This window comes from Alphaproteobacteria bacterium LSUCC0719 (assembly GCA_040839025.1).
Taxonomy (GTDB): Bacteria; Pseudomonadota; Alphaproteobacteria; order Puniceispirillales; family Puniceispirillaceae; genus UBA8309.
The window spans coordinates 228,616-275,845 of the sequence record JBFPJN010000003.1 but is presented as its reverse complement, the minus strand read 5'-3'; the positions used below and the strand labels follow the sequence as shown (position 1 = coordinate 275,845).

General features: G+C 58.8%; 42 protein-coding genes and 2 tRNA genes (1 of these 44 cut by a window edge). 18 read left to right on the top strand and 26 right to left on the bottom strand.

The genetic code is table 11. The features are described 5' to 3' along the window. Nucleotides 1-360 (top strand): EamA family transporter (locus AB3X55_08515; GenBank protein ID MEX0503623.1); only part of this gene is annotated, 360 nt, incomplete at its 5' end. 343 nt (nt 361-703) lie between these two features. Further along, complete coding sequence (locus AB3X55_08510) at nt 704-1,201, top strand: hypothetical protein (protein MEX0503622.1); 498 nt, start codon at nt 704-706, stop codon at nt 1,199-1,201. Nucleotides 1,202-1,368: 167 nt separating this feature from the next. Here the strand turns inward: AB3X55_08510 and AB3X55_08505 are convergent, their stop codons facing one another. The 4 genes from AB3X55_08505 to AB3X55_08490 all read right to left on the bottom strand — a co-directional run bounded on the left by AB3X55_08505 (nt 1,369) and on the right by AB3X55_08490 (nt 4,744). After that, nucleotides 1,369-1,701 (bottom strand): glutathione S-transferase C-terminal domain-containing protein, encoded by a 333-nt coding sequence (locus AB3X55_08505; GenBank protein ID MEX0503621.1) that lies wholly within the window; start codon nt 1,699-1,701, stop codon nt 1,369-1,371. Beyond that, on the bottom strand, nt 1,698-2,183 hold the full coding sequence (locus AB3X55_08500) for a hypothetical protein (GenBank protein MEX0503620.1): 486 nt from the start codon (nt 2,181-2,183) through the stop codon (nt 1,698-1,700). Before AB3X55_08500 ends, AB3X55_08505 begins: the two co-directional genes overlap by 4 nt. A 213-nt stretch (nt 2,184-2,396) precedes the next feature. Beyond that, nucleotides 2,397-3,860, bottom strand: coding sequence for a hypothetical protein (locus AB3X55_08495; GenBank protein ID MEX0503619.1), 1,464 nt, complete (start codon nt 3,858-3,860; stop codon nt 2,397-2,399). A gap of 14 nt (nt 3,861-3,874) precedes the next feature. Then, nucleotides 3,875-4,744 (bottom strand): endonuclease NucS domain-containing protein, encoded by an 870-nt coding sequence (locus tag AB3X55_08490; protein MEX0503618.1) that lies wholly within the window; start codon nt 4,742-4,744, stop codon nt 3,875-3,877. A 370-nt stretch (nt 4,745-5,114) separates the two neighbouring features. Here AB3X55_08490 and AB3X55_08485 point away from each other — a divergent pair, with 370 nt between their 5' ends. Further along, a complete protein-coding gene (locus tag AB3X55_08485) occupies nt 5,115-6,515 on the top strand; it encodes a phage/plasmid primase, P4 family (GenBank protein ID MEX0503617.1) in 1,401 nt (466 codons plus the stop codon). Nucleotides 6,516-6,565: 50 nt separating this feature from the next. Here AB3X55_08485 and AB3X55_08480 read toward each other — a convergent pair whose 3' ends face one another. The 3 genes from AB3X55_08480 to AB3X55_08470 all read right to left on the bottom strand — a co-directional run bounded on the left by AB3X55_08480 (nt 6,566) and on the right by AB3X55_08470 (nt 8,839). Beyond that, a complete protein-coding gene (locus tag AB3X55_08480; protein ID MEX0503616.1) occupies nt 6,566-7,543 on the bottom strand; it encodes a tyrosine-type recombinase/integrase in 978 nt (325 codons plus the stop codon). An 80-nt stretch (nt 7,544-7,623) separates the two neighbouring features. Continuing rightward, nucleotides 7,624-7,700: transfer RNA gene (locus tag AB3X55_08475), tRNA-Arg, on the bottom strand. Nucleotides 7,701-7,855: 155 nt separating this feature from the next. Then, on the bottom strand, nt 7,856-8,839 hold the full coding sequence (locus AB3X55_08470; GenBank protein MEX0503615.1) for an ABC transporter ATP-binding protein: 984 nt from the start codon (nt 8,837-8,839) through the stop codon (nt 7,856-7,858). A 246-nt stretch (nt 8,840-9,085) separates the two neighbouring features. Between AB3X55_08470 and AB3X55_08465 the strand changes: the two genes are divergently transcribed. From AB3X55_08465 to trxA, 9 genes are all read left to right on the top strand, one after another. Then, on the top strand, nt 9,086-9,331 hold the full coding sequence (locus tag AB3X55_08465; GenBank protein ID MEX0503614.1) for a zinc-finger domain-containing protein: 246 nt from the start codon (nt 9,086-9,088) through the stop codon (nt 9,329-9,331). Nucleotides 9,332-9,407: 76 nt separating this feature from the next. Next, the gene (polA, locus tag AB3X55_08460) at nt 9,408-12,242 is read left to right on the top strand and encodes a DNA polymerase I (GenBank protein MEX0503613.1); all 2,835 of its coding nucleotides are present in this window, start codon (nt 9,408-9,410) and stop codon (nt 12,240-12,242) included. A gap of 164 nt (nt 12,243-12,406) precedes the next feature. Then, on the top strand, nt 12,407-13,096 hold the full coding sequence (locus tag AB3X55_08455; GenBank protein MEX0503612.1) for a response regulator transcription factor: 690 nt from the start codon (nt 12,407-12,409) through the stop codon (nt 13,094-13,096). 94 nt (nt 13,097-13,190) lie between these two features. After that, entirely contained in the window at nt 13,191-14,867 is a 1,677-nt protein-coding gene (locus AB3X55_08450; protein ID MEX0503611.1) for a stimulus-sensing domain-containing protein, read from the top strand. A gap of 40 nt (nt 14,868-14,907) precedes the next feature. Continuing rightward, nucleotides 14,908-15,783, top strand: a complete 876-nt coding sequence (gene rapZ, locus AB3X55_08445; protein ID MEX0503610.1) for an RNase adapter RapZ — start codon at nt 14,908-14,910, stop codon at nt 15,781-15,783. A gap of 88 nt (nt 15,784-15,871) precedes the next feature. Beyond that, nucleotides 15,872-17,266 (top strand): adenosylhomocysteinase, encoded by a 1,395-nt coding sequence (gene ahcY, locus AB3X55_08440; protein MEX0503609.1) that lies wholly within the window; start codon nt 15,872-15,874, stop codon nt 17,264-17,266. A 2-nt stretch (nt 17,267-17,268) separates the two neighbouring features. After that, nucleotides 17,269-17,757 carry a tRNA (adenosine(37)-N6)-threonylcarbamoyltransferase complex ATPase subunit type 1 TsaE gene (gene tsaE, locus AB3X55_08435; GenBank protein MEX0503608.1) on the top strand — a complete coding sequence of 163 codons (489 nt, stop codon included), beginning with the start codon at nt 17,269-17,271 and terminating at the stop codon, nt 17,755-17,757. Nucleotides 17,758-17,814: 57 nt separating this feature from the next. Then, nucleotides 17,815-24,243 carry a double-strand break repair helicase AddA gene (gene addA / locus AB3X55_08430; GenBank protein MEX0503607.1) on the top strand — a complete coding sequence of 2,143 codons (6,429 nt, stop codon included), beginning with the start codon at nt 17,815-17,817 and terminating at the stop codon, nt 24,241-24,243. Nucleotides 24,244-24,318: 75 nt separating this feature from the next. Beyond that, complete coding sequence (trxA, locus tag AB3X55_08425) at nt 24,319-24,642, top strand: thioredoxin (protein ID MEX0503606.1); 324 nt, start codon at nt 24,319-24,321, stop codon at nt 24,640-24,642. A 19-nt stretch (nt 24,643-24,661) separates the two neighbouring features. Here trxA and AB3X55_08420 read toward each other — a convergent pair whose 3' ends face one another. The 10 genes from AB3X55_08420 to aroA form a co-directional block, all read right to left on the bottom strand. Beyond that, complete coding sequence (locus AB3X55_08420; protein MEX0503605.1) at nt 24,662-25,993, bottom strand: folylpolyglutamate synthase/dihydrofolate synthase family protein; 1,332 nt, start codon at nt 25,991-25,993, stop codon at nt 24,662-24,664. Beyond that, on the bottom strand, nt 25,993-26,862 hold the full coding sequence (gene accD, locus AB3X55_08415) for an acetyl-CoA carboxylase, carboxyltransferase subunit beta (protein MEX0503604.1): 870 nt from the start codon (nt 26,860-26,862) through the stop codon (nt 25,993-25,995). Before accD ends, AB3X55_08420 begins: the two co-directional genes overlap by 1 nt. 78 nt (nt 26,863-26,940) lie before the next feature. Further along, on the bottom strand, nt 26,941-27,774 hold the full coding sequence (gene trpA / locus AB3X55_08410) for a tryptophan synthase subunit alpha (GenBank protein ID MEX0503603.1): 834 nt from the start codon (nt 27,772-27,774) through the stop codon (nt 26,941-26,943). Nucleotides 27,775-27,830: 56 nt separating this feature from the next. Further along, on the bottom strand, nt 27,831-29,054 hold the full coding sequence (trpB, locus tag AB3X55_08405; protein ID MEX0503602.1) for a tryptophan synthase subunit beta: 1,224 nt from the start codon (nt 29,052-29,054) through the stop codon (nt 27,831-27,833). A 52-nt stretch (nt 29,055-29,106) separates the two neighbouring features. Next, nucleotides 29,107-29,787 (bottom strand): phosphoribosylanthranilate isomerase, encoded by a 681-nt coding sequence (locus AB3X55_08400; protein MEX0503601.1) that lies wholly within the window; start codon nt 29,785-29,787, stop codon nt 29,107-29,109. Continuing rightward, nucleotides 29,784-30,131, bottom strand: coding sequence for a lipopolysaccharide assembly protein LapA domain-containing protein (locus AB3X55_08395; protein ID MEX0503600.1), 348 nt, complete (start codon nt 30,129-30,131; stop codon nt 29,784-29,786). Before AB3X55_08395 ends, AB3X55_08400 begins: the two co-directional genes overlap by 4 nt. Before the next feature lie 12 nt (nt 30,132-30,143). Further along, nucleotides 30,144-30,422 (bottom strand): integration host factor subunit beta, encoded by a 279-nt coding sequence (locus AB3X55_08390; protein ID MEX0503599.1) that lies wholly within the window; start codon nt 30,420-30,422, stop codon nt 30,144-30,146. A 210-nt stretch (nt 30,423-30,632) separates the two neighbouring features. Continuing rightward, complete coding sequence (rpsA, locus tag AB3X55_08385; GenBank protein MEX0503598.1) at nt 30,633-32,348, bottom strand: 30S ribosomal protein S1; 1,716 nt, start codon at nt 32,346-32,348, stop codon at nt 30,633-30,635. A 247-nt stretch (nt 32,349-32,595) separates the two neighbouring features. Further along, nucleotides 32,596-33,237 carry a (d)CMP kinase gene (gene cmk / locus AB3X55_08380; GenBank protein ID MEX0503597.1) on the bottom strand — a complete coding sequence of 214 codons (642 nt, stop codon included), beginning with the start codon at nt 33,235-33,237 and terminating at the stop codon, nt 32,596-32,598. Then, nucleotides 33,234-34,589, bottom strand: coding sequence for a 3-phosphoshikimate 1-carboxyvinyltransferase (aroA, locus tag AB3X55_08375; protein ID MEX0503596.1), 1,356 nt, complete (start codon nt 34,587-34,589; stop codon nt 33,234-33,236). The genes cmk and aroA overlap by 4 nt, the downstream gene beginning before the upstream one ends. 347 nt (nt 34,590-34,936) lie before the next feature. On the opposite strand from aroA, the gene AB3X55_08370 reads away from it, so the two are divergent. Then, complete coding sequence (locus tag AB3X55_08370) at nt 34,937-35,329, top strand: TIGR02300 family protein (protein MEX0503595.1); 393 nt, start codon at nt 34,937-34,939, stop codon at nt 35,327-35,329. Between the two features lie 147 nt (nt 35,330-35,476). Next, nucleotides 35,477-35,552 (top strand) — tRNA-Ala (locus AB3X55_08365). 91 nt (nt 35,553-35,643) lie between these two features. Here AB3X55_08365 and AB3X55_08360 read toward each other — a convergent pair. From AB3X55_08360 to AB3X55_08340, 5 genes are all read right to left on the bottom strand, one after another. Further along, nucleotides 35,644-36,093, bottom strand: coding sequence for a PTS sugar transporter subunit IIA (locus tag AB3X55_08360; GenBank protein MEX0503594.1), 450 nt, complete (start codon nt 36,091-36,093; stop codon nt 35,644-35,646). 224 nt (nt 36,094-36,317) lie between these two features. Further along, nucleotides 36,318-37,082 carry an LPS export ABC transporter ATP-binding protein gene (gene lptB, locus AB3X55_08355; protein MEX0503593.1) on the bottom strand — a complete coding sequence of 255 codons (765 nt, stop codon included), beginning with the start codon at nt 37,080-37,082 and terminating at the stop codon, nt 36,318-36,320. A gap of 137 nt (nt 37,083-37,219) precedes the next feature. Next, the gene (locus tag AB3X55_08350; protein ID MEX0503592.1) at nt 37,220-38,020 is read right to left on the bottom strand and encodes an LptA/OstA family protein; all 801 of its coding nucleotides are present in this window, start codon (nt 38,018-38,020) and stop codon (nt 37,220-37,222) included. 64 nt (nt 38,021-38,084) lie between these two features. Beyond that, complete coding sequence (gene lptC / locus AB3X55_08345; GenBank protein ID MEX0503591.1) at nt 38,085-38,777, bottom strand: LPS export ABC transporter periplasmic protein LptC; 693 nt, start codon at nt 38,775-38,777, stop codon at nt 38,085-38,087. A gap of 11 nt (nt 38,778-38,788) precedes the next feature. Next, nucleotides 38,789-39,400 (bottom strand): ribonuclease D, encoded by a 612-nt coding sequence (locus AB3X55_08340; GenBank protein ID MEX0503590.1) that lies wholly within the window; start codon nt 39,398-39,400, stop codon nt 38,789-38,791. A gap of 274 nt (nt 39,401-39,674) precedes the next feature. Between AB3X55_08340 and AB3X55_08335 the strand changes: the two genes are divergently transcribed. Both AB3X55_08335 and AB3X55_08330 read left to right on the top strand, forming a co-directional pair. Then, nucleotides 39,675-42,080, top strand: a complete 2,406-nt coding sequence (locus AB3X55_08335) for an FAD-dependent oxidoreductase (protein MEX0503589.1) — start codon at nt 39,675-39,677, stop codon at nt 42,078-42,080. 40 nt (nt 42,081-42,120) lie between these two features. After that, nucleotides 42,121-43,428 (top strand): NAD(P)/FAD-dependent oxidoreductase, encoded by a 1,308-nt coding sequence (locus tag AB3X55_08330; GenBank protein MEX0503588.1) that lies wholly within the window; start codon nt 42,121-42,123, stop codon nt 43,426-43,428. Nucleotides 43,429-43,492: 64 nt separating this feature from the next. On the opposite strand, the gene AB3X55_08325 is transcribed toward AB3X55_08330, so the two are convergent. The 3 genes from AB3X55_08325 to AB3X55_08315 form a co-directional block, all read right to left on the bottom strand. Then, complete coding sequence (locus AB3X55_08325) at nt 43,493-43,708, bottom strand: hypothetical protein (protein MEX0503587.1); 216 nt, start codon at nt 43,706-43,708, stop codon at nt 43,493-43,495. Further along, entirely contained in the window at nt 43,708-44,175 is a 468-nt protein-coding gene (locus AB3X55_08320) for a hypothetical protein (GenBank protein MEX0503586.1), read from the bottom strand. Before AB3X55_08320 ends, AB3X55_08325 begins: the two co-directional genes overlap by 1 nt. A 134-nt stretch (nt 44,176-44,309) precedes the next feature. Further along, the gene (locus tag AB3X55_08315; protein MEX0503585.1) at nt 44,310-45,650 is read right to left on the bottom strand and encodes an NAD(P)H-dependent oxidoreductase; all 1,341 of its coding nucleotides are present in this window, start codon (nt 45,648-45,650) and stop codon (nt 44,310-44,312) included. Nucleotides 45,651-45,865: 215 nt separating this feature from the next. Between AB3X55_08315 and AB3X55_08310 the strand changes: the two genes are divergently transcribed. Both AB3X55_08310 and AB3X55_08305 read left to right on the top strand, forming a co-directional pair. After that, nucleotides 45,866-46,072, top strand: a complete 207-nt coding sequence (locus AB3X55_08310) for a cold-shock protein (GenBank protein MEX0503584.1) — start codon at nt 45,866-45,868, stop codon at nt 46,070-46,072. Nucleotides 46,073-46,384: 312 nt separating this feature from the next. Beyond that, nucleotides 46,385-46,792 (top strand): hypothetical protein, encoded by a 408-nt coding sequence (locus AB3X55_08305; protein MEX0503583.1) that lies wholly within the window; start codon nt 46,385-46,387, stop codon nt 46,790-46,792. 96 nt (nt 46,793-46,888) lie between these two features. Here the strand turns inward: AB3X55_08305 and AB3X55_08300 are convergent, their stop codons facing one another. Next, a protein-coding gene (locus AB3X55_08300) for a hypothetical protein (protein MEX0503582.1) crosses the window boundary here: on the bottom strand, nt 46,889-47,230 show its 3' portion. It continues 108 nt past the right edge of the window; the window shows 342 of its 450 coding nt (coding positions 109-450); the start codon falls outside the window, past its right edge; its stop codon occupies nt 46,889-46,891.

Here is a 47,230-nt window from a genome sequence, read left to right as displayed (position 1 = left end):
GTGTCCGACAGCTTCTCAACCCTGCTTCTGTCATTTTATTCTTGCGTCCTGTTCGCCTCCAGCGGCCTTGTTCTGCTCCTTTTCACAGGAGGTGCAAGCATTCCTGATGCGAATATGACCGTTCTATTTCTGGCGATGGTGGCACTTGGCTCTTTTGGCGTGATATTCATGACTCAGGCGGTCAGGCTTGGGGACATGTCTGTGGTCAGCCCCTTTCGATATACTCGGCTTTTATACTCGCTGGCAGCTGGCATCATTATTCTGGACGAACAGGTGAACGCGATGATGTTATTCGGCAGCGCACTGACCATTGGGGCCGGCTTTTATATTTGGCGCAGAGAACTTACGCTTGATACATAAAAGGCTATCGGGAGATATTCTTTCAATGTTCCCCAATACCCTCCTTCATTCCTGCAGATTTCCCAAATGGAGCATAAAAAGTGCCACGACGGGTGTCCCATTGGGACGCATGGCGGGGTTTGGTAGCTTCTAGGCGGACATTTTCCAAAGTCGTAAGTCGCGTGGAATCGTCATGAGAAGCATCTGGGCGCCTATCATGTTAAAGGCAAAGAAGAACTTTCAAGGTCTAACAAAATAGTTTTGCCGATAAATCAGGTGTCTCAACCTAATGCCATCGGTTACCTTAACCCTCTAGGAAAACTGTAAGTAAATTTCGGACGACGCTAACATAAGGAGAGAAATGATGAATAAGCTCTATGTCTTTTGTTTAACGATATTTGGAGTTCTCACCAGTGTTGTGGCTAACGCTCAAATGGTTTCTCTCAATGCTGACGGCACAATAGCGGGGAATATGATCCACAAGAGCGATAACTTTGCGTATTATTCGTGCGGAGGGGCAGTAAATAATGATCTGATAGCTGCTGGATATACTTGGCTAACTAATTATTCCAACATGCTCGAGGTTCCACCGCCCCAAAACCAAAATTGCGTTGTATCTCAAGGATTGCCGGGAACATTTTTCGCCTTCAATATCAGTGTTAACTACTTCATCAGCGATTCTAATAGCGGGTGCTTCTATAATAATTTTTGTAACGATTCCCGCACGATGGGTTTTCATTTTAAAGACAACAAAATTTTCCTAAATTTCATGGTGATAAATGCTGCAAAAAGCCTGACGAAGCAGATGTGTGTTGGTTTGGATGGGAAAATCATCAACCAGACCGGTTGTTCAACTATGTAGTGCTTTGTTGGCGAAGTTTGGGATTAACGACTACTCGGCGACAAACCCTGCGAGGAATTGCCCCGGCAACCCATCGGGCAGCCATCTGGTTTGACCGCATTGGAGAGCCTCAAGGGGCGTCCTAGATGGTGATGGAAAACAAGGAGTCGGCTTACGGGCAAACTGTGTCACTGCACGCTGGGGCCAGCTTTAGAAGCATCACCAGTCACATCCTCTATGACTTCGGGAAAGATGACACCATCACCTCCCTCTTGCCAGACAGCGTATTTTTTCATCACCGCCGCGAATTGACGGCTTGCCAGAAAGGCCTGCAGCCAGTGATGGAGATGCGGCCACGGCTGGGCATCAAACCAGACCGGGTCGGCAATTCGAAACTGCCGGACAAACGGCAGCGTGGCAAAATCGAGAAGGCCATTTTTCGTGCCTGAAAGGCTTGGTTGGGTGGCAAGCTTGGCGTCAACTTCGGCCAGCATGGCCGCGCCTTCCTCCCGATGCGTCAACGCTGCCTCCGGATCAAAGCGGCTGGCATATTTGTAGCGATTCTGCAGATGCTAATGATGCGCTTTTCCTCCTCATTTAGGTCATCCTCGCTGAGGGCAACGCCCATCAGATACTGCTTTGCTTGCCGAGCGACAAAATAGCCGCCAACAATGCTAAGCCCACCTAAAACGGCTACACCTGCTGCCATCCCGCCACCAACCATTGAGCCGGCTAAAAACAGTTTAGCATTCGTAGCGGCTGCACCACTCAGTGTCCCGATCGCCGTGCCGGTTGAAGCTGTGCCGAGTGAAAGTAAGCTCATGGCACCGCCTGACACTCCAAGCGCGCCCAGCTTGGTTGCGAACGCAGACGTTAATCTACTTTGAAGTTTGGAATTCGTTTGGGTAATGGCAGCAACGATTCCATCCAGTGAGTTAATCGTTGATTGAACGTCAGCTAGGAATGGGTCTTTTTCTTTCCGGTTCAGAAGACCTTTAATCATTGTCCCACTTGTCCCGTGCCGAATTACCTACTTTTAAGCCGCTATCGGCAAAGAGCCCACGTTTTTCAGTGTTTGATGATCCGAACTCTACACAGGTCCGGTCATAAGAAAATTCATCAGGAGGCGGCGCGACTGTGCTGAAGCTTTTCAGCTCAGCGCTGGGGGATAAAAAGCCACAAGCTCTGCAAAGAAAGTTTTCGAACGTGAGGGTGATTAAGGACATTCGAAATATCTTTTTATTTCTTTTGGTGTAAGGGGTCTGGGCAGCAGCTCTGTTATGCCTACCCGAGCCTCTCTGAAATAGTCTTGTTCATACTCGGAAAGCTGGACTGAAAATTCGCTTTGACAATTCGTTAGCAAATTCTGTTCAGCCTCGAATGCTTGGAATAGTGTTGTTTCTCTTGATGCGAGTTCTTGGACGGTATTCTTCTGGCCAATAAACACCCCAAAACGTGTTTTCAGCGACGTAGTGGTAATGCCAACTTTCAAGAAGGTTTTGTTCAGCGCAGCCAATTCAACATAATAAAGCAGCGCTGGCTTTTCCTTCTCGTCTGGATGGCGAGAAAAGTAAGTGTAGGTATATCTGCCCTTTAACTCCTCATCAGCGCATAGCCGGCAGCCTCCTGACAAATGGGAGCCGGGGGTTTGATAGAATATCCCATGGTACCTGCATTCAATGGCCACCTTTGAATGCATGTCGTTATATTCTACGTATTTGTAGTCATACCGCCCTCCGTGGAAATCATCTGCTAAGCTTTTCCACTTTTCAAAACGCGTTGCTTTTGACTTGTCGTGGGCCCTTTTTAGGCCTGCGTTTCGTTTTGATTGCGCAGCACGTAGACTACATTTCCCGCAGGCGAACGTTCGACCGTAAAGGTTGTCGAGATTTAATGTAAAACGCCCATGAGGTTTTTGGGCCGTGCAGAGAATTTCTATTCTGGCCTTTTTCCCTTCACCCATCACATCGATGACTTCAAAATCACCCTTCAGGGTCATTAGCCTTTTTCGTATTTCTTCAGCTGAAATTTGACTATTGTCTTTTGGTAACTCACGCATGCAGCTAGGGCAGGGATGTCTAGTTTGCATCGCAAGAATCGGTTTTCGAATGAAAAAGCCGTGTTTCTTACAACGCATCTCACAATCAAAATTTTGTCCAACGTAAGAGGCTATTTGTAAGGTAACCGCATTTTGCGATAGTTCAGTGATTCGAGCCGCCGACTTAAGAGCTCGTTCGTGCAACGTCCTCCTCGACTTAACGCGTTTGCCACATTCCTTACAGATAGCCTGCTTATTGATATGGCTGTCCGGGATCATGGTCACTTCACCATGGGACGGGCAAATCATCTTCATTTGCACCCGAGCAGATACGTAAGTGTCTTCTATATATTCGTAACGGTCGCCATGCACTGCGCGGGCATCGCTTACCATCTCGTCGAATGATTTCGTCAGGCTTTTTGCCGCCCGGTTTCTATTGCAAGTATTGCAGCCCGTAGGCTTCCTCGCAGGTGTCTTTGTAACGTGAAAGCCAGCGTGCACTTCTATTGGTCCACAGGCTGGGCAAATTATCGTGATGTTAGCGGTGCGCCCTTTGTAAACAGACTTACTGTAATCATATCGGTCGCCATGCAGGATTTTGGCTTTTTCAACCCATTCATCGGTTGTTAGTCTGCTTGGCATAATCGACCTCGAAACTAGCCAACCAACCTGAAATCTACCTCATATTTCATGAAGCGGATATTCGGAACTTGGTTAAGAGCATATTGCAGCTTCTCGTCTTGAGCGTGGGCAATGATGCAGCCGTTCACTGACTGTGCTGGGGAGCATAGATGCTCTTGCACCCAGCCCATGTAACGCAGGGTCTGTCCAACAACGACATCAGATGCGCGATCGCGCTTCAGTTCCAATACAAGAAAATCTGACTTGTCTTTGCTCAGCCCAAGAATGTCTACAGGGCCCGTTCCTGTTCTGAACTGTTGTCCAACTTGTTCTCCATTTTCTTCGTATATGTCGTACTGGTTGCCTATCGGCAGGTTGCGCCAATTCCTTACCAAGAAATCTTCTAGGTGTTTCTCGAACAGGAAAGAACTTTGGGATGCGGCAGGCTGATCCGGGTCTGCTTCCGATGCGCCACTAGTCTCAGCAACGATGTCTCTGATGTCTTCGATTGCAACGATCAGCTTAACGCACGAGTGGCCTTGCTGAGTAACGAACTCATCCTCAAAAGAGACGATGGCACCAGTGCCCAGAAAAGTGAAGGGGTGCGACTGATCCCACCTTGCGAAAAACAGTGGCCGGAGCTCGCCACTTAGCAGCTTCTGAAAAAGCGGCTGGTCAGATCGACTGTTAGGTTTGCCGAACCAGACGACAGTGCCTGTGCTCTCGTCATAATGATTATCGAAGTTGTGTCCTGTGCGGCCGGGCACGCCAATATTCATAAAGATAAAAAGATCAGATTCAATCCGCGCGTAACCTGTGGTCCAAGCTCCTCCGTTGGGAGGGTCTTCAGGGCGCGCGATGGCGGCGATCTCATCTCGTTTGTAAGTTACACCGCGCTTAAACATAGGCCTCGCTCTTCATCGATTATCCCCGGTCCAGCTAGTCAGGATATACCCCGAAATTACCCTATCCAAAAAAACATCCACAGCGTTGTTATGACTCTAGAATAGTCAGAACACGGCAGCGTAACATTGCTGTCATCAAAGTCACCCTGCAGTCCCTCTCGATTTGTCCCACCTGTCCCTATGACAAAAATCCGAGTGTGACACATTGCCGCATCACCTCTGATTCTGGAAAATAATAACCAACAAAAACAGTTGTTTGTGAAAATTAAAATAAGTAAGTGCTTTTTTTAAAACACAAAATAAGTAAGCGGTTGATCCTAGACCTGCACTGCCCACGTCGTCGGTAAATTCAACAAAGAAGGAGTTTTCGATGAATGAAAACGTTGGTGCCGGCGTGACGGTAAATACAGTATCACGAAACACAGAAATCGGACGCGCAGAGCGGTTCGTGGAGACGATAAAGCGAACTCATCGGTTCGTTTCCGAGACTAAAGAATGGCATGTCTGTGAGGACGGTGTCTGGCGAAAGACAGACGAGAAGAAGGTCCTTCACCAAGCCTTCCTGTTCATCAAGCAGGATGCCCAGCGGATTGCTGGCATGGAAGATGATCGCGACAGAGAAGAGGCGATTGTCGACTACCGGCGTTATGCGAACCGCTCTGGTGTGAGCAATGTGACCGTGCTTGCATCGGTACGTCTGCTGGCACAACTCGATGAGTTCGATACGGATGATGACGCCCTCAGTGTAAATGAGGGGTGGGTCGATCTCCGGACGAACAGGCGACACGGCATAGATGCCTCAAAGATGTTCAGCCTGTCATGTGCCGCACGATTTTCGCCATTTGATCGTGCCGAACTATGGCGCAAGACAGTGCATGAGGTGTTCGATGGCGATAAAGGCTTGATCGAATATTTCCAGAAGGCAGCTGGCTACAGCCTGCTTGGTGACAATCGGGAGCAGGTAATGTTTATCTGTCACGGTGCTGGCGCAAATGGTAAGTCGCTGCTGCTGGAGACTATCCGGGAAGTAGTAGGAACCTACGGTCAAACGGTTCCTGTGACGGCCTTGATGTCTGGAAAGTCGAACAGTGGCGGGGCTAACCCGGAGATAGCTCGTCTTCGAGGTGTTAGGTTCGCTCTCGCCTCCGAGACCGAGAAAGGTCAACGCTGGTCTGCGAACCGAATTAAGCAGCTGACTGGTGGCGACACTGTTGCGGCTCGCGCGCTCTATAAAGACGTGTCCGAGTTCAAGTCGAAGGCGACGATATGGGTGGCCTGCAACCACAAGCCAGAGGTGGACGCTGCGGACACAGCGATGTGGAGGCGTATGCGACTGGTCCCGTTTTTGCGGGTGTTTAAGCCTGAAGAACAGGATCCGAACCTGTCTGCAAAGCTCGCTGAAGAGCGTGACGGCATACTGGCTTGGATGCTTCAGGGGCTGGCAATGTACCGCGAGCAGGGGCTCACAGAGCCAGATGCGGTGGTCAAGGCAACGGCTAAGTATCGTGACGAGATGGACAGCGTGAAGCGGTTCCTCGAGACACAGGCTGAAGTTGTTTCTGACGGCAGGACGCCTTTGTCACGCATGAAGGAAGCCTATCAGTATTGGTGCCGTGATGAAGGTCTCCGTCCTCTGGCTGCGTCACAATTCAATGCATCTCTCGAGGAGCATGGCTGCGAGCAGAAGAAGTCTGGCAATCATCGTTACTGGTCAGGCATCAGGCTGATCGACAGGCTCGAAGACGACATGCGCGCCTGCGGACAAATATAGGTCTTAGGGACAAGTGGGACGGCAGGGCCTAAACCTTGCCGTCTCAACCTTCACTCGCTCAGCAAACGTGCCACCCTCCCGATATCTGCATGAGCGTATCGGAACAACTGACTGACGGTTTTGTGACCGGATAACAGTGCAACTTCAGGCGTGGTCAGACCTCGATCAAAGAGCCGAGAGATTGCCTCATGACGAAGATCGTGGAAGCGAACATCCTTTAAGCCAGCACGCCTCCTGACACGTTCGAATGCCAGCCGGACAGCATTAGCTGACAGGGGGAACACAGGTTTGCTGCAGTCACTTTTCATTGCTGCCAGAGTTGTATGAGCTCTCGCTGTGAGGGGAATGGTGCGGGACTTTCCGGTTTTGCTTCGGCGCACCAATAACTCACGGCGCTCAAAGTCAATGTCTTGCCACTCAAGCGCTAACAGCTCGCCGCGTCTCATCGCAGTTTCAATTGCAAGAATTAGTAACTCAGGCAGGTCGCTGGTTCGGCTCTGCTGTGCGGCCTCAATAAGTGCGCGTTCATTATCAGCCGTAATCCGCTTCACTACGTGCTCTGAGTTTTTAGGGAGCTGTATCCTTTGCAACAGAGACAAAGGGGACAGCCAATCCCACTCTCGCTCGGCGGTTGCACAGGCATGCTTCACTATATTCAGCTGACGCTTAAGGGTGGCTGGTTTTACGCTGGCTAAGCGTCTGTCGCGGTATTCGGCAATGGCCGCTGAGTTAATTTGGGGCAAGGGGTCGTTGACCCAAGCCTCCTTAAGCAACGTTTGTAGAACGATGCGTTCGGTGTCGTATGACCTTTTATGGGGTGTGATGTCTCTAAGATATCGAACCAGTATTTCCGCAAGATTGCAGGGTTCGTATTTGCTGCCCAGATACCTGCGTTGTTCAGCTAGCTCTTCTTCTTTTCGCGCCCACGATTTTGCATCGTTGAGCTTGCGGAAGCTTTGCGATCGGTTGTAGCTGCCAACCCTGATCTGCACCTGATATTTGCCGTTTCGGCGGCGTATAGAAGCCATGATAGCGGTTTCCTTGTGACCACAGTGTGACCGATCGGAAATCTCGCTAGGTACGTTTATGGGTAAGCCATTGAAAAGATTGGCGCACCCGAGAGGATTCGAACCTCTGACCTCTGCCTTCGGAGGGCAGCGCTCTATCCAGCTGAGCTACGGGTGCGCTGGGCGGCATGTTGCGCCGTTGCGGCGATATATACGCGCTTGCCGGGACAATGCCAAGCCATTTGCCATCCGTCCTGTCCCCTGTCCTGGCCGCCACGCAGCCTTATGATCTGCCCCGCGCCATGCCGGGCCACCGGTCCGGTCTCGAAACGATCAGGCCGCGCCGCCTGTCTTTTCCAGAAACACATCCTCGAGATCGGATTCAGCTGTGGTGATATCGCCAATCTGCAATCCGGCACCGGCCACGGCGGTGATAATCTCGGCGGCGCCGGTCTGCGCCGGATCATACCGGACCGAGATGCCGCCCTCGACAGGCTGCGCGCCAAGCGCGACAAGCGATGCCGGCATGTCCGCCGGCGCGCCACCGGCGATTGTCATCTGCAGTTCCTTGGTGCGTCCGCCGGCCATCAGCTGGTCCTTTGTCTGGTTGGTGATCAGCCGCCCATGATCGAGAATGGCGATACGGTCACACAGCGCCTCGGCCTCTTCGAGATAGTGTGTGGTCAGCACAATCGTCACCCCGGCATCGTTCAGGGCGCGGATATTGTCCCAGAGCCGCTGGCGAAGCGCCACATCGACGCCGGCTGTCGGTTCATCAAGAACAAGGATCGGCGGGCTGTGAACCATGGCCTTGGCAACAAGAAGCCGCCGCCGCATGCCCCCGGACAGACGCCGCGCATAGGTGTGCGCCTGTTCCGACAGCCCGACCATGTCAAGAATCTCGTCACTTCGCCGCTCCGCCGACCTTACACCGAACAGGCCGGCCTGGAATTCCAGCGTCTGACGCGGTGTGAAATAGGCGTCGATATTCAATTCCTGCGGCACGATCCCGATATTGGCCCGCGCCTGACGCGGATCGTCGTCAATGTCGGTGCCCCATATGCCAAGGGTGCCTGCCGATTTGATCACCGACCCGGCCATGATGTTGATAAAGGTCGACTTGCCGGCGCCGTTTGGCCCCAGAAGCCCGAAAATCGTGCCTATGGGAATGTCGAGATCGACACCGTCTAGTGCCTGTTTCGGTGCCGCGCCACCGCCGGAATACAGCTTGCGGATGCCGCGGGCGCGAATGGCAATACCGTCGGCCGGGGCATTCACGAAAGACTGGGTTATCGGCGGGTTCGGCTGGCTGGCCATAGGATCGTCACCTGTGGATATCATCTTGGCTGGAACGTCTGGTCACACATATATAGTCATCCACCGGGATCATCGAAAGCATGTCGTGCGGCCCGCCTGAATTTCGTCCCTCGATTTCGTCCCTCGATTTGCCGTCCCAATTTCAAGTTCGCAACTTCACAGCCACAGCTTCGCAATTGCATCGACCCCGTCAACTCTATAGATTTCACAGGGTGTAGATTTCAAAGGGCATGACGCTCTGGCCCGATGGCCGGCGCAATCTGTGATGACATTCAGGGGGATTATGGGCGGATGATGATGGCCAGCAACAATGATGGCGGCGCGCCGAATACGGACACCATTGCGGTCACGTCCGACCGGGTGGCCTGTGATGGAAATGGCGATGCGCTTGGCCACCCGCGGGTATGGCTGACACTTGGCACCGATGGTGAAATCGTCTGTCCCTATTGCTCGCGCCATTATGTGCGCGCCGGGGACGAGGATGATGCCTGACATCCGGACATTGCCCGTTCTTCCGGCGGCCATGCCGGTGCCGGCGGGTGTCGCCGCCGACAGGGTGGGTCTTTAGATGGCTGATCGTGACCAGCTGGTTCTGATCGACGGATCGGGCTACATCTTCCGCGCCTTTCACGCCCTGCCACCCATGACCCGCGGCGACGGCACGCCGGTCAATGCCGTGTTCGGGTTCACCGGCATGGTGATGAAACTTGTCGATGACCTGGCGCCAAGCCATGTTGCAGTGGTGTTTGATTCGGCCCGTCAGACCTTTCGCAACGACATCTATGCCGACTACAAGGCCAACCGTACCGACCCGCCGGAAGAGCTGGTGCCGCAGTTTGCGCTGGTGCGCGAGGCCACCGAAGCGTTGAGCCTGCCGCAGCTCGAGGCGCCGGGGTTCGAGGCCGACGACCTGATTGCGACCTATGCAAGCATGGCCGAGGCGGCCGGTCTGGAAACGGTGATTGTGTCGTCGGACAAGGATCTGATGCAGCTTGTGCGCGGCGGCGTGACGATGCTCGACCCGATGAAGCAGCGGCGCATCGCGGCGCCCGAGGTCGAGGAACGGTTCGGCGTCACGCCGGACAAGGTTGTCGATGTTCAGGCACTTGCCGGTGATTCAACAGACAATGTTCCCGGCGTGCCCGGCATCGGTGTGAAGACAGCTGCCGAATTGATCAACAATTACGGCGATCTCGACACTCTGCTTGGCCGTGCCGAGGAAATCAAACAGCCGAAACGGCGCGAGAACCTGATCAATTTTGCCGAGCAGGCCCGGATCTCCCGCGATCTTGTGCGGCTTCGCGATGACGCGCCGACCCCTTTGTCGCTGGAGGGTCTGCAACGCGGTGAACGGGATTTCGACAAGCTGAAGACATTCCTGGCCGAACAGGATTTCCGGCGGCTCTTGACCCGGATCGGGGCGGATGGCGAGACGGCCCGGGCCGCGCCCGCAATCCGGTCGATGGGGGGCACACCGCAACCCGCCGCGGCGCCGTCACACCCGCCGGCCCCGGTTGCCGGGGGCGCGGTCGACTATCAGCTGATCACCGACAGCAAGGTGCTTGCGGACTGGGCTGCAAGGGCGCGCCGACAGGGCTATCTGGCGGTTGATACCGAAACAAGTTCCCTGAACGCCGCGGCGGCTGAGCTTGTCGGCATTTCGATGGCGCTGGCACCGGGCCAGGCCTGCTATGTGCCGCTTCGCCACGGCCCGAAAACAGTGGCGGCAGACGGCCAGGCGGGACTTGACCTTGATGCCGATGCCACGGTGCCGGACCAGATTGCCTTCGCCGATGCGATGGCGATCCTGAAGCCGCTATTTGAAGACCCGGCGGTTCTGAAAATCGGACATAATTTGAAATATGACAGCCATGTCCTGCTTCGCCAGCACAATGGTGGCATTCATCTGTCGCCGGTGGATGACACGATGTGCCTGTCCTATGTTCTTGATGCTGGCCGAGTGAACAGCCATTCAATGGACTCGCTTGCCGGTCATTGGCTTGATCATACGACAATCAAATTCGAGGATGTCTGTGGCAAGGGGACAAAGCAGGTGCCCTTCGGCTCGCTGACGCCAGAGGCGGCGCTTGATTACGCGGCCGAGGATGCCGACATCACGCTGCGGCTGTGGCAGCTGCTGCGCCCGCGGCTGGCGGTTGAAGGTGTGGCGTCGGTCTATGAAAGGCTGGAACGTCCGCTGATCCCGGTGCTGGCGGCGATGGAAAATGCCGGCATCACCGTCAATCCGTCCATACTGGCACGGATGTCGAATGATTTTGCGACACGCATGGAAGCGTTGAACCGCGAGATCATTGATCTTGCCGGCGAGGATTTCAATGTCGGCTCGCCGAAACAGCTGGGTGAAATCCTGTTCGACAAGATGGGGCTGGAGGGAGGCAAGAAGGCCAAGACCGGTGCCTATTCGACCGCGGCAGACATCCTTGAGGATCTTGCCGCAAATGGTGTCGAGATCGCGTCGAAGGTTCTTGACTGGCGGCAATTGGCAAAACTCAAATCCAACTATGCCGATGCGCTTGTCGAGAGCATCCTGCCGGAAACCGGACGGGTTCATACCTCGTTCTCGATGGTTGGTGCCTCAACCGGGCGTCTGTCGTCATCCGACCCGAATGTCCAGAACATCCCGATCCGCACTGCCGAGGGGCGGCAGATCCGTACCGCCTTTGTGGCGGCAGCGGGAAAGAAACTGATCTCGGCCGACTACTCGCAGATTGAATTGCGGCTGGTCGCGCATGTCGCCGGCGAGGACAGCATGATCGAGGCGTTCCGCGCCGGTGTCGATATCCACGCCCGCACCGCCTCGCAGGTATTCGGGGTGCCGATCGACAGCATGGATGCCGAAACACGTCGCCGTGCCAAGGCAATCAATTTCGGCATCATCTATGGCATTTCCGGTTTCGGGCTGGCGCGCCAGCTTGGCATCAGACAGGGCGAGGCCCGCGATTTCATCAACGCCTATTTTGAGAATTTCCCGGGCATTCGATCCTATATGGAGCGGATCAAGCTTGAGGCGCGCGAGACCGGCCATGTCGAGACGCTGTTTGGCCGGCGGATCCATATCGGCGGAATTGCCGCCAGCAATCCGGCCCAGCGTGGCTTTGCCGAACGTCAGGCCATCAACGCCCCCATTCAGGGAAGTGCCGCCGACATCATCAAGCGGGCGATGATTCGCATTCCCGATGCCCTTGCCGCGGCCGGACTCGATGCCAGAATGCTGTTGCAGGTTCATGACGAGCTGATATTCGAGGCGGATGAAGCAAGCGCCGAGGATGCGGTGGTGGTGATCCGCCGGGTGATGGAGTCCGCCGCCGCGCCGGTGCTGGAACTGGCGGTGCCGCTTGTCGCCGATGCCGGTATTGCCGATAGCTGGGCCGAGGCCCATTGACCGGCGGCGCCGGGCGCTGTGCAGATACCCGGCCTGTTTGCGGCGGCATTGCGGCATTGCCGGCATAAAGCCGCCCTATCTTGGCCCTTTTTGGTGGCTAGACCGGCATCATGGTGGGTGGGGCGCGCCGCACCTGAATTGGATCCGACGATGGGAGAATTGGCATGGGAACGCGGATTGCGCTTGTCGATGATGACCAGAATATTCTGACCTCGGTGTCGCTGACGCTTGAGAATGAAGGCTTTGAGGTTGATTGCTACCATGATGGTGAGACAGCGTTGCGCGGCCTTGGCCGTCGCCCTGTCGAGCTTGCCGTTCTCGACATCAAGATGCCCCGCATGGACGGGATGGAACTGCTTCAGAAAATCCGAGGAAGTTCCAGCCTTCCGGTCATTTTCCTGACCAGCAAGGATGATGAGCTTGACGAGGCGCTTGGCCTCGGGATGGGGGCTGACGACTACATCACCAAACCGTTCTCGCAGCGTCTGCTGATTGCGCGGATCCGCGCCGTGCTGCGACGGGCGAGCCATGATGGCATGGATATGACCGCGCCGAACATGATTCGCCAGGGTGATCTGCTGATGGACCCTGACCGCCATCTGTGCAGTTGGAAGGGCGAGGAAGTCAAACTGACGGTGACCGAATTCCTGATTCTTCAGGCGCTTGCCTCGCGGCCGGGCATGGTCAAGAACCGCGACCAGCTGATGGATGCCGCCTATGGCGAATCCGTCTTTCTCGATGACCGGACGATCGACAGCCACATCAAACGGCTGCGCCGGAAAATCAGGGCTCAGGATTCGACATTCGACAATATCGAAACACTTTACGGCATAGGGTATAAATATCGGGCATAACAGGCTGGACGAGGCCGGACGCTGGTCAGGTGACCGCGACGATCGGGTCATCCGGCACAGGGCTTGCTCGTGGGGTGGCCAGTAGTGGCCAGCAATGGCCAGCAATGGCCAGCAATGGATGGTGCCGGCAGTGAAGGCGAAGGTGAAATCTTTGATGCGGCGGTTGCTGGCACGCGGGGCCATTGGCAGGCCGCTGGTGCGGCTGCGCTTTCGGATGAGCCGTCTCAGCACCCGGATCATGGCGATCATGCTGGTGCCGCTGGTCCTGTTCTTCATCGGCCTGTTTTCCATCGACCAGTACCGCACCACCCTGATCAGGTCTGAATTCACCGCGCTGGAACGCCAGGGATTTACACTGGCGCGCTCGCTGGCGCTGGCCCAGTCCGAGATTGATGGCGGGCTGGCGCGCCGGCGGCTGTCGCCGGAAACGATGAACCACCTGCTGCCGCTTGTTGGCTATGGAACCGAATTGCGGGCGCGCGTCTTCCGTCATGATGGCTGGCTTCTTGCGGATACGGCGCGGGCCGGCGATGGCGGTGGCGGCGCGCGGTTGCGTCGCCGCGAGGCGCGTGGCCCGTGGCAGCGGTCGTCGGACTATTTCCAGGCGATCATGCGCCGGGCCGGCAGCATGATCGGAAGCAATCTGGCATTGCCGGTATACCGGGAACGTGCGCGTCAGCGTGCCAATGACTATGACGAGGTGCTGATGGCGCTGGCCGGCGAGCCGTCACGCCAGCTTCGCCGCGACCCGCGCGGACGTCTGGTGTTGTCGGTGGCGGTGCCCATTCAGGATCTGCGGCTTGTCCGCGGGGCCCTGATGGTCAGTATTGGTGGCGGCAAGATCGAAGACGAAATCGCCGACGTCAATGTGGTGTTCATCCAGCTGTTCGGAATTGTCCTGATGATCACCATTGGTCTCAGCATCTATCTGGCCCGTTCCATAACGGTGCCGATCACCTATCTTGCCAATGAAGCGGACAGTCTGCGGCGAAGCCGGGATCTGTCGGCGCGCATGCAGCGGTTGCCGCGCCGCCGAGACGAGATCGGCAAGCTGTCCGAATCGCTGATTGATCTGACGGACGAGTTGCAGAAACGCATGGCGGCGACTGCCGGCTTTGCGGCGGATGTGGCGCATGAACTGAAAAACCCGTTATCTTCGCTTCGCAGCGCTGCCGAGACGATCAGCCGGATTTCGGATCCCGAGCAGCAGCAGAAGCTGATGGGTGTCATCCTTCGTGATGTTGCGCGTCTCGACAGGCTGATCAGTGATATTTCGCGGGCGAGCCGGCTGGACAATGAAATGGCGAGCGAGTCGGCCCGTGTAATCGACCTTCGCGATCTGGTGACAAATTTTGTCGAGGCGCGGCAGACCACCACCGAAAGTCACCGGCTTGTGGCACATGTCGCCGACGATCCGGTGACAGTGTCGGTGCAGGATGGACGAATTGTCCAGATACTGGACAATCTGCTTGGCAATGCTGTGTCGTTCGCGCCTGTCGACAGTCAGATCACCTTTGCCGTTGATATGGCCGAGAGTGGCATGGCACGCTTGCAGGTTCGTGATCAGGGGCCGGGAATTCCGCCCGGACGGCTTCAGGAGATATTCAACCGTTTCTATTCCGAACGCCCGGCAAGCGAGGCTTTTGGAGAGCATTCCGGGCTTGGATTGTCGATTGCGCAGCAGATTGCGCATGGCTATGGCGGCGATCTGGTCGCGTCGAATGACCAGGGTGCCTGCTTTACGTTGACCCTGCCATCGGTGCGGAGCTAGTTCGCTGTTGCAACGCTGGTGAAATTGCTAGGATGATGTGATGGATGCTGACCTGCCAAGATTGATCCTGATCACCGGTGCCTCGGGCGCGGGCCTGTCAACAGCGCTCAAGATACTCGAGGACAGCGGCATGAAGGCTGTCGACAATCTGCCGCTGGCGATGATCGATACGCTTGTCGCGCTTGAGGTTGAGACCGGTGGTCGCAGCCTTGCCATCGGGCTTGATGCCAGAACGACAGGGTTCTCGGTTGAGGCTGTGGAAAGGCTGGTCCGCAATCTGCAGCGCAAATTCCCGGATCAGTTCACAACGGTCTATCTTGCCGCCGCGCAGGACGATCTGCTTCGGCGTTTCAACGCAACACGGCGCCAGCACCCGCTTGCCAACAGCAGTGATTCGCTTGCCGATGCGATCGCGGCGGATCTTGACCGGATGGATGAGATAGCCCCGCTTGCCGACATCAGGCTTGATACCACCAGCACGAAACCCTCGGACCTTCGCCAGTCATTGCTGGCCAGTCTGGGAATGGCCGAACCCTTCCAGATCAGCCTGCGGTTGATGAGCTTTTCCTATCGTCGGCGTATTCCCGACCATAGTGACATGGTGATCGATATGCGCTTTGCGGAGAATCCGCATTGGGACATCGCGCTTCGCGCCAAGGATGGGCGCAGTGAGGAGGTTGCCGGGTTTCTGAATGAAGATGAAAAGGCGATCTCGGTTCTCGGATCCCTCAAGGCGATGCTGGGCGAAATGCTGCCGCGAATGTCGCGTGAAGGACGGCCTGTGCTGACCATCGCTTTTGGATGTACCGGTGGACAGCACCGGTCGGTCTGGGCTGCCGAGACAATGGCCGGTTGGCTTCGCGAGACTGGCTACAATGTGAAGGTGGCGCATCGCGAGCTTGGGGTGCCGGGCTGACCGGTCGCCGGTCAAGCAGCTTTCCATGCTGTCCGATATCTGATATGCCACCGGCTGAATCCATTGCAATCCACTGAAGAGATGTCTGATGTCCAATGATTATATTGTGACCGACCTTGGTCTGGCTGACTGGGGGCGCAAGGAACTGTCGATCGCCGAGACCGAAATGCCTGGCCTGATGGCGCTTCGCGACGAGTTTGGCGCGGCAAGGCCGCTCAAGGGTGCCAGGGTGGCCGGTTGCCTGCATATGACGGTGCAGACAGCGGTGCTGATTGAAACGCTGGTGGCGCTTGGTGCCGATGTCCGCTGGGCGTCCTGCAACATCTTTTCGACACAGGATCAGGCCGCCGCGGCGATCGCCGCCGCCGGTGTGCCGGTATTTGCCAAAAAGGGCGAAACCCTTGCCGAATACTGGGAGTATGTCGATCGGATTTTCGACTGGGCCGATGGCGGCACCGCCAATATGATCCTGGATGATGGTGGCGATGCCACCATGTATATCCTGCTTGGGGCCCGTGCCGAGGCCGGTGAAGAGGTGCTTGCGACGCCGGAAACCGAGGAAGAGGAATTCCTGAAGGCGCAGATCCATACCCGTCTGGCAAGCAGCCCGGGATGGTTCACCCGCCAGCGTGATGCCATCAAGGGTGTGTCCGAGGAAACCACAACAGGCGTGTTGCGGCTGTATCAGCTTGCCGAGGCGGGCGGGCTGCCATTCCCGGCCATCAACGTCAATGACTCGGTTACCAAGTCGAAATTTGACAATCTTTATGGCTGCCGCGAGTCACTTGTCGACGGCATTCGCCGTGCCACCGATGTGATGCTGGCTGGCAAGGTCGCCGTTGTCGCGGGCTATGGTGATGTCGGCAAGGGGTCGGCGGCATCGCTTCGTCAGGGCGGCGCCCGTGTGATGGTGACCGAAATCGATCCGATCTGTGCGCTTCAGGCGGCGATGGAAGGCTATGAGGTTGTCACCATGGAGCAGGCGGCACCAAAGGCCGATATCTTTGTCACCGCCACCGGCAACCGCGATGTCATCACGCTTGATCACATGCGCGAGATGAAGGACCGTGCCATCGTCTGCAACATCGGACATTTCGACAATGAAATTCAGGTGGCCTCGCTGCAGAACATGAACTGGTCCGAGGTGAAGCCGCAGGTTGACGAAGTTGAATTCCCCGATGGCAAGCGGATCATCATGCTGGCAAAGGGTCGGCTGGTGAATCTTGGTTGTGCGACGGGTCATCCGTCATTTGTGATGTCCGCCTCCTTCACCAACCAGGTGCTGGCGCAGATGGAACTCTGGAATGAGGGTGACGGTTACGAGAACCGTGTCTACACCCTGCCGCGCCATCTCGATGAAAAGGTGGCGGCGCTGCATCTTGCCAAGGTTGGCGCGACACTCTCGACACTGAACAACGAGCAGGCTGCCTATATCGGTGTCGAACAGCAGGGTCCGTTCAAGAGCGAGCAATATCGCTACTAGCCATGGCCCGGCTTGACCTGAAGATCGATGGCCCAGCCGCAACCGAGCGACTGGGCCATTTCATTGCGGCCAGTCTCGGGGCAGGCGATGTGGTGGCACTGGAAGGACCGCTTGGCGCGGGCAAATCTGTGCTTGCACGGGCAATCATCCGCCATGTCTGCCCGCATGAGGATGACATACCAAGCCCCACCTTTACCCTTGTGCAGACCTATGAGCCGGCTGACGGTCCGGCGCTGTTGCATTTTGACCTTTACCGGCTGGACACACCCGAGGATGCGCTGGAACTCGGTATTGAGGATGCGTTTATCGACTCGATCTGCCTCGTTGAATGGGCGCAGCGCCTTGGCCCCTATCTGCCGCGCACCGCGTTGACTGTATCCATGCAGCCGGTTCCGGATATGCCGGAATCCCGGATCATCTCGTTTGACGGGGGGGTGAGGTGGCAGCCGGTTCTGACAGCTGTCGAGGCTGCGATCAAGAAAGACAGCTGACGGGATTTTGATCCTCTGACACTCGTCTTGAAGGACGGTTGCCTGTATGATTGCGGGATGACCGACCCGTCCCCTGCGCGCACCCTTCATGTCATTCCTGCCGGTGTTCCCTTTGCCACGACGCTGGCTGCCGGCATCATCGATCTTGCCGAGACAAGCGAACAGCTGGCCCGGGCCACGGTTCTGGTGCCGTCCCGGCGCGCCGCCCTGTCGCTTCGTGCGGCCTTTCTTGAAATAAAGGGTGATGACGCCACGCTGCTGCCACGCATTGAGCCGATTGGCGATGTCGAGGAGGATGCGCCCGAAATCCTTGAATTCGCGGCCGACGGCGCGGCGCTGCCTCCTGCGATGGACAGCCTGTGCCGGCAATTGTGGCTGGCGCGGCTTCTGCAGGGGTTCGCGATGGGCGGTGTGACCCCGACCGCCCCGCAGACGATGCAGCTGGCGGATTCGCTGGCGCGGCTTCTTGATGCGCTGTGCAATGCCGATTCGACGCCCGATGAGCTTGCCGGGCTGCTTCCCGACCGGTTTTCACGCCACTGGCAGGATATTCTGAAGCTGCTGACCATCCTGATCGACCGCTGGCCGGCCATTCTCGCAGAACAGAGCGTGCTTGACCCGGCTGACAGGCGTAACAGGCTGATCAGGCTTCGCTGCGAGGCCTGGCGTCGGGCGCCGCCACGGGATCTCGTGGTCGTGGCGGGCTCGACCGGCACTTTTGCGGCAACACGCGAGCTGATTGCCGCCGTTGCGGCGCTGCCGAACGGACATGTGGTGCTGCCGGGCCTTGATCATGGCGCGGCTGATCACTGGCAGCAGATTGAACAGGATGCCGGTCATCCCCAGCATCAGCTGTCGGTGCTGCTTGGCGCTCTTGATGCGGTGCCGGGTGATGTCGTCCTGTGGCAGGCTGCCGGTGGTCTCGTCGAGGCTGGTGCCATGCGACGCGAGCTGATGCGCGAGGCCTTCAAACCGGCGGCTCTCAGCGCCGACTGGCGTCTGTTGGGAACGACCAAACCCGACCTTGGCCGTGACGCGCTTGACGGGCTGTCGATTGTGGAATGCGGCACCAGGGCCGAGGAGGCAGGTCTGATTGCCATTGCCATGCGCGAGGTGCTGGAGACGCCGGGCCGGACCGCGGCCCTTGTCACGCCTGACAGACAGCTTGCCGAGGCAGTCATCGCGGCGCTGCAACGCTGGCGGATCGAGGTCGATGATTCCGCCGGTCGGCCATTGGCGGGCTGCCCCGTCGGCGGCTTTCTGCAAACTATGGTGACGATGGTTGCCGAGTCATTTGCGCCTGTGCCAACACTGGCCTTTCTAAAGCACCCGCTTGTGGCTGGCGGGATGACACCTGCCGCATTCAGGTCACGTCTTCGCGAACTTGAACTGGCGGCGCTGCGGGGATACCGACCGGCGGAAGGCCTTGCCGGGATCCGCGAGCGCATCGCCGACAATGATGAATTAAGCGGCTTTTTCGATGCACATATCGCGGCCCCGCTGACGCCCCTCATTGATGCCTGGACGGCGCCGTCGCCAGACCTTGCATCACTGGCGCGCGGTCTTGGCGCTGCTGCCGAGGCGCTGGCGGCGCGCCGCTGCGAGGATGATGGCAGTATCGATCTTGCCGATGGCGCGCTGCATATCTGGAAGGATGAGGATGGCGATGCCGCGGCAAAGCTTCTTGCCGCGGTGGCCGAACATGGCGCTGTCTATGCCGCCGACCCGGCATCCTTCCCGCAAATCCTGGCCCAGCTGATGGCCTCAAAGACGGTACGGCGGCGCTGGCAGACACATCCCCGTCTTGCCATTCTTGGCCCTGTCGAGGCACGGATGCAGAGCGCCGACAGGGTGATCCTCGGTGGCTTCAACGAGGGAAACTGGCCGCCGCGCCCCGAAATCGACCCGTGGATGAACGCCGAAATGCGGCAGGCTGCCGGGTTGCAGCCGCATAACTGGCGGACCGGGCTGAGCGCGCATGATGTATGGATGGCCACCACAACGCCGGAAGTCATCATCACCCGGTCGCTTCGTGACGGTGATGCGGTAACAACGCCAAGCCGCTGGTTGCAACGGCTTGGTGCGGTGCTTGGCGCTCTGCGGATTGATCAGGCGGTCGATGATGGCCAGCGCTGGCGCGACCAGCTGGTGGCGCTGACCCCTGTGCCGCCGATGACGCCCTGTCCGCGCCCCCGGCCGACGCCGCCTGTCAGCGCGCGCCCCAGACGGTTCTCGGCGACCGAGATCGATGACTGGATTGCCGATCCCTATAGCCTGTATGCCAAGCGGGTTCTTGGCCTGCGACAGCTTGACGATATTGACAGGCCGATTGATGCGGCGCTTCGCGGCAATCTTGTTCACGACACATTGGCCGCCTTTCTTGCCGCCTTTCCGCGCGGCGCGCTGCCGGAAAATGCGCTGCAGGAACTTGGTGCCATCGCGCGGCGCAAATTCGACCCCTACTGGCAGATTCCGACCGTGCGGCATTTCTGGTGGCCGGCCTTTCAGACAATGGCAGCCTGGTTTGTCGAGACAGAGTCGCGTCGCCGGTCCGGCCTTGCGGACAGCCATGCAGAGGTTCGGGGAAGCATAGAGCTGGATGCGCCCGACGGAGCGGTCACCTTCACCGCCCGCGCCGACCGCATCGACCGGTTTGCCGATGGTGGTCTGGCCGTTCTCGATTACAAGACGGGTCGTGCCCCGACCGCCAGCGAGGTGGCTATGGGACGGCGAACGCAGCTGGTCATAGAGGCTGTGATAGCCGCCCATGGCGGGTTTGCCGGAATCACGGCGGCAGAGGTTCTGGAAATGGAATATTGGCGGCTGACAGGCAAGCGTGATGAGCCGGGGTCGCGAAACCCGGTGCGACCGCCTGATTTCGATGCGGCGGCGGCGCGTGACAGTCTTGCCGGTCTTGCCGCGCGATTTGACGATCCGGCAATGCCCTATGCCAGCCGCCCCGATCCGCAGCTTGGCGCGGCATTTCCACTTTATGACCATCTGGCGCGGGTTGATGAATGGCGGATCGGCGAAGCGGGGTCGGTGCCGGCTGGCTCGCCGTCACTGTTCGATGACGGCCCGCCGCCAAAGCCCGGCTTTGATCCGGCTGTGGCCAGCGAGGCATCGGCAAGGCAGGCGGCGGCATCCGACCCTGAAAGTTCGGCGCTTGTGTCGGCCAACGCGGGAACAGGCAAGACCAAGCTTCTGACAGATCGCGTGCTGCGGCTGATGCTGAACGGTGCCGCGCCGGACAGCATCCTGTGCGTCACCTATACACGCGCGGCGGCCGCCGAAATGCGAAACAGGATTTCGGCACAGCTGGCGAAATGGGCCATAGCATCGGGGGCGGCGCTTCGTGAAGACCTTGCCGGCATGGGAATTGTGACGCCCACGCAACAGATGCTGGCCCGGGCGCGGAGCCTGTTTGCCGAAACCCTTGATAATGATGACGGGCCGCGGGTCGAGACAGTGCATTCCTTCTGCCAGTCGGTGTTGCGCCGCTTTCCCATCGAAGCCGGGATCATGCCGCAGGCCGAACTGGCGGATGAATTCGAGCAGGCGCGCCTGAAGTCGCGCGCGCGCGACAATCTGCTGATGGGCAGCGACGCCGACCTTGCGCGGCACATTGCCCTGCTTGCGGAACAGACCAGTGAAGGCAATGCCGAGACAGTGTTGAAGGAATTGCTGGACAAGGAAGATCGGATTGGCGAGCCCCTGTTGCTGCAGCAGCTGGAGCGGCATTTCATCGAGGATTGCGGCATCGACACCGACCTTGACCTTGATCAGATGATCACAACGGTGGTCGGCGGCCTCGACGAGGAGGGGCTGCGCGCCACCGCCATCGCGCTTGAGGCAAGCGGCGTCGACAGGCACATCAAACGGGGCTCCCGCATCACCGCATGGCTTGGCGAGACCGCCTCATCACGTGGCCGGCATATCGACAGGCTGATCGAGGCGCTGTTCACATCGGGACGCCCGATGGCTGATCGCAGCCTGTCAAACGCCGCCATCAGAGAGGCCTTTCCCGCAATCATGGCGGTTCAGCAGGCAACCCAGCAGGCACTGGCACCGGTATTGGCGGCGCGGGCCGGATTGCGATGCTGGCAGCTGACAACCGCGCTGTATCAGGTTGGCATCGCCTTTCAGGCCGAATATGCGGGATTGAAGGCCCGGCGCGGGCTGCTTGACTATGATGATCTGATCACACTGACCAACAACATGCTGGCCGATGGCGAGGCGGCACAATGGGTGGCGTGGAAGCTTGATAATGGCATTCGCCACATGCTTCTTGACGAGGCGCAGGATACCAGCCCGGCACAATGGCAGCTTCTGCGAAGACTGAGCGATGAATTTTTTGAAACAGCGGCAGGTGACGACAGGCCAAGAACCCTGTTTGTGGTTGGTGACTTCAAACAGTCGATCTATTCCTTTCAGGGGGCTGACCCAACGGTCATGGGCCAAAACCGGCTTGACCTCCGGGACCGCGCCGCCGCGCACCATGCGCCACTGCGCGAGGTTGGGCTTGATGTGTCCTTCCGGTCAGCACGCCCGGTTCTCGATCTTGTGAACCTCGCCGTCCCCGACCTTGCCGGTATCACCGACCCGCGCATGCCGGGGTTCCAGGCGCATCGCTCGGCCCGTGCGGATGCTGGCGGGTTTGTGGAAATCTGGCCTGTCATCAGCGATGACAGCGAGGCACCGCTGGCACCGTCATTTGCCCCGCCCGACATCAGCCAGCCTCGTGACTCGGCGGCGCTGTCGGCGACACGGCTTGCCGAACAGCTTGCCGGCTGGATCGGCACAAGGCTGTTGCCGTCGGGCAGGGCGATGCGCGCCGGTGACATCATGATTCTGCTTCGCAAGCGGGGGCGCTATCACAGGCTTGTCCTGGCGGCGCTTCAGCAGGCCGGCATTCCGGTTGCCGGTGCCGATCGCATGAAGCTGGAGGACCAGATCGAAATCAAGGATCTGCTGGCGCTTGGTGACGTGATGCTGCTTCCCGAAGATGATCTGCAACTGGCGGCGGTGCTTAAATCGCCGCTGTTTGGCGTGGATGAGGAATCGCTCTTCCAGCTTGCCTATGATCGGGGACAACGCAGCCTGCACAGCCGGCTGATGGCACATGCCGGTGCCGCCACCGCATTGGGGCAGGTGGCGGACCGCCTGCAGCATTTCCGGAACCTTGCCGACAAATTGTCGGTGTTCGCTTTCTACAGCGCGGTTCTGACCGAAACACGGCAGGATTTCCGGCGTCGGCTTGGCGCGGCGGTTGACGAGACGCTGGATCACTTCCTTGGTCTGGCACAAAGCTTTGGTGCCGGGGGCGGGGTGTCGCTGACATCGTTTCTTGCCGAGCTGCGCGGCAGTGGCGGCGAAGTGCGTCGCGACATGGATGGCGCGGCTGTCAATGAAGTGCGGGTGATGACAATTCATGGTGCCAAGGGGCTTGAGGCACCGGTGGTAATCCTGCCCGACATGCTGGAGCCCGGTGGTGTTGCCGACCAACTGGTCCGCGATCCGCAGAGCGGATTTGTCTATTGGGCGCCGGGCGCGGCACGTCCGGAATTTGTTGCGGCTGCCCGCGATGGTGCGCGCGAGCGTGGCAGAGAGGAGGAAAACAGGCTGCTCTATGTGGCGTTGACCCGTGCCCGTGACGGAATCATCATCGGCGGCTGGCAGGCACCGCGCCGCCGCCGGCTCGAGGGAAGCTATTATGAACATCTGCTGACACAGATCGGATCCATGCCGGGCGTCGTCGAGATCGAGGGTGGCGGGTTGCGTGTGGAAACGGCGGGCACCATTGATCCCGTATCTCCCGGACTGCCAACGCCGCCACGCCGGGAGGAACGCCGGGACATTCCTGAATGGCTGTTTCACATCGCACCGGACGAGCCAAGGCCGCCACGCCCGTTGCGGCCGTCGGCGGCGGATGGTGCTGCCGCGGCGACAAACGCTCCGGGAACAAGGTTCTCGACCGCCACCACGGCGTTGGCACGGGGACGGCTGGCACATCGGATGTTCGAGATACTGCCGCAGATTGCGGCTGACCGACACGACTCCGTTATCGATGCGATGATCGCCGCCCAGAGGGACGTGCCGACAGACACCGCGCTGGCATTGTCGGGCGAGGTGCGGCGGGTGCTGGCGCTGCCCGAACTGGCGGCTCTGTTCGGGCCGGATGCCCTGGCCGAGATTTCCGTCAGCGGTGTTGTTGCGGGGTTTGGCGTTGCCGGCCAGATCGACCGCCTCCATGTGGATGCCGAGCGGGTGTTGATCGGTGATTTCAAGACCGGGCCCCGGCCTGCGGCAACGCCGGATTCCTATGTTCGGCAGATGGCGCTTTACGCAGCCCTTCTGGCGCAGATCTATCCACAGCGTGATATCGAAACCTGGATCATCTGGACCGAGGCGGCAGCGGTAGAGGTGATTGCGCCGGGTGCGCGCGACGCCGCACTTGCCGCGCTTGGAGACGCTGCCACGCCTTGACGGGTGGGAGTCCCGCTCCTACTTTGAACATGTGGGCACAACCTGCGATTTCGACTTTCAAGGGGGCATCAGACGATGGCGACAATAAAGACAACTGACAGCGATTTTTCTGTCGACGTCCTGCAGGCCGACCGGCCTGTTCTTGTTGATTTCTGGGCGGAATGGTGCGGCCCCTGCAAGGCGATCGGGCCGGCGCTGGAAGAATTGAGCGATGCCCATGGCGAGGCGATTTCCATCGTCAAGCTGAACATCGACGAAAATCCGCTGACGCCGCAGCAATATAATGTGCGTGGCATCCCCACATTGCTGATCTTCAAGAATGGCGAGGTCGTTGCCGAGAAAATCGGCGCTGTGCCGAAATCCCAGCTTGAGGCATGGATCACCGGCACCATCGCCTGATCATCCGCATGGCCCGATGTCAGTCGGGAAGGCTGGCATTCTGCGCCAGCACATGACCTGCCAGATATAACGACCCACAGATCATGACAGGCAGCCCTGAATCCGCGGGGCCGTCTGCCAGCTGTTTCAGTGCGTCGGCAACCGACCTGGCACTCTGTGCTGCTGGAAAGCTGTGTTGTGCGGCCCGCGCCAGATCAGCGGCGGACAGGCTGGCGGGCTGATCCGGAATCGCAACGCACTGAAGCGATGCCGCAAGAGGCGCGATGCGGTGCAGGAATTCATCGGCTGGCCGGGTGTCGAGAGCGCCGCAGATGAAATGCCATTTTCGCGCATCGATTCCCGGCAGCGCGGCGGCCAGCGCGTCCGCCCCATGCGCGTTGTGTGCGCCATCGATCCAGACCGGGCGCTCGACAAGCCGGCTCAAGGGTCCGCTGGAAAGCCTCTGCAGCCGTCCCGGCCAGATGGCGCTCTGGACACCGGCGGCAAGATCGTCATCGGCAAGGTCCGGCAGGACACAAACAAGTGCCGCAACGGCAAGCGCCATATTTGCCTGCTGGTGGGGACCGTGAAGCGACGGGGCCGGAAGCCGGATGCGCCGTGTGCCCGCGGCGCTGTGCATATCGATATCAATGCCGCCATCCCGGTTCGGCGTCCAGCCGATGTCGCGTCCAAGCGCCGTCACTTCGGTGCCGAGGTGGGAGGCGTATGTATCAAGGGCCGCCATCACCTGCGGCTGCTGGGCGGCGCTGAAACAGGGAACGGACCCGCGCATGATGCCGGCTTTCTGGCTGGCAATACCGGCCAGATCGCTGCCAAGGAAATGTTCATGATCGCGCGCCACCGGTGTGATGATCGTGGCCGCTGGCGTTGACAGCACATTTGTCGAATCCAGCATGCCGCCAAGGCCGGTTTCGAGAAGCAGAAGATCAGCCTCGACGCGCGAAAACGCCAGAAAGGCGGCGGCAGTCGTCACCTCGAAGAATGTGACCGGCATGTCGCCATTGGCGGCCTCGACCTCTTCGAGAAGGCTGGCAAGCTCGCCATCACCAATCAGATTGCCTGCCAGCCGGATCCGCTCGTTGAAGCGGCACAGATGCGGCGATACATAGCAATGAACCCGCAAACCGCCGGCTTCGGCCATGGCCCGCATCAGCGCGATGACGGATCCCTTGCCGTTGGTACCGGCAACATGGATGACCGGTGGCAGACGGTGATGTGGGTTGCCGAGCCTGGCAAGAAGGTCAAAGGTGCGGTCCAGTCCCAGATCAATCAGCTTTGGATGAAGTGACGTCAACCTGGTCAGCGCATCACTGGCGCGCTGTGTATCGTCCGGAGATGGAGATGACGGCATCAGGCGGCCCTTGTGGCCTCGCGCTGATCCATCAGGAAGCCGAGAATGCGACCGATATAGGATGGCTGCTCGGCGCGCGGAATCACCGCGTCGACCATTCCGTGATCCTGAAGATATTCGGCGGTCTGGAAATTCTCGGGGAGCTTTTCTCGGACGGTTTCCTCGATCACCCGCCGGCCGGCAAATCCGATAATGGCACCGGGTTCGGCGATCTGCAGGTCGCCAAGCATGGCAAAGGACGCGGTGACACCGCCGGTTGTCGGGTGGGCCAGCAACACAATATGCGGCAGACCCGCTGCACGAACCTTCTCCACGGCCAGGATCGTGCGTGGCAGCTGCATCAGTGACAGCACACCTTCCTGCATGCGCGCGCCGCCGGTCGACGGCACCGTGATCAGCGCGGCATCCTGCGCCACCGCGGTTTCGGCGGCGGCGATGATGCCATTGCCGACCATGCGTCCCATCGATCCGCCCATGAAACGGAAATCGAAGGCGGCGATGACGGCCTTGCGACCCCCAATGCGGCCATGCGCGACAGCGATCGCGTCCTTGACCCCGGTCTTGGCGCGGGTGTCCTTCAGCCGGTCCGCATAGCGGCGCGAGTCGCGGAATTTCAGCGGGTCGTCGGCAATCGCCGCCAGTTCGACCTTTTCAAAACCTGCATCATCAAAAATCATCGCGAAGCGTGCTTCGGGTGGCAATGGCGCGTGATGGCCGCAGGTCGAACAGCAATTGTTTGCCTGTTCGAATTCGCGGTGAAAGATCATCTGGCCACAGGCCTTGCATTTGACCCACAGATTGTCAGGAACGTCATTGGAGGTGACAAGCGCCTTGATCTTCGGCAGCACCGCGTTGGTGATCCAGTTCATCTAACAGGCTCCCTTTCCCGGGTATGGTCCGCGCAGATATGGCAGATGACGATCATCTCCGACCCTCATGCCGATGTTTCATCTCCGGCGGCCGGCAGCCGCCACGCCTTGTGCAAGATCGCCAACAAATGCGGCAATTTTGGACACGATTTCCGGCGTTCCCCGGCCATCCTTGTCAAGATTGTCCGCGATGATGTCGACAACGGCAGATCCGACAATGGCGCCGTCAGACAGGCTGGCAGCCTCGCCGGCCTGGTCCGGTGTCCGGATCCCAAAACCGGTGACAATCGGCAGGTCGGTTGCGGCCGAAATCCGGCTATAGGCAGCTGAGATACTGTCCGCAGCAGCGCTTTGCGTGCCGGTAATGCCGGTAATGGCAACATAATAGACAAAGCCGCTGGCGGTGCCGAGAACGACAGGCAGGCGCGCGGCATCGCTTGTCGGGGTGACAAGGCGGATGAAATCCAGCCCCGCCTCGCGCGCTGGCAGACACAGCTCGTCATCCTCTTCCGGCGGCAGGTCGACGACAATCAGCCCGTCAACCCCGGCCGCGACAGCATCGGCAAGGAAGGCATCGACACCATAGATGTAGATCGGGTTGTAATAGCCCATCAGAACCAGCGGCGTATCGGGATGTCGGGCCCGGAACCCGCGCGCCATCTCCAGCGTTCCGGCAAGCGTCATTCCAGCCGACAGCGCCCGCAGCGAGGCGGCCTGAATGGCCGGTCCATCTGCCATCGGGTCGGAAAAGGGCATGCCAACCTCGATGATGTCTGCCTTGGCCGCGACCAGCGCGTCGAGAATGGCACCGGATGTTTCGGCGTCGGGATCGCCGGCCGACACAAACACACCGAGAACGCCGCGGTTTTCGGCGTGGGCATTGGCAAAGGCAGCTTCGATTCGTGAAGTCATTTTCAGGGTCTTTCCGTCTTGAATGGCGGCCCGTTCGGCTGGCCGCGTCTGATGGCTCAAAGCTTGCCGCGTTCCTCGAGCATCGGCAGCACCGCACCAAGGTCCTTGTCGCCGCGTCCACACATGTTGAGGATCACGATCTCGTCCTTGTCCATGTCGCCGATGATCGTGCCGACAAAAGACAGGGCGTGCGATGGCTCAAGCGCCGGGATGATGCCTTCCAGGCGTGAACACAGTTGGAACGCATCAAGCGCCTCTTCGTCCGTGGCGCTGACATATTCGACCCGTTTCATATCATGGAGCCATGAATGTTCCGGGCCGATCCCCGGATAGTCCAGACCCGCTGAAATGGAATGTGCGTCAATGATCTGGCCATCTTCATTCTGCAGCAGATAGGTCCGGTTGCCATGCAGAACGCCCGGCGTGCCACCTGTCAGCGAGGCTGCGTGGAGTCCGGACGGGATACCCTTGCCGGCCGCCTCGACACCGAAGATCCGCACCGAATCATCGTCAAGGAAGGGATGGAACAGCCCCATCGCGTTCGACCCGCCGCCGATACAGGCAACGATGGTGTCGGGCAGGCGTCCCTCGGCATCCATAATCTGCTGGCGGGCCTCACGGCCAATCACCGACTGGAAATCACGCACCATCTGTGGATAGGGATGTGGTCCGGCAACAGTGCCGATGATGTAGAAATGCGTCTCGGCATTCGCCACCCAGTAGCGCAGCGCCTCGTTCATGGCGTCCTTCAGCGTGCCGGTTCCCGATGTCACCGGATGAACCTTGGCACCCAGAAGCCGCATCCGGTCGACATTCGGCTTTTGCCGACGCACATCCTCTTCACCCATGAAGACTTCGCATTCCATGTCGAACAGGGCGCATGCCGTGGCGGTGGCGACACCGTGCTGGCCGGCACCTGTCTCGGCGATGATCCTTGTCTTGCCCATCCGCTTGGCAAGCAGCGCCTGTCCGAGAACGTTGTTGATCTTGTGCGCGCCGGTATGGTTCAGCTCGTCGCGCTTCAGATACAGCTTGGCACCGCCATAATGCGCCGTCAGTCGCTCGGCGAAATATAGCGGGCTTGGCCGTCCCACATAATGCGTCTGGTAATAGGCAAGCTCGTCGGCGAATTCTTTATCGCTCTGGGCCGCCTTGTAGGCGCTTTCCACCTGCAGGATCAGAGGCATCAATGTTTCAGCGACAAAGCGCCCGCCATGCATGCCAAAGCGGCCTCGCTCGTCGGGCTGGTTGCGCAGGGAATTCATGTTGATATCGGTCATGGTCCATCCGGTCGAGGCGCTGGTCGCCGCGTGTTGGTGTGAAAGCGGAAATCTACCCCAGCTGGGCCGCCAAGACAAAGTTGCGAATGCGGTCTGCGTCTTTTTTTCCGGGTGCCGATTCAACGCCGCTGGAGACATCAACGGCGCTGGCCCCGGTGACCGCAATGGCCCGTGCGACATTCTGCTGGGACAGGCCGCCGGCAAGCATCCATCTTGTCTGCCCGGCATGGTTGGCAAGCAGCGTCCAGTCGAACACATGGCCGGTGCCGCCCGGCAGACCGCTGGGATCCCCCTTGGCGTCGAAAAGCAGCCACTCGGCAATCCCGTCCCAGGAACCGCAGATCTCAAGGTCGGCAGATCCCGCCACCCGGATGGCGCGGATCAGCGGCAGGTCGAATCGATCACGGATCCGGCTGGCGCGTTCGGGTGTTTCATCGCCGTGAAGCTGCAGATAGTCCGGACGCGCGGCCTCAATCACGGCGGCAAGGCCGTCATCCTCCATGTCGACGGTCAGGGCAACACGGGCGGGGGCCGCGGCATGCGGCGCGGTCCGGTCGGCATGGTCGGCCAGCGTCCGCGCTGTTGCAAGGTCAAGGTGCCGTGGTGAACGTGGATAGAACACCATCCCCACAAAGGCGGCGCCGGCATCCCGGCAGACATCATAGTCTCCGGTCGTGCCGATGCCGCACACCTTTACCGCGATGGATGTATCCAGCGCCTGTTGCGGCGTCATGAATGGCCTCCAAGGACGGGTGGTGTCGTGGTCTTGCCCTGTTCCATCTCCGCCAGTCTTGTTTCGGCGGTGTTGGCGCGTTGCTCGGCCTTGCCGAGCTGGCGCTTCAGCCGCCAGTTGCGTGACCGCGCCGCGACAAGTGAAAGCCAGACAAGACCGCCACCAATGACCGCGCCGGCACAGATCGCACCGAGTGTCAGCATCCATATGGCCAGCTCAAGCTGGCCGGCCAGCGGCCACAGCTTCACAATGACCATGTGATTGTTGGAGGCGGCAAAGACCATCGCCAACACAATCGTGCCAAGCGAGATGATCACCCAGAAAAAACGGCCTATGAAACGCATGGCCGTGATCAATCAGCGGTTCAACCGCTCACGCATACCCTTGCCCATCTTGAAGAAAGGTACTTTCTTCTCGGCAACTTCGACGCTGGCCCCGGTTCGCGGGTTCCTGCCGGTACGCGCCTTGCGGTGACGGACAGAAAAAGCCCCGAAGCCACGCAGCTCAACACGATCGCCGCGTTCCAGCGCACCACCGATCTCGTCAAGGATGGTTCCCACCAGCCTTTCAATGTCACGGTGATACAAAGCAGGGTTCTTCGCCGCCAGCCTGGCGATTAGTTCCGAACGTGTCACGGCCACACCTACTGTAATCAAAGGGAAATTTGGTTCAGCATGCCCTTTGGGGTCTGGCAGGTCAACAATCTTGCCGGTTGATGCCGCTGGTTTTCGGCTTTTGAGGTGTTTCCGGGGTGAAAATTCCCGGAACGGCGGGCGTCAGGGCATAAAAAAAGGGGACGAATCGATGCCATCAGCGCCGATTCGTCCCGGAATGTTGTGTCAGGCTTACTCGTCGTCGCCTGATTCGCGCTTCGCGAGGGCAGCGCCGAGAATGTCACCAAGGCTGGCCCCGCTGTCGGAAGAGCCATACTCCTCGACAGCCTGCTTTTCCTCGGCTGTTTCGCGTGCCTTGATCGACAGGGTGAGCTTGCGGCTCTTCTTGTCGATGTTGGTGATCACGGCATCGACCTTCTCGCCAACGGCAAAACGGTCGGAGCGCTGCTCGGCACGGTCACGGCTGAGATCGGCACGGCGGATAAAGCCGGTCAGCGATTCGCCGACACTGACTTCGATACCATTGTCGGTCAGCGCGGTAACCGTACAGGTCACAGCCTCGCCCTTGCGATGGTTGTCCATCTGGCCGGCAAACGGATCGTCTGTCAGCTGCTTGATGCCAAGCGAGATACGCTCCTTGTCGATATCGACATCCAGGATCTTGGCTTTCACCATGTCACCCTTGGAAAAGCCTTCAAGCGCGGCTTCACCGGTCACATCCCAGCTGATGTCGGACAGGTGGACAAGACCATCGATCTCCTCGGTCAGGCCGACAAACAGGCCGAATTCGGTGATGTTGCGAATTTCACCCTCGATCTCGGTACCAGCTGGATTCGCCGTGCTGTACTCTTCCCACGGATTGCCGCTGCACTGTTTCAGGCCAAGCGAAATACGACGCTTCGAGAGATCGACGTCGAGAACCATCACTTCCACCTGCTGGCTGGTCGAGACGATCTTGCCAGGATGGACGTTTTTCTTGGTCCAGCTCATTTCTGACACATGGACAAGACCTTCAACGCCGGCTTCGAGTTCAACAAACGCGCCATAGTCGGTGATGTTGGTCACGCGGCCTTCCAGCTTCATGCCGATCGGGAACTTGCCTTCGACACTTTCCCACGGGTCGGACTGAAGCTGCTTCATGCCAAGCGAAATACGCTGTGTTTCCGGGTTGAAGCGGATGACCTGAACCTCGACGGTTTCGCCAATCTGCAGGGCTTCCGACGGATGGCTGATACGCTGCCATGCAATGTCGGTCACGTGCAGCAGGCCGTCGACACCACCAAGATCGACGAACGCGCCGTAATCGGTGATGTTCTTGACCACGCCCTGAAGGACCTGACCTTCCTGAAGGTTGGAGACAAGCTCCGAACGGGCTTCGGCCCGGGATTCTTCCAGAACGGCCCGCCTGGACACGACAATGTTGCCGCGACGACGGTCGATCTTCAGAATCTGGAAGGGCTGCGGGGTTCCCATCAGCGGTCCGAGGTCGCGGACCGGCCGGATGTCGACCTGGCTGCCGGGAAGGAAGGCTGTGGCACCCGACAGATCAACGGTGAAGCCACCCTTGACCTTGCCGAAAATGACGCCGGTAACGCGTTCCTGCTTTTCAAAGGATGCCTCAAGAAGGCCCCATGCCTCTTCGCGACGTGCCTTGTCGCGCGACAGCATGGCCTGACCATTCTTGTCCTCCATGCGCTCGACATAGACCTCGATCTCGTCGCCGACATTGATGTTCGGTGCCTGGCCGGGGGTTGTCAGTTCCTTCAGCGGAACGCGGCCCTCCGATTTCAGGCCCACATCGATGATGACGGCTTCACCCTCGACGCCGACGACAAAGCCGCGAACGACACTGCCCTCGATGTTGGTGTTTTCGCCAAAGCTCTCAGCAAGAAGATCGGCAAAATTCTCTGTTGCAGCGTCAGCTGCGGACGTGTTCTGGGATGTCAAAAAAATCTCCGTTTTCGCCTGCGGCCCTGCCCGGCATCATGCCGGTGGATGGCCTGTTGTTCCTCAGCTGGCGATGAGGGCCGGTCAAGCTGAACAAGATTTCCCCGCAACGATCTGCCGTCACGGTCCGCATGCTGCGGATCAAGGAAACCCAGGCCGGGTTTTTGGTGGCGAATGGTTGGTTTGCCGCCAGCGTTGTCTGTTTCACACAAGAAGGGTCGGCCGTTCAGTCTGCCGGCCCTCCGGTCTATCGTTCCCGCTGATTTTCGATATGGCTTACCGCTGCGGCGAACACGCCGTCCGCGTCGAGCCTTGTCGTGTCGATGATCATCGCGTCGTCTGCCGCCTTCAAAGGCGCCGTATTCCGCTCCCGGTCGCGCCGGTCCCGATCCCGCATATCCTCGAGAACGTCGCGGAACATAACGGATTGCCCGGCGTCTTGCAACTCCTGGCTGCGTCGTCTTGCACGTTCTTCCAGATCGGCATCGATAAAGAATTTGAAATCGGCGTCCGGCAGGATCACGCTGCCGATATCACGACCATCCAGAATGGCACCGTCATGCGCAGGCGTATCACTGGCAAAGCGGCGCTGGAAGGCCAGAAAATTCTGCCTGACTGCTGGCATGGCGGCAATGACCGATGCCATGCCGGCAACATTGTCAGTGCGGATTGCCGGCGTGCCTGCCATTGCCAGATCAAGCGTGTCTATCGCGGAAGCGGCCAGATTTTCCTGAATTTTTTCAGGAGTTTGACCATTTTCGAGAAGATGGAGCGCCAAACAGCGATAGAGCGATCCCGTATCAAGATGCGCCAGATTGAAATGCGCCGCCAGCCGTTTGGCAAGCGTGCCCTTGCCGCTGGCAGCCGATCCGTCGACGGCGATGATCATGCTGTGGCGCCGGCACGCAGCGCCGCGCCGCAACGGTTCATGCTGTCGGCAAAACCCGGAAAGCTGGTGTTGATGGTGCCGCAACCGGTGACCGTGATTGGTGCCTGCGAAACCATGCCGAGTGTCAGAAATGACATCGCGATCCGGTGATCATGCTGCGAATCGATGCTGATACCACCAGCGATGGTGCTTCCCGTCACGGTCATGCTGTCCTCGTCATAGGTGACGGATCCGCCTGCGGCGGCAATGCCGTCGGCAACGACGGCGATGCGGTCGGTTTCCTTGACCCGCAGTTCTTCGACGCCAAGCATGCGGGTGACGCCCGTGGCCTGGGTGGCGGCAATGGCAAGGATTGGATATTCATCAATCATCGAAGCAGCCCGCATCGGGGGCACGTCAATGCCGTGAAGCTGGCTGTGGCGCACTTCCAGATCGGCGACATCCTCGCCGCCTTCCGTTCGCCGGTTGGTGATCGTGATATCCCCGCCCATATCGATCAGGGTCTGGATCAGGCCTGTGCGCAGCGGGTTCATGCCAACAGACGGAATCGTCAGGTGGCTTCCCTCGGTTATCAGGGCTGCCACCATCGGAAAGGCGGCGGACGAGGGGTCTCGCGGCACCATGATATCCCTTGATTTCAGGGTTGCCTCGCCCTCCAGCTCAACAACATGTGTGCCGTCAGCATCGGTATGCGAGCGAACTGTCGCCCCGAAATGCCGCAGCATGGCTTCGGTGTGATCGCGCGATGCGGTCGGTTCGCGCACGATGCTGGTGCCGCGCGCATTCAGGGCCGCCAGCAGAACAGCCGATTTGATCTGCGCCGAGGCAACCTTGCTGGTGTGGTCTGCTGCCAGCGGCGTGTCGGCACCGGTGATCGTCACCGGCAGCCTGTCACCGTCACGCGCGGTAATGCTGGCGCCCATCGCGGCAAGCGGGTCTGTGACACGCGCCATCGGACGACGGCTGAGCGATTCATCACCGCAGAAGGTCGCTGTCAGCGGCTGGCCGGCAACAACCCCCATCAACAATCGTACACCGGTGCCGCTATTGCCGAGGTCGAGCGGGCTGGTTGGCGAGACAAGGCCCGATGTTCCAACCCCGGTGACATGCCAGCTGCCGGCGTCATCGCGGGTGATGGTGGCCCCAAGCGCCTGCATGGCACGGCCTGTTGCCATGACGTCGTCGCCCTCGAGCAGGCCATCAACCTTTGTGGTTCCGATAGCCAGACCACCAAGGATCAGCGAGCGATGGGAGATCGATTTATCCCCCGGAACATCAAAGCGCCCCGACAGACCGGCATGGCGTCCTGACTCGAGGGTATCCTGGGTGGTGAGCGATTTGTCGCCTGACATCTTTACGGGCACTTTCTGTCTTGGCACCGCGACCCTGAATGGTCCCGGCGCTTTCGGGAATTTGTTGCGCGCAGTGATAACATCCTTGTCCGCCGGTAGGCAATGATACGGTCCGCCGGTAGGCAATGATAGGGTCCGCCGGTAGGCAATGATGCGGCGAACAGGCGCGCCGTGTGCCGATATCACCGCGCCGACAGCCGATTTATTGTCACAGGTGCGAAATTTGTTTTTGACAGCGATGCCAATTTGTATCAAATCGCACTATGGCGTCCGTGCTGGACACCCTGTTTGTGTGTCACCCAGCCTGCTGCCGGTGGCGGTGGGCGCGGCTTGAATAGGTTTATATCATGGCGAAAGCTGAACTTGGCCTGAAGCGTAGCTGCCTTTCATGCGGCATGCGCTATTATGATTTTAACCGGACACCCATCATCTGCCCCGGGTGTCAGACTGAATTCGACCCCGAACTCGTGGTCCGCAGCCGCCGTGGCCGTGCCGCGCTGAAAAGTGACAGCAAGGCCGGCAAGGCCGCTGCCGCAGACCTGGCGGATGATATTACGGCAAACGACGAAGATGAAACGCAGACCGACGACGATACATCTGTAGATGACAAGTCGGATGATGATGTCGGCTTCGATGATGATGATATCGATGTCAGCGATGATGACGATGCCGGGCTGATTGACGATGATCTTGATGAAGAGGACGGGATCATCACCGGCATTCCCAAGGACGACGAATAGGCACCCCGTTCAGCCACCATTTTTTTCTTGCCCGCCCGGTGCAGGGTGGGATAGACAGTGGGGCGTCCGGGCCTGGCCCGCGGCACGACCGGTTGGATCACCTGACCATTGATTGCGAGATCGCGAGATCGCGAGATCACATGTGACGGGGCTATAGCTCAGCTGGGAGAGCGCTACAATGGCATTGTAGAGGTCAGCGGTTCGATCCCGCTTAGCTCCACCAACCGCTTCAAAAAAACCCGCCGTGAGGCGGGTTTTTGCTTTTCGGATATTCGGCTTTGATATTCGGCTTTGATATTCTGTGCGGGGTGGGGTCAGGCGGCCGCAAGCTGGCCGGTCACCGCCTCGCGCAATGCCGCTTCGCTGTCCGCCGCCCGCAGGATGTCAATCGAGGCCCGAAGCTGGCGCGATGCAAGGCCAAGCGTGGCCAGATGGCCGCCATTGTCCTGGTCACTGCCAAGAACAAGCATGACAATGTCAACCGGCTTGCCGTCGGGACTGTCGAAATCGACCGGCTTTTCAAGGGTCGCCAGCAGCGAATATGTCTCTGTCGCGCCGGTGATGGTTGCGTGCGGCAGCGCGATGCCGTGACCGATCGCGGTGCTGCCCAGCTTTTCGCGCTCGATCACCGAATCAAGGATTAGCCGTTCGCACAGATCGGCATGGCGCGCCACACGGCAACACAGGCTTTCAAGGAGCTGCTTCTTGCTCGTTACCGCATGCCGGCACAAGAAGATGCCCGGCATCAGGTCCGTTCGAATCATGAAATGGCACTCAAAATATCGTCGGGGTGCGTTGGGTGAAGCAGGCTGTGATGCCGCTGCCCTTGGCAAGGTGGCGGGAACCTAGAAGCAAGATGGATGCCTGTCAAGCACGCATCGCGAGGTCGCGCAGATCCCCGGTCATCGCGGCGTTCCGGGCATCCGGGCCGCCAGCCGACCGGGCATGGTTTCGTCGGTGGGACAATTTCAGATTGAGAATCGATTCTTCAGATCGAGAATTGATCGCCAAGATACACCTTGCGAACGCCCTGGTGGCCAATCACCTCGTCAGGGGTGCCTTCCATCAACACCGTGCCGTCGTGAATGATGTAGGCCCGGTCGACGATGTCCAGTGTCTCGCGAACATTGTGATCGGTGATGAGAACACCGAGCCCGTGCATTTTCAGCTGGGCGATCAGATTCCGGATGTCGGTCAGGGCGATCGGGTCGATTCCGGCCAGCGGTTCGTCAAGCAACAGGAATGTCGGTCGCATTGCCAGCGCCCGCGCAATTTCCAGCCGCCGGCGCTCACCACCGGACAGATTGACCGAGGCTGTGTTGCGCAGATGGGCGATCGAGAATTCGGCCATCAGATCGTCGAGAATGGCGTCGTGGTCACTTTTCGAGCCTTCGGTCGTCTCCAGCACGGCGCGGATGTTCTGCTCAACGGTCAGACCGCGGAAAATGCTGGATTCCTGGGGCAGATAGCCAAGTCCCAGACGCGCCCGCTGGAACACGGGCAGGTCGGTGATTTCCGTTCCATCGAACTGTACATTGCCCTCGTCCGCGGGAAGCAGTCCAACAAGGATATGGAATGTTGTCGTCTTGCCGGCCCCGTTGGGCCCAAGCAATCCAACAGCTTCACCACGCTTGAGCTGCATCGACACGTTGCGGACAACCCGCTTGCCGCTGAAGCTTTTGCCGATGCCGCTTGCCACCAGACCTTCCTGGCGCGAGATCAGGCGCGGTCGGTTCGGATCCACCGGCTGCATGTCCGCCGATTGCACGTCCGCCGATTGCATGTTGATGTCGGAAGTGACCATGATATCTCGTCTGATTACAGGCGGTTAACCTAACGGCATTTTCCTTTAATCTCAACGGTCAATTGTCGGCATGGTCAGAATTCCTGTCAGTTTGCCTGAAGGACACCGCTGACCCGGCCGCCCGACCCGGCCGATAACATCCGGCTGTTGCCTGTTTTCAGGTCAACTTCGGCCCGGCCGCCAAGCATCTGGCTGCCACCATCGATGATTTTGACATTGCCGGTTACCGTGGCCAGTTCGGTGCCGGCGTCATAGGTTGCGGCATCGCCGGTGGCTTCGCGGTCGGCGGTTGAAACCACCCTCACATCGCCTTCTGCATCAATCGAGGTCAGGCTGCCATCGGCTGCGAAATAGGCATGTACCAGATTGCCGGCAAAGACCCGGCCGGCGGAGTCGGTATAGATGGCGTTGCCGATGGCCGTCATCTTCTGGGTGTCATCCGTGTTGGTTTCCAGATCGATGGATCTGCTGGCCGTGATGGTTCCGCGGGTTCCCGACACGGCTGCGTCCGGTCCTTCGACACGGTAATTCCGCGTCGCGATCTTGTAGACCAGCTTGCTGCCTCTGGCGCGCGATGTGTCGTCCTGATAGGTGACCCGGCCTTCCGCCGTCACGGTTTCGATATCGCGTTCTTCACTGTCAGGGTCATAGGTGGCGACCAGCACATTGCCGCGGATTTCCGTGGTGCCCTGAATGGCGACAGCATTGCCCTTTGCGGTATAGATGCCATCGGTCTGGTTCCATTCCAGTATGTCATCCGCCTCAATGGTCAGGGGCGCGTTGTCCTGCGCTGAAGCGCCGATAGGCAGCATCACGAGCGCGGCAACAAACAGGCCGAGAAAACCCGACCGAATCTCCGACGGTGTTATGGGCGATTTATGAAACATGGTTTCCCCTTGAAAGTTGCGCTATGGGCACGGTTATGACGAGACATGTCTGGCTGGCTATGGATCAGGACCCCGTTGCCTTGTTGAGTGGCGCCTTTTTATGGGCCGAACCGTTTTGGGTCGTACCGTTATGAAGTGTCAGGCGCGGCTTGTTGGTAAAGATGATGGTGCTTCCCCGGTCGATCACCTGCATGCCGCCGGCAAGGATCACGCCGCTGTCACTGTTCACCTGTACCGGCCTGTCGGTATTCATATGACCATCTTCAAGATTGGCGTGGATCACTTCGGCCGTCATCACAAGGCTGTCATCACGGCTGGTGATCCGCACATCTCCGATCAGGTCCAGTTCCGTCATCTCTGGAAAATAGACCCCTGTTGCCGATGTGACATTCATCACATCACCACTGGCGCGCAGCAGTTCGGCGGTGGGCGATGACAGATCGACGACACCATTCTCGCGTTCGCGCGCCACTTCGGCGGTGATCTCGAACGGCTCGCCGCGTGTCGTCTGGCCGCGATATACAGCGCCAGTCAATTCGACATCGCCTGTTTCCTCTATCTTGATATCGCTGACCCGCAGCCGGATTTCATCCTGCTGATTGAACAGGCCAAGCCACAGGACGGTGCCGAATGACATTGCGACACCAAGCCCGATGAACAGCAGGCTGGTCCGGATGCCGCGTCGTTCGGGATCTGCCTGTCTGGCGCGCGGTGCGAATTTCGGCGCTGACTGGGCGGTGTCCTGTTCGTCTGCCATTGATGCTGACCCTAATGGTGAAAGATATCGAGATCGGCGAAGCCGCCCAGATCCATGCCGGCACGAACCGGCAGGAATTCAAAGCAGGCCCGCGCGATATCGGTGCGGCCCTCGCGTGCCAGCATCTCGTCCAGCACGGCACGAAGACGGTGCAGATACAGAACATCGCTTGCCGCGTATGTCTGCTGCGCCTCGCTCAGCGTTTCGGCACCCCAGTCCGAGGATTGCTGTTGCTTGGAAATCTCGACGCCGATGAGTTCGGCGCACAGATCCTTCAGACCATGCCTGTCGGTATAGGTGCGGCACAGCTTCGAGGCGATCTTGGTACAGTAGATGGGACCATTGATGGCACCGATGGACTGTGCCAGCGCGGCAAGATCGAACCTTGCGAAGTGAAACAGCTTGGTGACAGCCGGATCGGCCAGAATGCCCGCCAGATGCGGTGCGGGCGCAAGCGGATGCGCCATCTTCACCAGATGCGCGTCACCGTCACCTGCCGACAGTTGAACAAGGCACAGCCTGTCCCGGTGCGGGTTCAGCCCCATCGTTTCGGTGTCGATGGCAATCTCGGTGCCTAGGTCGATGCCGTCCGGCAGGTCATCATGGTGAAGATGTATGGCCATCCTGGTGATTGTCCTCAAAGTCTGGCATCCGGCCGGGTGCGCCACCGCGATCGGGTATATGTACATGATGCGTGAACCGGAACCCGGATCGCCGACCCACATTACAGGATCAGCATGATGAAATGCCAGCTAAACCTGCCCTGCAACCAATATCGCGGGGCGCTGTTGCCGGTCGGCGGAAATGGCGCAGTTGCCGTCGCTGGCACAAAAATGGGTGGACAACAGGTTGGTGCAGATTGAACGGTGAGATGGCTTTGAAGCTGGGGATGCAGTCATGAAATCACACTATCGCGTGGTTGTTGTCGGCGGCGGGGTCGTTGGTGCGTCGATTATCTATCATCTGGCAAAGATGGGATGGTCGGACATCTGTCTGCTTGAACGGTCGGTGCTGACAGCCGGGTCCAGCTGGCATGCCGCCGGCGGTGTGCATGCGCTGAATGCCGATCCCAACATTTCCGCCCTTCAGGCCTACACGATCGATCTTCTTGGCAAGATCGAGGAAGAGAGCGGACAGTCGATCGGCATGCATCTGACCGGTGGACTGACCCTGGCCGGCACCCCTGACCGCTGGGAATGGCTGCAATCCGCCTACAGGGTCTATCAGAGCATCGGCATCGAGGATGTGCGGCTTGTCAGCCCGGACGAAGCCGGCGCGTTATGCCCGGTCCTGTCGACCGACGGCATTCTTGGCGGATTGTGGGCCGACCGCGAAGGCTATGTCGACACCACGGGAACGGTGCTGGCCTATGCCGGCGCGGCGAAAAAGAATGGTGCCACGGTAATCGAGCATAACCGGGTTCTCGAACTCAACCAGACGGCGGATGGCTGGAATGTGGTCACCGAAAAGGGCACGATTTCCTGCGAACATGTGGTGAATGCCGCCGGATTGTGGGCCAAGCAGGTTGGCCGCATGGCCGGCATCGAATTGCCGGTGTCGCCGCTGTCACACCATTATCTGCTGACCGAAGCGATCCCCGAGATTGCCGCGCTGGACGGTGAATTGCCGTTTGTCGTCGACCTCGAGGGCTTTACCTATATGCGCCAGGACCAGCACGGCATGCTGCTTGGCATTTACGAAACCAACCATCAGCACTGGATGATGGATGGTGCGCCGTGGGATTACGGGATCGAGCTTCTGCAGGAAGATATCGACCGGATCGAGCATGAATTGACCATGGGTTTTGAGCGCTATCCGGTGCTGCAGACAGCCGGTGTGCGGAACTGGGTCAATGGCGCCTTCACCTTTTCACCCGATGGCAACCCGCTGGTGGGTCCGGTGCCCGGCAAGCGCGGATACTGGTCGGCCTGCGCCGTCATGGCCGGGTTCCTGCAGGGTGGCGGGGTTGGCAAGTCGCTTGCCGAATGGATGATTCATGGCGAGCCGGAAGCCGATGTCTATGGAATGGATGTGGCGCGCTACGGCCCCTTTGCGGAAAACAGGGAATATATCAAACAGACGACCGGCCAGTTCTATTCGCGCCGCTTCGTGATGACCTATCCAAATCAACAATTGCCCGCTGGTCGGCCGCTGAAAATGGCGCCGGCCTATTCCGAGATGGATGCGGCAGGCGCGGTCTGGGGCAACAGCTGGGATCTCGAGGTGCCGTTGTATTTCGCGCCGAAGGGATTTGCCGAGACACCTTCACTGAAACGATCCAACGCCTTTGATCTTGTCGGGGCAGAATGCCGCGCGGTACGTCGCGATGTCGGCCTTCTGGACATTACCGGATTTTCGCGCTTTGAGGTCAGCGGACCACATGCCGAGGCATGGCTGAACAGGCTGTTTGCCACGAAACTGCCGACGCCGGGCCGGGCACGGCTTGCGGTTGCGCTTGGCGCGGATGGACGGCTGAAAGGCGATCTGACCCTGTTCAACTGGGGTGACGGCAGCTGGTGGATCATGGGCTCCTACTATCTGCGGCGCTGGCATATGCGCTGGTTCGAGGATCACATGGATGACGGTGTGCTGGTACGCGACCTTGGCGAGGAAATGGCCGGGTTCTCGCTGTCCGGGCCGGGCTCGCGCGCGGTGCTTGAAAAACTGACTGACGGGCCGATTGACGAGCTGTCCTTCATGGGATGCGGCAGCTTTGATGTCGGGCTGGTTCGGGCCCGGGTAGGCAGATTGTCGGTCACCGGCGAGGCGGGTTACGAAATCAACTGCCGTATGGGAGACCACATCGCGCTGCGCCGGATGCTCGTTGACGCCGGTGCCGATCTTGGGATGGTCGAATATGGATTCAATGCCATGCTGTCGCTGCGGCTTGAAAAGAGCTATGGAATCTGGTCGGCCGAATTCACGCAAGGCTACACGCCGGGGATGACCGGCATGGACAGGTGGATTGACTGGGACAAGGCGGATTTCATCGGTCGTGACGCCGCCATTGCCGAGCGTGACGGCAATGGTCCGGCGCAACGGCTGGTCACAATCGAGGTGGCAGCCGATGATGCGGATGCCAGCGGGTTCGAACCTGTCTGGTCAGGCGATCAGCGTGTTGGTTTCGTGACATCCGGCGGCTATGGTCATATTGTGGAAAAGTCGCTGGCGATGGCGCTTGTCGACAGCGATCTGGCTTCGGTTGGTGCCAGGCTTGGCGTCCATATCGTCGGGGTGAAGCGCGATTGTTCGATCATCGCACCATCGCCCTATGATCCGGCTGGTGCGGTGATGCGCGCCTGACCTGTTGGCTGGTGACAAATATTTGGGTGAGGAGAGTGTGATGAGCCAACAGTTTGACGCAATCATTATCGGTACCGGTGTGATCGGCACCGCGGTGGCTTTCGAAATGGCAAAGGCCGGATGGAAGACGCTGTCGCTGGATCGCAATACCCGGATCGGGCATGGATCCACGGCAGGGTCCTGCGCCATCATCCGCATGCATTACTCGACATTCGACGGCACGGCCTTTGCCTGGGAGGGATATCACTACTGGCGTGACTGGCAGAGCTATCTTGGTCTGCCGGCGGGATCCGACCTGGCGAAATTCAAGGAATGCGGCTGTATGGTCATGCGCACGGCGGCAAATGACTATCTGGACAAGCATCTTGCCAACAGCCGGGATCTGGATATCCCGGTCGAAGAATGGGATGCTGCGGCCATCCGCGAGCGGCTTCCCATCTATTCGCTGGACAGTTTCGCGCCGCCGCGCCGGATCGACGATCCGACCTTTGGCATGCCGAATGGCGATACCATAGCCGGCGCGCTTTACTGGCCGAATGGCGGCTATGTCACCGACCCGTCGCTGTCCAGCCAGAATCTGGCAGATGCCGCCAGATTGCATGGGGCCGAATTCCGTCTTGGCGCCGAGGTGGTGGAGATTCTGAAGTCACAGGGGCGTGTCACGGGCGTCCGCCTTGCCTCCGGCGAGGACATTCATGCGTCTGTCGTGGTCAATGTTGCCGGGCCGGCATCCGCCCATATCAATGGTCTGGCAGGTGTTCTCGACGAGATGACCATCGAGACAAGACCGCTCCGCCAGGAGGTGGCGCATGTGCCGGCACCCGATGGATGTGATTTTGACGATATCGGCATGGTGGTGTCGGATTCCGATATTGCCTGCTATATCCGGCCCGAACATGGCAACAACATCCTGATTGGCAGCGAGGATCCGGCCTGCGATCCGCATATGTGGGCCGAGACGGATGTCGATTATGAACGCGAATTCACGGACCAGTGGAACAATCAGGTGATGCGCTATGGTCAGCGGGTTCCAAGCCTTGGCATCCCGTCACAGACACGCGGTGTTGTCGATCTCTATGATGCCTCGACCGACTGGATCCCGATCTATGACAAGACATCGCTCGGTGGCTATTACATGGCCTGCGGAACAAGCGGCAACCAGTACAAGAATGCGCCAATCGCCGGCAAGATGATGGCGGCGCTGATCGATTATTGCGAGGGCGGTGCCGATCATGATGAAGCGCCGCTTCAGTTCACGCTTCCCTATATCGGGCGGGACATCAATGTCGGTTTCTATTCGCGCAAGCGCGAGATCAATAACGAAAGCAGCTTTTCTGTCCTGGGATAGGGCCGGTCATCCTGTTCGGTCTGCCGGTATGATCCGCATACCGCCAGCCCCCGCGGGGCGGCTGTCAGCTGTCGGATTTGGGTCGGGGTGACTGGCGGGTGACCAGTTTCAGAAACACCATCACAAAGATCACCATTGCGACATAGAGGATCAGCACATGCGGATGCTCCTGCAACCCTTCATGGAGATTGTCGTTCATGCAGACGAAATCCTTTCGGAAGTCGCTGACCAGTTCGTTCTGCGAGAGAACCTGACAGGCATTCATTTTGTCTTCACTCATCACCGCACTCCCAGACTGTCACTCAGCAGAATGTCCTTCAGAAACATCAGCGTGAAATAGCCGGCATTCGTCATCACCACAAAACATATGAACAGGCGTAATTCCGCCTGCAGATCGTCGCCAAGAAGACGTCTGAAGAACCCGCGTGACAGAAGGATCGAATATTCGATCACGTAAAGCGCCAGAACCCCGGCATTGAAAAACAGAACCGTTGTCATCCCGGCCTGCCTGTCGGCGACAAGGCTGCCGGCCGCGATCAGGGCTGCCAGCGCCGCGGCAACCGCAAAACGGACGGTGAATGCTCTGGAGATAAAGGAAAACCTGGCAAGGGTCGATCCGGGCTGTCCGTGCGCCATCGCAAACAGCAAGGTCAGGCTTGCCGCGTGAAGGGCAAACAGGACAAGCAGTTTGGCCGAGGCCAGCCCGTCTCGCTGTCCAAAGATGAGATCCGTCGCGTTGCTGTCCATGCTGCCACATCCTGCCGGCCAGTACGCTCCCCCGACCCGTCACATAGGCTGTTTACGGGTGATGTTCAATGCGACAACGCCAAACTGCGCGACAACGCCAATCTGCGCGACAACGCCAACCTGCCGCAAGGCGATCAGCTGTCCAGCAGGGCCTCTGTCTCGGCACGAAGCGTGAAGGCAAGCCGGTTCGTGTCGATATCGACATCATCAAGGGTGATGATCTCGTCGAGGCCGATATCACGTTTCAGAACCGCGCCATGCGACAGGCCAAGTGGCAGAAAACGGCCGGCGGTCGATTGCGGGGCCCGGCGAAGCCCGCCATAGACGGTTGCGCCGCCTTCACCGTCCAGCACGCTGCCGGACCGGAGCTGGCCCTTGGACACCGCGCAGACATCGCCAATGAAATGCGTTGGTGTGCCGGTGGCCTCACGCCGCGCCCCGACATGCGCGACCGACATGCCAAGCTCAAGCCCGATCAGATGAAATCTCTTGTACATGGCGCTGTAACGTCCCGAACTGTCGGTCACCAGACCATATTCCTCAAAGCAGTTCTTGATATAATCGGTGTCAGCCTCGACACAGACCCAGATCCCCTGCCTGATGTCATAGCCGACATGGCTGCCATCCTCGCGAAGCGATGAAATCACCTCGACCATGCCGGCAGATTCCAGCGCGCCGCCCTCGGTCCGTGGGCGCATCAGATCGGGGATCGACTGGACATCGCCTGCGGGAAAGGCAAGTCCGGCCGATGGAACAGACAGGCCGGTGGCATTGGCAATGGCCGCAGATTCAATCGCCGGTTTGGAGCCGTCGAGGAAGGAGTTGAACATTTTCGGGTTCAGACGGCCGCGTTCTGCCTGTTCGGCGGTCAGTCCCCAATAGTCCCAGACGGTTTCGGGTGTCGACAGGCGGTAATGCGGTTGCCATTTGTGACCCCGACCAGCCGCCATGACATGAAACCCACAGCATCGCGCCCAGTCGACAAGCTCCGCCGCGAGGGCCGGCTGGTCACCATAGGCAAGTGAATACAGAACGCCGGCGTCACGGGCCCGTTTGGCAAGGCCGGCCCCGCAATAGGAATCCGCCTCCACCGTCACATTCACGACATCCTTGCCATGATCAAAGCTGCTCACGATATGGTCCACCGCCGCGATCGGGTCGCCGGTCGATTCCACCATCACATCGATGAACGGGCTTGCGGCCAGCGATCCGGCATCCTCGGTCAGGAAAATGCCACCCGTCCTTGCCGCGTCCTCGGCGGATGCTGCCATCAGCGCGTCGGCGGGCCAGCCGATGAATTCAAGGTTTGATCGCGCCCGCGTAATGGACAGATCGGCGATGCCGACAATCTGCACGCCCGGAATCTTGCGTGCCTGAGCCAGGAACATGCTGCCGAACTTGCCGGCCCCAACCATACCAACGCGGATTGGCGTTCCGGAATCCCGAAGCTGAAGAAGTTTCTGATGAAGTGACATTTCGGCTCTCCTGCGGGCTGGGACGTGCCGGCAAGTCTAGCGCAGGCCGGCGTGCCGTTAAGCCCCAATTTCCTGATGACAGGAGCGTTTTTTGTTGGAATGTGGATGATTTTGTTATAAATCACCGGTTAGTCTGCGCGGTTGCAGACCGGTTTCCACGCTTTTCTTCTTAGAATTGAATGGCTTACCCAAATCCCAATTCACAGGAGAAAATAATGAGTGTTGGGACAGTGAAGTGGTTTAATACCACCAAAGGTTATGGTTTCATCGAAACAGAGGACCAGTCCTCGGACGTTTTTGTTCACATCACAGCCGTCCAGGCTGCTGGCCTGTCCGACCTTCAGGAAGGTCAGAAGGTCTCGTTTGAACTCGAGACCGGCAAAAACGGCAAGACATCGGCAACCAATCTGGTGCTTGCATAGCGTCTGACGCATGCGCAGGGTTGCCTGACCATTGGTCGGCAGCCCTGCTTTTTTTATCCCCTACATACATCCCCACCACATTCCGCATCCGTCCGGCAGCCCGCGTGAGCTGTGCGGGACTGATGCCATGTATTTGGTAAATCCGGGTTAAAATGTCCGGAACCAGTGAGGCTTGATGTGCTGGCAGCGGGAGTGGCGAAGAAGGGGAATTCAGGGCGGTCATAGCTGTGCGGTGACTTCCCGAATATGTGGTGCGACATCATTGGAGGTCTGGATGAATCCACAAGGGATGAATCCATAAGGAGACCCGGAATGGGAAAGCCACTTCATATCGCGACCATTGCCCTTGCCATGATCATTGCCACCATGATCCAGATACGGATGGCGCGCGCCGCCAGCGATATTGAATGCCAGCGAAAGAGTCATTCGCATATTGGCTTTGTTTCTCCGAAGGCCTTTGACGCCTGGTTTCCAAGGGCGATCTATTTTTATCACGACTCAGCCCGGTCAATCGAGCGTGGCAGGCTGAAATTCGGCAGGAAATCCGGATATGAGATCGATGGTGGCCAGCGGTACTGGCTGGCGTCACAGATTACCTGGGAGATGCTTCCCGATGGCAGGCTGTTCGGCTTCATAGAGCAGAAATCCGGCTATGTTCATGTTGAAGCTGTCCGATATATCTGTGACAGCACCGTTGATGAAATCCTGGCCAACCGTTGAGCTGGACTGATTCCGGACCGATTCCGGGCTGATATCACCGGCTGGCACAATGCGCCGCCGAAGAAGCTGTTGTGGTCACCGCCTCTGTCGACAGGATCAGTTCTGTTTGTAGCGCACCCCAAGAACCTCGCAGGCATCAGCCTTGCCGATCTGCTGTCGCTGGTCATCGATCATCCGGACCCAGATTTCATGGCCAAACCTGTTTGCCATCTTGCCGGTAATGACCTGCAGCACCTTTTCGCACTGCCCGGTGTCACCGGCCTCTATGCCGGCATCACCATCGCCGCATATGGCATCGGAATTCCGGATGACATTGCCATCGGCATCATGAACAAGGACGCTGACGGCCTCGATATTGCGTCTTGACTGGTTCTTGTGCTGCAGACGAAGCACGAAATAGGTTGCGACCCCGTCATCGTCATTGTCGAACACCACATC

What these genes read in the sequence shown, in the direction of transcription:
- lptC (MEX0503591.1), bottom strand. Translation starts at nt 38,777, where the DNA reads ATGGCAGACGAACAGGACACCGCCCAGTCAGCGCCGAAATTCGCACCG.
- addA (MEX0503607.1), top strand. Translation starts at nt 17,815, where the DNA reads ATGACCGACCCGTCCCCTGCGCGCACCCTTCATGTCATTCCTGCCGGT.
- AB3X55_08465 (MEX0503614.1), top strand. Translation starts at nt 9,086, where the DNA reads ATGGCCGGCGCAATCTGTGATGACATTCAGGGGGATTATGGGCGGATG.
- AB3X55_08455 (MEX0503612.1), top strand. Translation starts at nt 12,407, where the DNA reads ATGGGAACGCGGATTGCGCTTGTCGATGATGACCAGAATATTCTGACC.
- AB3X55_08400 (MEX0503601.1), bottom strand. Translation starts at nt 29,787, where the DNA reads ATGACGCCGCAACAGGCGCTGGATACATCCATCGCGGTAAAGGTGTGC.
- trpA (MEX0503603.1), bottom strand. Translation starts at nt 27,774, where the DNA reads ATGACTTCACGAATCGAAGCTGCCTTTGCCAATGCCCACGCCGAAAAC.
- AB3X55_08480 (MEX0503616.1), bottom strand. Translation starts at nt 7,543, where the DNA reads ATGGCTTCTATACGCCGCCGAAACGGCAAATATCAGGTGCAGATCAGG.
- AB3X55_08310 (MEX0503584.1), top strand. Translation starts at nt 45,866, where the DNA reads ATGAGTGTTGGGACAGTGAAGTGGTTTAATACCACCAAAGGTTATGGT.
- AB3X55_08510 (MEX0503622.1), top strand. Translation starts at nt 704, where the DNA reads ATGAATAAGCTCTATGTCTTTTGTTTAACGATATTTGGAGTTCTCACC.
- ahcY (MEX0503609.1), top strand. Translation starts at nt 15,872, where the DNA reads ATGTCCAATGATTATATTGTGACCGACCTTGGTCTGGCTGACTGGGGG.
- AB3X55_08350 (MEX0503592.1), bottom strand. Translation starts at nt 38,020, where the DNA reads ATGTTTCATAAATCGCCCATAACACCGTCGGAGATTCGGTCGGGTTTT.
- AB3X55_08370 (MEX0503595.1), top strand. Translation starts at nt 34,937, where the DNA reads ATGGCGAAAGCTGAACTTGGCCTGAAGCGTAGCTGCCTTTCATGCGGC.
- AB3X55_08500 (MEX0503620.1), bottom strand. Translation starts at nt 2,183, where the DNA reads ATGATTAAAGGTCTTCTGAACCGGAAAGAAAAAGACCCATTCCTAGCT.
- AB3X55_08320 (MEX0503586.1), bottom strand. Translation starts at nt 44,175, where the DNA reads ATGGACAGCAACGCGACGGATCTCATCTTTGGACAGCGAGACGGGCTG.
- AB3X55_08305 (MEX0503583.1), top strand. Translation starts at nt 46,385, where the DNA reads ATGGGAAAGCCACTTCATATCGCGACCATTGCCCTTGCCATGATCATT.
- cmk (MEX0503597.1), bottom strand. Translation starts at nt 33,237, where the DNA reads ATGATCATCGCCGTCGACGGATCGGCTGCCAGCGGCAAGGGCACGCTT.
- AB3X55_08360 (MEX0503594.1), bottom strand. Translation starts at nt 36,093, where the DNA reads ATGATTCGAACGGACCTGATGCCGGGCATCTTCTTGTGCCGGCATGCG.
- rapZ (MEX0503610.1), top strand. Translation starts at nt 14,908, where the DNA reads ATGGATGCTGACCTGCCAAGATTGATCCTGATCACCGGTGCCTCGGGC.
- AB3X55_08335 (MEX0503589.1), top strand. Translation starts at nt 39,675, where the DNA reads ATGAAATCACACTATCGCGTGGTTGTTGTCGGCGGCGGGGTCGTTGGT.
- accD (MEX0503604.1), bottom strand. Translation starts at nt 26,862, where the DNA reads ATGAACTGGATCACCAACGCGGTGCTGCCGAAGATCAAGGCGCTTGTC.
- AB3X55_08395 (MEX0503600.1), bottom strand. Translation starts at nt 30,131, where the DNA reads ATGCGTTTCATAGGCCGTTTTTTCTGGGTGATCATCTCGCTTGGCACG.
- AB3X55_08495 (MEX0503619.1), bottom strand. Translation starts at nt 3,860, where the DNA reads ATGCCAAGCAGACTAACAACCGATGAATGGGTTGAAAAAGCCAAAATC.
- AB3X55_08490 (MEX0503618.1), bottom strand. Translation starts at nt 4,744, where the DNA reads ATGTTTAAGCGCGGTGTAACTTACAAACGAGATGAGATCGCCGCCATC.
- AB3X55_08485 (MEX0503617.1), top strand. Translation starts at nt 5,115, where the DNA reads ATGAATGAAAACGTTGGTGCCGGCGTGACGGTAAATACAGTATCACGA.
- AB3X55_08420 (MEX0503605.1), bottom strand. Translation starts at nt 25,993, where the DNA reads ATGCCGTCATCTCCATCTCCGGACGATACACAGCGCGCCAGTGATGCG.
- aroA (MEX0503596.1), bottom strand. Translation starts at nt 34,589, where the DNA reads ATGTCAGGCGACAAATCGCTCACCACCCAGGATACCCTCGAGTCAGGA.
- AB3X55_08330 (MEX0503588.1), top strand. Translation starts at nt 42,121, where the DNA reads ATGAGCCAACAGTTTGACGCAATCATTATCGGTACCGGTGTGATCGGC.
- trxA (MEX0503606.1), top strand. Translation starts at nt 24,319, where the DNA reads ATGGCGACAATAAAGACAACTGACAGCGATTTTTCTGTCGACGTCCTG.
- AB3X55_08325 (MEX0503587.1), bottom strand. Translation starts at nt 43,708, where the DNA reads ATGAGTGAAGACAAAATGAATGCCTGTCAGGTTCTCTCGCAGAACGAA.
- tsaE (MEX0503608.1), top strand. Translation starts at nt 17,269, where the DNA reads ATGGCCCGGCTTGACCTGAAGATCGATGGCCCAGCCGCAACCGAGCGA.
- polA (MEX0503613.1), top strand. Translation starts at nt 9,408, where the DNA reads ATGGCTGATCGTGACCAGCTGGTTCTGATCGACGGATCGGGCTACATC.
- AB3X55_08315 (MEX0503585.1), bottom strand. Translation starts at nt 45,650, where the DNA reads ATGTCACTTCATCAGAAACTTCTTCAGCTTCGGGATTCCGGAACGCCA.
- lptB (MEX0503593.1), bottom strand. Translation starts at nt 37,082, where the DNA reads ATGCAGCCGGTGGATCCGAACCGACCGCGCCTGATCTCGCGCCAGGAA.
- AB3X55_08470 (MEX0503615.1), bottom strand. Translation starts at nt 8,839, where the DNA reads ATGGCCAGCCAGCCGAACCCGCCGATAACCCAGTCTTTCGTGAATGCC.
- trpB (MEX0503602.1), bottom strand. Translation starts at nt 29,054, where the DNA reads ATGACCGATATCAACATGAATTCCCTGCGCAACCAGCCCGACGAGCGA.
- AB3X55_08450 (MEX0503611.1), top strand. Translation starts at nt 13,191, where the DNA reads ATGGCCAGCAATGGCCAGCAATGGATGGTGCCGGCAGTGAAGGCGAAG.
- AB3X55_08340 (MEX0503590.1), bottom strand. Translation starts at nt 39,400, where the DNA reads ATGGCCATACATCTTCACCATGATGACCTGCCGGACGGCATCGACCTA.